This is a genomic window from Streptomyces sp. NPDC045021 (genome assembly GCF_056432645.1).
On record NZ_JBWKIQ010000014.1, the window covers coordinates 1 to 56,636 of the forward strand.

A 56,636-nucleotide genomic window follows, 5' to 3' on the forward strand; every position below is an offset into this window, starting at 1 on the left:
TCGGCGAGGGTCTGGAAGTCCTGCCGGGACAGGGCGAGGACGGTGGTGGTGGTCGCGGCGCGGATGGTGACGTCCCAGGGCGTTTCCGGGTCGAGCAGGCCCTGTTCGCCGAAGTGGGCGCCGTCGGCGAGAACGCCGAGACGATTCTGCTCGCCGAATTCGCCTTCGCTGAGTTGTTCGACCTTGCCGTGGGCGAGGAGGTAGAGAGTGTCGACGGGTTGGCCGGCTTCGGCGAGGAGATCGCCGGGGGCGAATTCGCGTTGGGTGAAGCGGTCGGCGAGCGCGGCGAGGACCGAGGTGTCCTCGAAGGACCGCAGCAGCGCCAGTTCGCCCAGTTCGGCGGGCACGACGCGTACGTGGGATCCGGTTTTGACGAAGGTCACCTTGCCGTCGCCGACGGAGTACGTGAGCCGGCGGTTGACCCGGTAGGTGCCGGCTGTGACTTCGACCCAGGGCAGCATGCGCAGCAGCCAGCGGGAGGAGATTCCCGCCATCTGAGGTGCGGACTTGGTGGTGGTCGCCAGATTCCGGGCAGCAGCCGTATCGAGGCTGGTGTGCGCCGAGTTGTTGTCCGGGGCGCCCGGGGTGGTGAGAGCGGCGTCCTGGCCCGCATCAACCGACATGCGTAAGTCCTTCGCGTCAGGGGGTGGGGTATGCGGCTCATTCTTTTTCGTCACCCTGCACGCTGGCTATCGCTGGATCGAGTGAGAATGAATCGCAAAAGCGCCAGAGCCGGGGAATGAGAACCTTTGTGCGATGGGGACAGTGTCCGCATATGACAAGGTATGGAACGCGAGGACTATGCGGCGACCGGCCGACCATTCGCGCCCGCGAGGTTCCGATTCTGTCCTTGTGGGCAATGAATTGATCGGGATGAGTTCCGAAGGAAGTTATTGGCGCACGCTTTTGACTGTTTCCACGGCCTAGCAGGTCCGCCGAGTTATTTCCCGCTGAGCATCGAACCCACGCCGACGTCCGTGCCCCGGGCCGATCCCGGCCTGCCTCGCGCCTCGGATCTTTTTCCGCACCGCTGCATCTCCCGCTCGCGGTCGCAGCGGGAGTCAGGGGAGCGCGGTGCGCCGGGCAGGGGTGGTGCAGGGGGCGAGAGCAGCCCCTCGGGCCGTCCTACAGCGCTTCGACGACCGTTCCGCGGTCGGCGGCGGCGGGCTGCGGGGGGATCGCCAGCGGCACGGTGGCCAGGGCCGCCGCCATCGCGGTCCGGCGTCCGCGGCGGAAGACATAGGCGGCCAGGCCGCCGGTACCGACCAGGGCGATCAGCGACATGGCGCTGCTGAGCCAGCTCGCGCCCAGCCACTCGCCACCGAGGTAGCCCAGGCCCACGCTGTACGTCGCCCACGCCACACCGGCCAAGGCCGACCAGGGCAGGAACTCCTTGGGCCGGCGGTGCGCCACGCCCGCGCCCAGGCTCACCACGGAGCGGCCGGCCGGTGCGAAGCGGGCGAGCACGACGAGCGACCCGCCGCCCTTCGTCAGCACCTCTCCCAGCCGCTCCTGGGCGGTGGAGAGCCTGCGGGACTGCGCCATGCGGCGGTCGAACCAGTCGCCGCCGCGCCAGGCCAGCCGGTAGGCGGCGATGTCGCCGAGACAGGAGGCGATGGCAGCGCACACCAGGAGCGCGACCACATCGAGCATGTCGCCGCCCGCACCGGTGGTGCCCGCGGTCGCGGCGCTGATCACCAGCACCCCGCTGGGCAGGATCGGCACGAACACGTCGAGCAGCACGGACAGTGCGACGAGTACGTAGATCCATGGCCAGTCGAACAAGGAGCCCAGACCCTCGAGCACCGTGCCTCCCCGTCCGACATATTGCCTGTTGGCGTATGGGCGGATCTACATCCGCTCCCAGCCGTACAGCGTACGCCAGAGGGGGTGGCCGGTACCGGCGAGGGGTACGTGATGTTGTAGACACGGTGTGGGGAATATCCCGGACGCCGCTTGCGGGGCGGGTGGAGAAGACGCTGATGGCGGTGCACGCCGCCATCCGGCCGCGGTCGGGCGCCGGGCGGATCGCACCGCTCATTTCCGCCGGTGTGTCGACGGCGAGAACGAGCCCCTGGGACCGGCCACCTTGAGGTCGAGGAGACGGCCGCGCAGGGTCAGGGTCATCAGCTGGTTGCCGAACCAGGGGCCGCCCAGGCGGGTCCAGCCGATGACGGACGCGGGGAGCCGGCCGTGGCGGGCGAGAGCGCGGCCGATCCAGCGGCCCGGCCGGCTCCAGCCGACGCGGAAGCCCAGCCGTATCGCCGCGGGGACGCTGTTGTGGATGGGCGAGCAGGTGAGTTGGAGGACCCGGCTGGCCACCGGGCGCGGCCAGTGCGCCTCGGCGATGTACGCGTGGTGCACGTCGCCGGACAGGACGCAGATGGCCGCCGGAGCCCGCGGACCGCTGCCCACCTCGGCGAAGAGGCCGGCGAGCGCGTCGAAGGAGGTGCGGAACGCCGCCCAGTGCTCCAGGTCGGCCGCCTGGCGCAGCTTCTCGCCGCGCTCCGCCCACCGCCGGCCGCGCACGCCCCGGCACAGCGCAGCGTCCCACTCCTCGGCGGCGTGCACGGCGTGCGGCAGCAGCCAGGGCAGCGAGGTGCCGACCAGGAGGTGGTCGAACGACCCGTCGGACAGCACCTGTTCGCGCACCCACTGCCATTCGCCGTCGTCGAGCATCGAGCGCCGGTCCTCCGCCAGGACGCGCGCGGCCCGGGAGTCCACCATCAGCAGCCGGACCCGCCCGAAGTCGCGCCGGTAACTCCACCGCACCGACGCGGCGTCGGCGTCGGCGCGGGTGGCGAAGGCACGGACGGCCTCGGTGCCGTCCGCGGCGGCGCGCACGGTGCGGAACAGCTCGTCGGCGGCCAACTCGGCGGGGGAGAGGTTGCCCAGGTGCTGATGGACCCAGTACGACATCAGGCCGCCGAGGATGCGCTCCTGCCACCAGGGGGTGGCGCGGATCTGACCGAGCCACGCCTCGGAGGTGTTCCAGTCGTCGATCACATCGTGGTCGTCGAAGATCATGCAGCTGGGGACGGTGGACAGCAGCCAGCGCACCTCGGGGTCGAGCCAGGATTCGTAGTAGAGGTGGGTGTACTCCTCGTAGTCCGCGACCTGGTCCCAGGGCGGGTCGGCGAGGTCGCGGCGGCGGGCGAGCCAGTTGCGGGTGGCGTTCGAGGTCTCGTCCGCGTACACCTGGTCACCGAGCAGGAGCAGCACGTCCGGGCGGGCGGCGGCGTCCCGCACGATCTCCTGGGCGAGGGAGTCGAGCGCGTCGGGGCCGACCGGGTCGCGGGCGTGGTGCGCGGGCGCCGCCCACCGGCAGGAGCCGAAGGCCACGCGCAGCGGAGCGCTGCCGCCGGCGGCGGTGTGGATGGTGCTGGGCGGGAACGGGGAGCCGGGCAGCGGCCAGACCGGCCGGCCGTCGAGGCGCACGGCGTACGGCGTCCTGCTGCCGGTGCGCAGCCCGGTGACGGTCACCAGCGCGTAGTGGTGCCCCGCGACCTGCCAGGTCCTGGCACTCCCGCCGCCGTCCCCCTCACAGTCGACGACCGCCTCGCACGGCCGGTCGGCCTCGATCCACACGGTGGCGCTGTCCTCGTCCACATACCGCAGCAGTGGTCCCAAACGCAGCTCAGCCATGGTGACCGGCCTCCCCTCCGTCGCCCAAGACTACGGACGCCGGAGGGGAGGCGGGAGTTGTGCGTCGGGCAATCAGCAGCCGTTGAGGATGGAGGTCAGGGCGCTCTTCTCGGCGGAGTCGACGGTCAGGGAGTACGAGTACTTCACCCAGACCCACATACGGGCGTAGGTGCAGTGGTACGAGGCCAGCGGCGGCAGCCACTGGGCCGGGTCCTTGTCGCCCTTGGCCTGGTTGACGTTGTCGGTGACGGCGAGCAGCTGGGAGTGGGTCAGGTCGTTGGCGAACGCCTGCCGCTGGGCGGTGGTCCAACTGGCGGCGCCGGAGCGCCAGGCCTGGGCGAGCGGGACCATGTGGTCGATGTCGACGTCGGAGGCGGCGGTCCAGGTGGCGCCGTCGTACGGGGAGTGCCAGGTGCCGCTGACGGCGGCACAGGAGGAGTCCTGGACGACGTTGGTCCCGTCCCGCTTGAGGACGACCTCCCGGGTGTTGCAGGTGCCGCTCTGGGTGATCCAGTGCGGGAACTTGTCACGGCTGTAGCCGGTGGACGATCCCTCGGCCTGCACGGTCAGTGCGGCGAGTTCGGTGCGGGCGGTCGCGGCGCTGGGCGGCGTGGGGGGTGCGGCCTGGGCGGTGGTGGGGGCGACGAGCAGACCGAGTGCCGCGGTGACGGCGGCGAACGTGGTGAGCACGGTCACGCGTCGACGCGCGTAGACACTGCGTATCCGGGACATGCGAACTCCCTGTGGGGTGGGGGTGGTTGCGGGCGTGTCCAACCGGCCCCGGCGAGGGTGGCGGGCCCGGTAAGCGTGCCGGGGCCAGATTGCCTGCCGAGGTGCGGCAGGTTACAGATTGGCGACATGCGCACGTCATGTCGAGGGGTGGCGCACCGTCAGTTCCGTTGGATGCGCCCGCACCCGCCTACAGTGGCCCCGTGCTCGCCGCCGCCACCACGTCCGCCGCCTCCACTTCGCTGCTCCCCGTCAACCGCACTCTCGGCATCGTGCTGGCCGTCCTGCTGATGCTGGCCACCGGCGTGGCCGCGTACGCCCATCTCGCCGACGAGCGCGAGAACTACGCGCGCGGTATCGCCGTCGCGGGGCTGCGCGCCGCGCTGCAGCTCGCGGTGGTATCGCTGCTCATCGGCTGGGTCGTCCGCTATCTGCCGGCGCTGCTCGCCTTCGTCGGCGTCATGTACGCGGTCGCGGTGTGGACCGCGGGACGCCGGATCACCGATGACCGCAGCTGGCGGTGGGCGGCCGTGCCGATCGGGGTGAGCGCGCTGCCGGTCGTCGCGCTCCTCGTGCTGACCGGCCTCGTGCCACTCGACGGCATCGCGCTGATCCCCGTCGCCGGCATCCTCATCGGCGGCGCGCTCACCGCGACGGTGCTCGGCGGCCGTCGCGCACTGGAGGAGCTGCACGGCCGACACGGTGAGGTCGAGGCCGCCATGGCGCTGGGCTTCGAGGACCGTGACGCGCGACTGGAGATCGCCAGGCCCGCCGCCTCCGGCGCACTCGTGCCGGGTCTCGACCAGACGCGGACTGTGGGACTGGTCACGCTGCCGGGGGCCTTCGTCGGCATGCTGCTCGGTGGGGCATCACCCGTCATGGCGGGGGCCGTTCAGCTCTTCGTGCTGGTCGCGCTGCTGGTGGTGCAGGCCGTCGCGGTCTCGTCGGTCCTGGAGCTGGTCGCCAGGGGCCGGCTGAAGCGTCGCGTAGAATAGGTGGCGCAGAAGGGGAGTAGCTCTTCGCCGGACCGTCGACATACTGCTCAGATCCTGAGCCGGCGCCCGGAGGCACGGTGGGTTTCCCACCGGGCCAGCGAGACCTTCGGCCGCAGCGTTTTCCATTGACGCTGTCGAGCCGAAGCGACCCCTTTTACCGGCGCTCTCGGTGCGGCAGCCCGACCGATGAGGATCCCGCCCCGTGTTCAGCTTCACCGTCGCCGCCATCGTCTTCGGCGTCGTCTTCCTGGCAGAACTGCCCGACAAGACCGCGCTCGCCGGCCTCATGCTCGGCACCCGTTACCGCGCCTCGTACGTCTTCTGCGGTGTCGCCGCGGCCTTCGTCGTCCATGTCGGCCTCGCCATCGCGGCGGGCAGCGTCCTGACGCTGCTCCCGCACCGCTGGGTGCAGGGCGTCGTCGGGGTGCTCTTCCTCGCGGGTGCGGCCATGCTGCTGTTCAAGAAGGACGACGGCGAGGAGGGCGTCCGCGAACCCGCCGACCAGAGTTTCTGGAAGGTCGCGGGTACCGGCTTCATGCTCATCCTGGTCGCGGAGTTCGGCGACCTGACGCAGATCATGACCGCCAACCTCGCCGCCCGCTACGACGATCCGGTGGCCGTCGGCCTCGGCGCGGTCCTCGCGTTGTGGGCCGTCGCCGGGCTGGGGATCTTCGGCGGGCGGCTGCTGATGAAGCGGGTGCCGCTGGCGCTGATCACCAAGGTCGCCGCCGCCGTGATGGTGCTGCTGGCCGTCTTCAGCCTCTACGAGGCGATCGCGGGCTGACGAGCCCGGCGGGCCGGTGGGCAGGTTCTGCGGCGTGACGGGCCCGGCGGCCCGGCTCTGCCCCGCTCAGCCGATGTGGACCAGGAGGCCGCCGTCCGCGGTGGCCTCCACCCGCACCCGCTCCAGCGAGTCGACGTGCGCGGTGGGCGCGTGGACGGCGGCGCGCGGGCCCACGCCGACGACGCGCATCCCGGCGGCCTTGGCGGCGGCGATGCCGACCTCGGCGTCCTCGAACACGATGCAGTCCTCGGGGGCGAAGCCCAGCTCCGCGGCGCCCTTCAGAAAGCCCTCCGGGTCCGGCTTGCTCGCGCTCACCCGCTCCGCGGTGACCATGACGTCGGGCATCGGCAGCGCGGCGGCGCCCATCCTGGCGCGGGCCAGCGCCTCGTCCGCGGAGGTCACCAGCGCGTGCGGCCGTCCGGCGAGGGAGGCCAGGAAGGCGGGCGCGCCCGCGACGGGCACGACGCCGTCGAGGTCGGCGGTCTCCTCCGCGAGCATCCGCCGGTTGTCGGCGAAGTTCTCCTCGATCGGGCGGTCCGGAAGCAGCACCGCCATGGTGGCGTGGCCCTGCCGCCCGTGCACGACCTTCAGCACGTCCTGCGCGTCCAGTCCCTGCGCCTCGGCCCAGCGGCGCCAGCAGCGCTCGACCACCGCGTCGGAGTTCACCAAGGTGCCGTCCATGTCGAGGAGGAGTGCGTGGGCGGTCAGGACGGACGGTGTGGACGGCATACAGGCTCCCTAGAGGTACTCAGTGGCCCCGCCCGCCGGTCAGGGGAAACGGGCGGAGCCACTTTGTTTCTCTACGATACAAAACAAAGACCCGATTGCGCCAGTGGCCCCCTGATCCGGGACTCCGACGACCCGGCCTACGCCTCCTCGACGTACTGCAGCAGGCCCCAGGTGAAGTGCGCGATGCGGCGGGTGCCGGCCGACGGATCGCCGAAGGCGAGCCGCCAGCGGGTGGGGGCGCTGCCTTCGAGGGGCGTCGCGGGCCGGAACGCGCGGGCGACCTCGTCGACGGTGCAGGACCACGGGACGAGGTCGTCGACGCTCTCCAGGACCGGGGACGGGGCGCCCGGGGCACGGATGAGCCACTCGTTCCACACCGCGCCGCCGCCGGGCGCGCACAGCACCTCGAAGCGCAGCTCGGGCCAGAGCGGTACGGGCCACAGCAGGGCCTCGCAGCTCAGATCCCCGATCCGGCGGACGACCGTGCTCTCGGGCGGTCCGAGCGCGGAACGGTAGCGCCGCTGACCGTCCGGGGAGTTGCGCCCGTGCAGCCGCGCCTGCCAGCGGCGGTTCGCCTCGCGCAGCTCCGCGCGGGACGCGCCGAGCGTGCGGAGCGCCTCTTCGACCAGCTCGGGCCGGTGGTCCGCCATCCGCCGCAGCAGGACGAGTTGGAACTGACCGGCCCCGAATTCCTCCAGCGCCACGGGACGATCCTCGCAGACGCGGCTACCAGGACGTCTGCCGCTCCAGCGCGGTACGCGTCGCCGGGCCGTAGACACCCTCGGGATCGCTGGTGATCGCGTTCCAGAACTGGAACATGGCGACCGCGTCCCGGACCTCCGAGTCGAAGGTGCCGTCGAGGCCGCCCATGTAGACGTAGGCGCGGCGCAGCCGCTGCTGGAGGTCCCTGACCGGGGCGCCGGTGTCGCCCATCTGCAGCGCCGGGGCGGCGACGGTGGGGTGGTTCGTGGGAGCGGGGGTGCTGCTCGGGGTCGCTTCGGGGGCGGACTCGACCGGGTCGCCCACCGTGCCGGGGGGCGCGGACGGGGTCGCGGACACCGGGGGGACGGTGGCCGGGGGAGTCGTCACCGGGGTGGACGGGGCGCGGTGGGTCGCCGTCGGCGAGGCCGTGGGGGCCTTTCCGTGCGCTGCGGTCGGTGCCACGGCGGCCATCGCGTCGCTGGTGGGCAGGACGACGTCGGGGACGCTGTTGCTGTTGTCCGGCAGCGCCCGTTCCGGACGGTCGGGAGCGCTCAGCAGCTGGTTGGCGACGGCGACCGCGCCGGCGGCCATCGCGGTGGCGGCCACGGTGGTAGCCGCGACGACCAGGCCCCGTCTGCGGCGGCGGGGACGGCGGCGCCGGCCGCCGCGGTGCTGACCGGGGCCCTCGGCGTCGCTCCAGTCGGAGTGGCCGGTGCCGTCCAGCAGCGGCCCGGAGTCGAGGTCCGCCGTGGACAGGTCCGCCGCTCGGGCGGGAGAGTCGTCGACCGGGTACTCGAGAGCCTGGTCCGCCGGGTGTCCGACGCCGCCGTACGGGGCCGGGAACATACCCAGGTCGGTGACGGCCGGGTTGTACGCGGCGGTCCCGATCAGCGGCTTGACGGTCGACTCGGCGGGCTCGGTGCCCGGCTCCGCCACGTATGGCCGAACGCGCAGCGGATGGAAGCCTTCCGTCGCGGCGAGCGCGATCTGCCGTTCGGCCGACCGGGCCGCGGCCATGGCCGCACCCTGCTCCGGTCCCTCTTCCCCCTCCGGCGCCACTGGGCTCCCCTCCCGCAAACGGTCCTCGGATACCTCAAGACGCAGTGATTATGCCGCCGCAAACATGCCGTGCCCAGGTCTGTCCAGCACTGGCGGTGGTCCATAGAGCGCGAAACCGGCGCGAATAGTGTGAATATTAATTCGCGATCAAGCGGCGCGACGCGAGGAGCACGGCATGGCGCAGGACACCACGGCCCCGGCCGGACCGCCCGCTGCCCTTCCCGGCGAGCACCAGGACCGGCGATCGGTGCGGATCGCGATCAGTGCGCTGGCCCTCGGCATGCTGCTGGCCGCGCTGGACCAGACGATCGTGTCCACCGCCCTGCCGACCATCGTCAGCGATCTGGGCGGGATCGAGCACCTGTCCTGGGTCGTCACCGCGTATCTGCTGGCCTCGACGGCCGCCACCCCGCTGTGGGGCAAGCTCGGCGACATGTACGGCCGGAAGAAGCTCTTCCAGACCGTCATCGTGATCTTCCTGATCGGCTCCGCGCTCTGCGGCATCTCGCAGAACATGCCGCAGCTGATCGCCTTCCGCGCGCTGCAGGGCCTGGGCGGCGGCGGTCTGATGGTGCTGTCGATGGCGATCGTCGGCGATATCGTGCCGCCCCGCGACCGCGGCCGCTACCAGGGGGTGTTCGGCGCGGTGTTCGGCGCGAGCAGCGTGCTGGGGCCGCTGCTGGGCGGGGTCTTCACCGAACAGCTCTCCTGGCGCTGGGTGTTCTACATCAACCTGCCGATCGGCGTCGTCGCGCTGGCCGTCATCGCGGCCGTGCTGCACATCCCGGTGCGCCGCACCACGCACCGCATCGACTACCTGGGCATGGCGCTGGTCGCCGCGGCGGCGACCAGCCTGGTGCTGGTGACCTCGCTCGGCGGCACGACCTGGCCCTGGAGCTCACCGAAGATCATCGGGCTCGCGGTGCTCGGCCTGGTGCTGGTGGCCGTGTTCATCGTCGTCGAGCGCCGGGCGGTGGAACCGGTGCTGCCGTTGCGGCTGTTCCGGATCCGCACCTTCTGGCTCGTCTCGGTGATCTCGTTCGTCATCGGCTTCGCGATGTTCGGCGCGATGACGTACCTGCCGACGTTCCTGCAGGTCGTCCATGGCCTCTCGCCGACGATGTCCGGCGTGCACATGATCCCGATGGTGATCGGCCTGCTGGTGTCCTCCACCGGTTCCGGGCAGATCGTCAGCCGCACCGGCCACTACAAGGTCTTCCCGATCCTCGGCACCGGGGTCACGATCATCGGCCTCCTGCTGCTGCACCAGCTCGACGAGTTCACCAGCACCTGGGTGATGAGCCTGTACTTCCTGGTCTTCGGCCTCGGGCTGGGCCTGGTCATGCAGGTGCTGATCCTGGCCGTGCAGAACTCCGTCGGCTACGAGGACCTGGGCGCCGCCACCTCCGGTGCGACGTTCTTCCGCTCCATCGGCGCCTCCTTCGGCGTCTCGATCTTCGGCACGGTCTTCTCCAACCAGCTCAACGGCAACATCGACTCGGCGATCGCGGGCAAGCCGCTGCCCCCCGGCTTCGACCCGTCGGTGATCTCGTCCGATCCGCGCGCCGTGGACTCCCTGCCGGCCTCGATCCAGGGGCCGGTGCTGCACGCGTACTCCGAGTCGATCACCACCGTGTTCCTGTGGGCGGTGCCGGTCACCGTGATCGCGTTCCTGTTGGCCTGGTTCCTCAAGGAACAGCCGTTGCGCGGTTCCGTCACGGTGCCGGACGCCAGCGAGACCCTGGGCACCAACCCGGTGGAACGCTCCTCGATCGACGAGATCGCCCGCGGGCTGTCGCTGCTCGGCAGCCGGGAGGCGCGCCGCGACCTGTATGTGCGGATCACGAAACTGGCCGACCTCGACATCCATCCAGCGTCCAGCTGGCTGCTGTTGCGGATGGCCAAGGGCGGGGAGATGGATCCGGTCGAGCTGGCCCGGCGCACCACCGTGCCCGCCGATGTGATCGAGCAGGCCGCCGTCGAGGTCGAGAGCCGCGGGCTGGCGGTCCGGGACGGCAATCCGCTGGTCCTCACCGACAGCGGCCGGGCGATGGCCGGCCAACTCGGCGTGGCCCGGCGGACCGTACTGGGCGAGCTGCTCGGCGACTGGGACCCGGAACGGCACGCGGAGCTCGCGGCGCTGCTGACGAAGCTCAGCGGTGACCTGTGCGGCGGCGACACCGACCACCTGGAGAAGGGGCGCCCGGCGGCGGGCGGCGCCACCGCCTGACGCTCCTGGCCTCCCGACGCTCCGGCTTCCTGACGCTGCTGGCCTCCTGGACACCGGCCGGGAACACCACGCCCGACACTCCGGCAGCACCTGTCACACGCGCCGCACCGCGCCGGTTTCGGGTCGCGCCTGCGGACCCCCGGGAACGCCCGCCCGGCCCTCGTCGGCCGGGTGTTCGACGTTTGAGCACCCGCTTTCGGGCAAGCCGATCGATGAGCCGGCAACGAAACACACCCTGTCCGTCGACCCGTGGAAGACCCGCAGAAACGGGAGGCATTCCCATGTCCACTGGCGTGATCATCGCCATCGTCGTGGTCGTCATCGTTCTGGCCGCCGCTCTCACGACCGTGCTGCTCCGGCCGGGAGGGCTGGGCGGCAGGAGCCTGCACCGCCGCTTCGGGCCCGAGTACGACCGGGTCCTGCGACGTCATGACGGCGACACCAAGGCCACCGAGAAGGAACTCTCCGAACGGCTGCGCCGGCACGGGGACATCACCACCCGGCCGCTTCCGACGCAGGCCCGCGAGGAGTACACGGCCCGCTGGGCCACCGTGCAGGAGCACTTCATCGACTCGCCCGCCAAGGCGCTGACCGAGGCCGACGCGCTGATCGAGAACCTGGTCCGCGACCGCGGCTACCCGGACCTGAAGTCCGGTGAGCACTTCGACGCGCTGTCCGTGCACCACGCCCGTCAGCTGCAGGGCTACCGCGACGCCCACGAGATCGCCGGGCGGGGCGGCGACGGCACCTCCACCGAGGAGATGCGGGAGGCGCTGGTCCGGGCCCGCACGATGTTCGAGGAGCTCGTCCGGGCCGACACGAACCGCGCGCCGTCGAACCGTGACGCCGACCCGGAGCGCGCCGACGAGGCAGCCGCGGTGAAGGAGCACGGCAGCGGATCGCGCCTCGGTGTGCTCGGTGGATTCGGCCGCCGGCAGAACTGACGGACCGCCGCCGGGACCGGACGCAGGACCCGGGCCGTCAACCCACGTCGGCAGCCCATGTCGTCAGCCCATGTCGTGAACCATCAGCGAAGTGTCAGGAGTGCAGGGACGATGAACGAAGGCCAGGACCAGACCCGCGGAAGCGCCGTACCCGACCGGAACGCCGGCCGGACCCCCACCCAGAGCCCCGACGAGCCGCCCCGCCCGCCGCGCATGGCCGATCCGCGCAAGGACGAAGGCACCACGGCGGCCCGCACGAACGAGGCCACTCGCCCGAGCGAGGCCAAGCCGGTAACCGAACCCATGCGTACCGCCGAGGCCCCGCGTACCACCGAACCCCCGCGTACGACCGAGGCCCCGCGTACGAGTGACGCCGCGCGCACCGGACGCGGCAGCGCCGACACCCACAGCGCCCGCCACGGCGGGGCCGCGGCCGCCGGTGACGGGCTGGAGGAGCGGTTGCAGCACGCGATGGGCTCGTTCGTGGACGAGCCGCGCAAGTCCGTCGAGGAGGCCGACGCCGTTCTCGAACAGGTCACCGAGCAGCTCAGCGAGAAGCTCGCGGAGCGCCGCCGTACCCTCCGGTCGGCCTGGCAGAACGACGACGCCAAGCCCGACACGGAGGAACTGCGGGTGGCGCTGACGCGCTACCGCGACCTGACGCAGCAGCTCCTCAGCATCTGAGCGTGCGCGTGGTCAGCTCTTGGGGGCCGTCTGCTGGACGACCTCGAACGACCACAGGGCGGAGTCCGAAGCGGCCGGTTTGGGCCGCTCGGCTCCGCCCTCGCCGCCGCCCGCACCGCCGTGCGCGCCCGGACCCCGCATCGAGGTGGACATCCAGTTCTTGAAGTCCTCCTCACTGCGCCAGCGCGTGTACACGAGGTACTGGTCGGTGCCTTCGACCGGCCGCAGCAGTTCGAACCATTCGAAGCCGTCGGAGTTCTCGACGGAGCCGGCGCGCGCCGCGAACCGCTTCTCCAGCGTCTCGCGCATCTCCGCCGAAACGGTCAGGGCATTGATCTTCACGATGCTCATGGCTTCATCCTGCCCTACCCGCAGCAGCCGCCGGCGGTACGGTCCCGGCCGGTTCAGCCCTCGTAGCTGACCTGCATCTCCTTGACGCCGTTGATCCAGGCGGAGCGCAGCCGGCGCGGGTCGCCGACCAGCTTGATGTCGGGCATCGCGTCGGCGATGGCGTTGAACATGAGGTCGATCTCCATGATCGCCAGGTTCTTGCCCATGCAGTAGTGCGGGCCGCCGCCGCCGAACCCCAGGTGCAGATTGGGTTCGCGGGTGATGTCGAAGCGCTCGGGGTGGTCGAAGACCTCGGGGTCGTGGTTGGCGGAGGCGTAGAACATGCCGACGCGCTGGCCCTTCTTGATCTCCTGGCCGCCCAGCACGGTGTCACGGGTGGCGGTGCGCTGGAAGGACGTGACGGGGGTCGCCCAGCGGACGATCTCCTCGGCGGCGGTGCTCGGCCGCGTCTCCTTGTAGAGCTCCCACTGCTCGGGGTGGGTGAGGAAGGCGTGCATGCCGTGCGTGATGGCGTTGCGCGTCGTCTCGTTCCCCGCGACCGACAGCACGAGGACGAAGAAGCCGAACTCGTCCGTGCTGAGGTTGCCTTCGTCCTCGGCGGCGACGAGCTGGCTGACGATGTCCTTGACCGGACACTCCTTGCGGGCGGCAGCGAGGTTCATGGCGTACGAGATCAGCTCCATGGCCGACTCGGCGCCCACCTCCTCGGTGATGGCCAGCTCGGGGTCGTCGTAGGCGATCATCTTGTTCGACCAGTCGAAGAGCTTGCTCCGGTCGTCCTGCGGGATGCCGATCAGTTCGGCGATGGCCTGGAGCGGGAGTTCCGAGGCGACCTCGGTGACGAAGTTGCCCACCCGCCGGCCGCGCGCCTCGGCGACGATGCGGTGGGCCCGGTCGCGGAGCGTCTGTTCCATCTGGCGGATCGCGCGGGGGGTGAAGCCCCGCTGGACGATCTGCCGGACGCGGGTCAGCTCCGGCGGGTCCATGTTGAGCATGATCAGCCGCTGCATCTCGATCTGGTCGCGGGTGATGTGCTCGTTGAAGCGGATGACCGCGGTGTTGAGGAACGACGAGTAGACGTCAGGGTTGAGGGAGACCTCTTTGACGTCGGCGTGCCGGGTGACGACCCAGTACCCCTCGTCCTCGAAACCGGCGACGTTGTAAGGCTGTTCGTTCCACCAGACCGGGGCGGTCCGGCGCAGCTGCGCCAGTTCGGGGAGCGGTACCCGCTGCTCGTACACGTCCGGGTCTGTGAAGTCGAAGCCTTCGGGAAGCGCTGGGCAGGGCATCGGCCACTCCATGTCTGACGGTCCATCAGATATGGCTCGAAGGTAGTAACCAGTTCTACAAGTGGCAAGGGGAATGACCGTGTGGATTGGATGCGGGCTCGTGGAGGCTTGTGCACGAGTCTTGCGCGCCGCGCTCCGTGGGTAATAAGACTGCAGACAGAACTAGTACGCGTTCTAGTTCTGCCGGAGGCGCCGGGACGCCGACCGGTCGAGGAGAGGACGAGATTCATGGCCGCTGAACCCGTCATCGTCGAAGCTGTACGCACGCCCATCGGCAAGCGCGGAGGCGCGCTCGCCAATCTGCACCCCGCCTACCTGCTGGGTGAGACGTACCGCGAACTGCTCGGCAGGACCGGGATCCAGCCGGACGCCGTGGAACAGGTCGTCGGCGGCACCGTCACCCACGCCGGCGAGCAGTCGATGAACCCCGCACGCAACGCCTGGCTCGCGATGGGACTTCCGTACGAGACCGCCGCGACCACCGTGGACTGTCAGTGCGGCTCCTCGCAACAGGCCAACCACATGGTCGCGAACATGGTGGCCGCCGGAGTGATCGACATCGGCATCGGCTGCGGGGTGGAGGCGATGTCCCGGGTGCCGCTGGGCAGCGGCTCCAAGCACGGGCCGGGCAAACCCTTCCCCGACGAGTGGAACGTCGATCTGCCCAACCAGTTCGAGGCCGCCGAGCGCATCGCCCGACGGCGCGGTCTGACCAGGGAGAACGTCGACCGGCTCGGCCTCATCTCGCAGGAGCGGGCTGCCCGGGCATGGGCGGAGGAGCGGTACAAGCGCGAGACCTTCGCCGTGCAGGTGCCCACCAACGAGGAGGAGCAGCAGGCCGGTCAGGGCATGTGGCGGCTGGTCGACCGCGACCAGGGCATGCGGGACACCACCATGGAGGGGCTGGCCAAGCTGAAGCCGGTCATGCCGACGGCCGTGCACACCGCGGGCAACTCCTCGCAGATCTCCGACGGGGCCGCGGCCGTCATGTGGGCGTCCAAGCGCATGGCGCGCGCGCTCAAGCTCCGCCCGCGCGCCCGGATCGTCGCCCAGGCGCTCGTCGGCTCCGACCCGCACTACCACCTGGACGGCCCGGTCGACGCCACCCGGGCCGTGCTCGGCAAGGCCGGGATGACGCTCAAGGACATCGACATCATCGAGATCAACGAGGCGTTCGCGTCCGTGGTGCTCTCCTGGGCGCAGGTCTTCGACCAGGACCTGGAGAAGGTCAACGTCAACGGGGGCGCGATAGCCCTCGGCCACCCGGTCGGCTCGACGGGTGCGCGGCTGATCGTGACGGCGTTGCACGAGCTGGAGCGCACGGACAAGGAGTTCGCGCTCATCACGATGTGCGCGGGCGGCGCGCTGGCGACGGGCACGATCATCCAGCGGCTCTGATCCCTGCAGGGGCCCGGCCCCTGTGTCCTCAAGCGCCGGACGGGCTGCTTCAGCCGTCCGGCGTTTGAAAACCGATCGGCACGTCGAACGCGGCGCGTCGCGTCGCGCGGCGCAGGGCCTTGAGGATCGTCGCGCCGAGCGTGAGCGTGAGGACCGCGGTGACGGCGGCGCGCGGCAGGTCCCAGCCGAGCGACGTGGCGAGGCAGTAGGCGACGAAACGGCCGAGGTTGTCGAGGACCGGATCGCCGCCGACGTAGGAGATCCCGGATGACAGGCCGCCGATGGTCACCCAGCCCTGCAGGTTCATGACCGTGCCGTAGAAGATCGACGAGACGATGCCGTAGCAGGCGAGCATCGCCAGTTCGCCGCGGCCGCGCAGGGTGTCCGGGCGCGGAAGAAGCCCCGCGCCCATCGCGACCCAGCCCATCGAGAGCATCTGGAACGGCATCCACGGTCCGACGCCACCGGTGAGCAGCGCGGACGCGAACATCGACACGGCCCCCAGCACGAAACCGAAACCCGGGCCCAACACCCGTCCCGACAGCACCATCAGGAAGAACATCGGCTCGATGCCGGCCGTACCGGCGCCCAGCGGGCGCAGTGCCGCCCCGACAGCGGCCAGCACCCCGAGCATGGCGATCGACTTGGCGTCCATCCCGCCGTCCGCGATCGTCGCGATGACCACCGCGATCAGCATCGGCAGCAGCGCGGCGAAGAGCCAGGGGGCGTCCTTGCTGTGCGCGAGGCCGGTGCCGGGGTCGGCGAGCAGCGGCCAGCCGAAGAGCGCGATGCCGATCGCGGAGATCAGCGCCAGCGCGACGACGGACCGCGGACCGAGCCGGATGGGACGTACCTGCGGGTCGGGGCGGAGCTTCGGCTCGGGAGGTGTCATGACGACTCCTCCAGGGCCGGTGCGACCTGCGGGACGGTCAGCCAGGGCAGCGGCGCGAGGATCTTGGAGACCTGCGGGGCGAAGGCGGGGGAGGAGACCACGACCTCGGCGGTGAGGCCGTCCGCGACGACCTCGCCGTCGGCCAGGATCACCACCCGGTGGGCGAGTTCGGCGGCCAGCTCGACATCGTGCGTGGCCAGCACGATCGCATGGCCGTCCGCCGCGAGCGCCCGCAGCTGTGCGATCAGCCGGCCCTTGGCGGCGTAGTCCAGGCCGCGGGTCGGCTCGTCGAGCAGCAGCAGCGGCGGCCGGGCGGCCAGCACGACGGACAGCGCCAGCGCCAGCCGCTGGCCCTCGGACAGATCGCGGGGATGGGTCGCGTCATGGACGCCCGGCAGGAGTTCGGTGACCAGCGCGCGGCAGGTGCCGGGCGCGGCGTGCGCGTCCCGGTCGGCGGCCTCGCACTCACCGGCCACGGTGTCCGCGTAGAGCAGATCCCTCGGCTCCTGCGGGACGAGGCCGACCTGCCGGATCAGCTCGCCCGGTCTCGTCCGGGACGGGACCAGGCCGCCGACCGTCACCGTGCCGGAAGAAGGGGCGTGCAGACCGACGAGGGTGGACAGCAGGGTGGACTTGCCCGCCCCGTTGCGGCCCATCAGGGCGACGGTCTCGCCGGGGCGGACCGCCAGCGACACCTGGCGCAGTGCCTCGGTCCTGCCGCGGCGGACGGAGAGCCGGTCGAGGGCCGCCACCGGTACGGCGGTGGGCGCGATCACGGGCGCGGCCGGGGGAGTACGGCCCGCCAGACGCTCACGCAGCGGTCCGGCCTTCCGCCGCGCGTCGCGTACGGACAGCGGCAGCGGCGACCAGCCCGCGAGGCGGCCCAGCGCCACCACCGGCGGGTGGACGGGTGAGATCGCCATGATGTCGGCTGGTGCGCCCTGCACCGGGGCGGCGCCGGGGGCGGGCAGCAGGATCACCTGGTCCGCGTACTGCACGACGCGCTCCAGCCGGTGCTCCGCCATCAGCACCGTGGTGCCCAGGTCGTGGACGAGCCGCTGGAGCACGGCGAGCACCTCCTCGGCGGCACCGGGGTCCAGGGCGGACGTCGGTTCGTCCAGCACCAGCACCTTGGGGTGGACGGTGAGCACCGAACCGATGGCGACGCGCTGCTGCTGGCCGCCGGAGAGCGTGGCGATCGGCCGGTCCCGCAGCTCGGCCAGGCCCAGCAGGTCGAGGGTCTCCTCGACGCGGCGGCGCATCGTGCCGGGTGCCAGGCCGAGCGACTCCATGCCGTAGGCGAGCTCGTCCTCGACGGTGTCGGTGACGAAGTGCGAGAGCGGATCCTGTCCCACCGTGCCGACGACATCGGCGAGTTCGCGCGGCTTGTGGGTACGGGTGTCGCAGCCCGCGACGGTGACCCGGCCGCGCAGGACCCCGCCCGTGAAGTGCGGCACCAGACCGGAGACCGCGCCCAGCAGAGTCGACTTACCGACTCCGGACGGCCCGACGAGCAGGCACAGTTCACCCTCGGGGACGGTGAGGTCCACTCCGGCGACGGCGGGCTCCGCGGCTCCGTCGTAGCGGACGGAGACCTGCTCGAAGCGGATCATGTGCGGTCCTCCTTCGAGTGCGGCCTCAGGATCGAGGTCGAGGCAGGGACGGTGGACGTCGGGGCAGCGATGCGGGGCGCGGCCGGGACGGGCCGCGGTCGGGCCGGGGGCGGTGCGACGAACGCGGGCAGCAGCCCGATCAGGATCGCGAGCGCGGGCCACAGGGGCAGCGTGGGCGCGGCGAGCGGGATCGTCGACGGGGCCAGCGCGAGCGGATCGTGCGAGGCGGCCCAGATCATCAGGGCCGCCACCGCGACCCCGGAGCCGGAGACCAGCCAGGCCCGCGCGCCCCACCGGTCGGGCCGGTAGCGGCTGCGGATCGAACGCCGGCCGCCGAGCCGCAGCCCCGCCAGCGCCGAGACCAGACCGAGCAGCAGCACCGGCACGCCGTACCCGGCGCCGGACGCGGACAGCAGCGCGTACGTCCCCGCGCACACCCCGAGCAGCCCGCCCAGCGTCAGCGCGGCCGTCGTCCTGCGTATCCCGGCCGGCACCTCGGCGGAGCGGCCGTACCCGCGGGCGTCCATCGCGGCGGCCAGCGCCACCGACCGCTCCAGCGCCCCTTCCAGGACGGGCAGCCCGACCTGGAGCAGCGCCCGCACCCCGCGGTCGTCACGCCCCCGCAGCCGGCGGGCGGCGCGCAGCCGCTGCACATCGGTGACGAGGTTCGGCGCGAAGGTCATCGCCACGACGACCGCGACACCCGCCTCGTACAGCGCGCCCGGCAGCGACTTGAGCAGCCGCGCCGGGTTGGCGAGCGCGTTCGCCGCGCCCACGCAGACCAGCAGCGTGGCCAGCTTCATGCCGTCGTAGAGCGCGAACAGCAGACCCTCCGCGGTCACCTTCCCGCCCAGCCTGACGCCCCGCGCCCAGTCGGGCAGCGGAACCTCGGGCAGCGTGAAGAGCGTGTGGGTCCCGGGGATCGGCGAGCCGAGCAGCACCGCGAAGGCCAACCGGATCGCGAGCACCACCAGGCCCAGCTTCAGGAACGCCCCGTACGACCGCGCCCACGGCGCGTCCGTGCGGCGGGCGGCCACCACGTAGCCCGCGACCGCGACCAGCAGCAGGAGCAGCAGCGGATTGGTGGTCCTGGACGCCGCCGTCGCCAGCCCCAGCGCCCACAGCCACCACGCCCCGGCGTGCAGCGCGGTCGACCGGGTGACGGTGGCGGCCCGGCGGCCGCCGGTCTCCCGTCGTGCCCCGGTGTTCATCCGCGCCGGCGGCGGGCCTGCCAGAGGGCCGCCCCGCCGAGGGCGAGGACGGCGGCGATACCCGCGAACACGCCGACCGAGGGGCCGCCGTCGTCACTTCCATCGCCGCCGGCGTCGCCCGACGCCTGAGGTGCGGGCGTCTTCGACGTCGATGTCGTACCCGTACCGCCGCCGGACGAGACGGGCTCGCCGCAGCCGGTCTTCGGGTAGCCGGCCACCGCGCACACCATGCCGGCGGAGTTGTAGCGCAGCGGTTTGGCGACGGCGGCCAGCGCGTCGGCGCCCGTCGCGTCACCCGGGACCTGGGCGCAGGCGGTACGGGGCGCGGGCGGCGCCGCGCCGCCGCCCGCGTCGGCGGCGGTGCCGAAGTCCAGGACGAGCGCGATGCGCTTGGTGCCGCCCTTGGGCGGGGTGCCCGCGCAGATCGCGGCGAACGTGGTGGCGCCGGGGACGTCACGCGGCTTCGACGCGTCCTGGGCCTCGGCGCCGGCCGCGAAGCGCCAACCCTCCATGGCCCCGTCGTCGGGCCGGTCCAGCGCGGGACCGGTCTGCGCGTACGTCCAGGTGTCGCCGGAACGCTGCCAGAACGACCAGTAGCGGTACGCGGTGGCCTGCGCGGGCAGGACGGAGACCGCGAGCAGCGCGCCGAGCGCCAGCAGGACGGCGAGTACCCGCAGCCGGGGGCGCGGCATCAGCCCTGCTTCTTCTTGCGGCCGCTGATGAGGAAGCCGACGCCGACGCTGGCGACGAAGAAGACGCCGACGATCCACCAGGTGGCGGCGGAGCCGGACTTGTCGTCCTTCTTGTCGGCCTTGTCGGAAGCCGACGGGCTCGCGCTCGCGGCGGCGGCCGGCTTCGGGCCGAGGTTGGTGAGCTGCTGGACGAGATCCGCGCCGCCTGCGCTCTTCGGGTCGTTGCCCGTCGCGTGCGCGGCGAGGACCAGCTGCGACAGGGCCGCGGGGTTGCCCTTCGACCAGACGGCGGAGTTCTTCGCGAGCCAGTCGTACGACGTCTTCGCGGTGTCGAGGTTGCCGCCGGAGGCCAGCGCGATCACGGCGTCGGCGGTGGTGCCGTAGTCCGGGGTCGGCTTGTCCGCGCCCGGGGTGACGGCGGTCAGGTGCGCGCCGCCCGCGGCTAGCTGGGTGGTCAGGTACGCGGCGCCGGCCGAGGCCGAACCGGCCGCGTCGAGCGTCTTGAAGGCGTCGGGAGAGGCGCAGTCCGGGGCCTTCGCGGCCACGTTCGCGGTCGGCGCGGTGATGACGAAGCCCGCGCCGCGGGCGCCGCGCACCGCGTCGGCGGTGGCCTTGGCGTTCACCGTGAGCTTGCCGTTCATCGGGTAGCCGAAGGCGCCGCGGTCGGCGGCCTTGGCGTCGCAGCCGAACTGGAAGGCCTTGAGGCTGTCCTGCGACGCCTTCACGTCCTGCTTGACGGCCGCCAGCGCGCCGATCACGACCCCGGTGGAGTCCGGGTCGGAGGCGCCGCCGGGGTTGTACGACCAGCCGCCGTCCTTGTTGCGCACCGACGCCAGCCAGTCGGTGGCCTTCTTCACGGCGGAGTCCTTGCCGCCCAGTGCGGTGAGCGCCTGCACGGCGATGCCCGTCGCGTTGGTGTCCTCCGTCTTGGGGTCGCAGACCTTCGCCGTGTCGGCCCGGTACGAGGGGAAGCCGCCGTCGGCGCACTGCTGTCCGGTGAGCCAGGCCACGGCGCTGTCGGCCGGCTTCACCCCGGCGGTGTCCAGCGCCAGCAGCGCGTACGACTGCCGCCACACCCCGTCGTACGTCGGGTCCCCGGTGCCGTAGAGACCGGACGGCAGCGGGGTGTCGGCGGAGGCCGCGGGCACCGCGGCCATACCGAGCACGGTGGCGGCGGCGAGCGCGGCAGCGCTGCGACGGAGGTTCATGAGGGGTTGATGCCTTTCGCTGAGCGGGTGCGTGGCCGGGCGCACCGCTGCGAGCCCGCGCGCTGCGCGGGGCACCGGGCTCCGGCTCCGTTACCTCGACGGTGCCGGTCACCGCGCTTGCCTGGACCGGGAGCCGCTCCCGTCCGCGCGGGTACTCCGACTCGCCGCCCCTGCCCTGGGGGACGGCTCACGGTTGCGGGTCAGTGCCGGATTCGCGCCGGCTTCCCCCGCTCGGACGTGGATGGAATTGTCCCGAACATCGTATGCCCTGCGGGTGGCGCTCCCGGTCCCGGCCCGCCCGCGCCCCGGCCGCCCGTTCCGTCAGACCGCCTGGTACGTGACCGGGTCGGAGCCGGGGACGGCCTCGGCGCGGCCGGCCTTCACCAGTCGCCGCAGATGGGCCTCGGCCTCGGAGACGGCGATGTTGCGGGAGCCGAACGGGATCTGCTCCCAGGGGCGGTTCCACTCCATGACCTCGGCGAGCTGCCAGGGCGTCCGCGGCGACTCGGTGATCAGCGCCCGCAGCCCGGCCAGCCGCTCCTCGTGGTGGTCGAGCAGCTCCCGCACCCGGCCCGCCGCGTCCTTGAACGCGTACTGGTGGGCGGGCAGCACCTCGTCGGGGTCGAGCCGGCCGATGCGCTCCAGGGAGGCGAGGTAGTCGCCGAGCGGATCGGTCTCGACCTCGTCGTCGGGGTCCTCGTACAGCCCGATGTGCGGGGAGATCCCCGGCAGCAGATGGTCGCCGGAGAAGAGCCGCCGGCTCTCCTCCAGGAACAGGCAGACGTGCCCGGGGGTGTGGCCGGGCGTCCAGATGGCGCGCAGCCGCCGCCCGGCGAGGTCCACGAGCTCGCCGGGGACGATGTCGCGGTCCGGAAGCGCCGGCCGCAGCCCCGGCAGGGTGCTCATGCGGCCCGATTCGCGGGCGGCGCGCAGCGGGGCGATGTGCTCCTCGGGGGCGCCGGCGGCGGTGAGTTTGGCGGTCATGTACGTCAGCCAGCGGGCCGGCTCCGCGGACCGGGTGCGGCGTACGACGTCCGCGTCGGCCGAGTGCATCGCGATCCAGGCACCGGAGACCTCACGGACCTGCGCGGAGAGCCCGTGGTGGTCGGGGTGGTGGTGGGTGATGAGGACGCCGTGCACCTCGGGCACGGAGGTGCCCGCCTCGACGAGGCCGGCCTCCAGCGCGGCGTACGAGTCCGGGTCGTCCCAGCCGGTGTCGATCAGTACGGGACCGCGGTCGGTGTCCAGGAGATGGACGAGCGTGTGGCCGAGGGGGTTGTCGGGGATCGGGACCGGGATGCTCCAGACCCCTCCGCCGTGGTCGGTCACGCGCACCATCTGGTCCCCTCTCGCCGACGAAGTCATTGCCCACTATAACTAGAACTGGTATCAGTTCTGAAACAGCGTCAGGTATGGGCCGACCCGCAGGAGGCACCAGTAATGACCGACCTCATCGAACACGGACAGCTGTTCATCGGCGGGGAGTTGGTGGACCCGCTCGGCAGCGAGACCATCGAGGTCATCTCCCCGCACACCGAGCAGGTCATCGGGCGGGTGCCGCACGCCTCCCGCGCCGACGTGGACCGGGCCGTCGCCACCGCCCGCAAGGCCTTCGACGAGGGCCCGTGGCCGCGGATGACGCTCGACGAGCGGATCGCCGTCGTCACCCGCATCAAGGACGCGATCGCCGTCCGGTACGACGAGATAGGCCGTCTCATCAGCTCCGAGAACGGCTCGCCCTACTCGTGGAGCATCCTCGCCCAGGCGCTCGGCGCGATGATGGTCTGGGACGCGGCGATCACCGTCGCCCGCGACTTCCCCTACGAGGAGCACCGCACCGGCGTCCTCGGCCCGATCCTGGTCCGCCGCGAGCCCGTCGGGGTCGTCGCGGCCGTGGTGCCGTGGAACGTCCCGCAGTTCACCGCCGCCGCCAAGCTGGCGCCCGCGCTGCTCACCGGCTGCACCGTCGTGCTGAAGCCGTCGCCGGAGACCCCGCTCGACGCCTACGTGCTGGCCGAGATCACCAAGGAGGCCGGGCTGCCCGAGGGCGTGCTGTCCATCGTGGCGGCCGACCGCGAGGTCAGCGAGTACCTGGTCGGCCACCCCGGCGTCGACAAGGTGTCGTTCACCGGCTCGGTCGCGGCCGGCCGACGGGTGATGGAGGTCGCGTCCCGCAACCTCACCCGCGTCACCCTGGAACTGGGCGGCAAGTCCGCCGCCGTCATCCTCCCGGACGTGGACCTGGACACCGCCGTCCCCGGCATCACCTCGGCCGCCTGGATGAACAACGGCCAGGCGTGCGTGGCCCAGACCAGGATCCTCGCGCCGCGCTCCCGCTACGACGAGATCGCCGAGCGCTTCGCGGCGGCCGCCTCCGCGCTGGTCGTCGGCGACCCGCTCGACCCGGCGACCGAAGTCGGTCCGCTGGTGGCCAAGCGCCAGCAGCAGCGCTCGCTCGACTACATCAGGATCGGCCAGGAGGAGGGCGCCAAGATCCTGACCGGCGGCAGCCGTCCGGCCGGCCTGGACACCGGCTGGTACGTCGAACCGACGCTCTTCGGCGATGTCAGCAACTCCATGCGGATCGCCCGCGAGGAGATCTTCGGCCCGGTCATCTGCCTGCTCCCGTACGACGACGAGGCCGAGGCGCTGCGGATCGCCAACGACTCCGAGTTCGGGCTCTCCGGCAGCGTCTGGACCGCCGATGTCGAGCACGGCATCGACGTCGCCCGCCAGGTCCGCACCGGCACGTTCTCGGTGAACACCTTCAGTCTCGACATGCTCGGCCCGTTCGGCGGCTACAAGAACTCCGGTGTGGGCCGGGAGTTCGGCCCCGAGGGGTTCGGCGAGTACCTGGAACACAAGATGATCCACCTGCCGGCCGGCTACCGGCCGGGGGCCGGTACGGCGGGGGCGGAGGGCTGATGGGCGACCGCTGGCACATCGAGGTGGACCGCTCGGTCTGCATCGGCTCCGGCATGTGCGTGAGCGCGGCCCCCGACGGCTTCGCCCTCGACAGCGCCCGGCAGTCCCACCCGACGTCCGCCGAGGCCGACGCCTCCGAGCTGGTGCTGGAGGCGGCCGAGAGCTGCCCGGTGGAGGCGATCACCATCACCCTGCTCGCCACCGGGGAGCCCGTCTTCCCCCCCGAGGAGTAGCGGAACAGCTGTCCAACCGCAGGTCAGAACAGCTCCTGACCTGCGGTTGGACACTCGTGCATTCCGCACATGTGCGTTCTGCACGGGTGTTTCGTTACGGACGCGACTGTTCCCCGTTTCGGCCACGTGAAAATCTCAACACCTCACGGCCGGAGGGGGAGAGCCATGGACAAGCGGTACGAGGTCTTCTGCCTAGTCGACAGGTATTTCTACGAGACCCCGGACCGCTTGTCCGCTGGCTCCGGATCCGACACGGGATCCGGTTCCTCGCTCTACGAGGCGGCCCAGCGGCCGGTTCCCGAAGGCTGGCGCACCGGACGCTCCGGCGACTGGCTGCACTTCACGCCGGTGGACGGCAATGGCGTCCCCAGACCCGGATCGCCCCCGCAGGGGTGGAAGATCCATGTCTCCGCGTGTCTGGAAAACGCCGAGAAGACCATCGCGAAGGTTTGGGACCACTGCGTCCCGCGCGGCATCCCGTTCAAGTTCGTACCGGGCCCGTACGCCCTGCACCTGCGCAACTCCAAGTACGCCGGGCGCGCTTCCAGCGGCAAGTTCATCACCATCTACCCGGCGGACGAAGAGCAGCTGCACACGATCCTGCGGGAGCTGGAAGAACTGCTGGCCGGCGAGGCCGGCCCGTACATCCTCAGCGACCTGCGCTGGAACGAGGGACCGCTCTACGTCCGCTACGGCGGGTTCGTCCAGCGGTACTGCGTGGACGGGTCGGGTGTGCTGGTCCCCGCCGTCGAGGACGCCGACGGGCTGCTCGTACCGGATCTGCGGGAGCCGGCCTTCCACGTCCCGCCGTGGGTGACGCTGCCCGCGTTCCTCCAGCCGCACCTGGACGCCCGCAACGCCACGACCACCAACGACCTCCCGTACCGTATCGAGAGCGCCCTGCACTTCTCCAACGGCGGCGGTGTCTACACCGGTCAGGACGTGCGGACCGGCGAGAAGGTCGTCCTCAAGGAGGCCAGGCCGCACGCCGGGCTGGCCGCCGACGGGGCCGACGCCGTCGCCCGGCTGGAGCGCGAGAAGACCGCCCTGGAACGGCTCTCGGGGCTGGGTGTCGCCCCCGAGGTCCGCGACTGGTTCGTCCTGGGCGACCACCGCTTCCTGGTGATGGACTTCCTGGAGGGCCGCACCCTCAACTCGTTCTTTGCCCAGCGCCATCCGCTGATCTCCGTCGATCCCGACCCCGCGGCGATCGCCGACTACACCGAGTGGGCGCTGCGCATCCACGCCTCGGTCGAGGAGGCCGTCGCCGCCGTGCACGGCCGGGGCGTGGTCTTCAACGACCTGCACATGTTCAACATCATGGTCGGGACCGACGAACGGACCGTCTCGCTGCTGGACTTCGAGGCCGCCGCGCACATCGACGAGCACACCCGCCAGGCCATGGCCCACCCCGGCTTCATCGCCCCGGCGGACCGCAGGGGCTTCGAGGTGGACCGGTACGCGCTCGCCTGTCTGCGGCTGGCGCTGTTCCTGCCGATGACGACGCTGCTGGTGGTGGACCGCGACAAGGCCGTACACCTGGCGGACGTGATCGCCGAACAGTTCCCGGTGCCCAAGGAGTTCCTCGACGAAGCCGTCGGGACCATCATCGGGACCACTAGTGAGACCACCACCGGGTCCCCCACCAGCGCCGGCCCCGCCACCCGCCGCCGCACCCCGTACGTACCGGTGGAGCCGGCCGACTGGCCGCGCAGCCGCGACTCGATGGTCGCCGCGATCCTCGCCTCCGCGACCCCGGAACGCGACGACCGGCTGTTCCCCGGCGACGTCGCCCAGTTCTCCGACGGCGGCGGAATCGGACTGGCGCACGGCGCCGCCGGTGTCCTGTACGCCCTCGCCGAGACCGGCGCCGAGCGGTACGAAGCCGGTGAGGAGTGGTTGCTGCGCCACACCGACCCGCCACCGCCCGGCACCCTGCTCGGCCTCTACGACGGTCTGCTCGGCACCGCGTTCGTCCTCGACCGGCTCGGCCACACCCCGCGCGCGCTGGATCTGACCGAGCGCGTACTGGGCGAGAAGTGGCAGCGGCTGGTGCCCGACCTGTACGGCGGTCTCGCCGGTGTGGGCCTGGCCCTCGAGCACCTGTCCCGGACCACCGGCGAGAGCGGACTGCGGGACCAGGCCGTGCAGGCAGCCCAGTTGCTCGCCGACCGGCTGGCCGGCGAGCCCGGCACCCACACCGGGCTGCTGCGCGGCGCCACCGGCTCCGCTCTGCTCTTCCTGCGTCTGTACGAGCGGACCGGCGCCCCCGATCTGCTCGACCTCGCCGCGACCGCGCTGCGCCAGGACCTCGCCAAGTGCGGCCAGGACCGGGAGGGCACCTGGCTCGTCAACGAGGGCTTCCGCACCATGCCCTATCTCGGAGCGGGCAGCGTCGGCATCGGCATGGTCCTCGACGACTACCTCGGGCACCGCCCCGACGAGGAGTTCGAACGGGCGCGGGCCGGCATCCTGCCCGCCGCGCGGTCGCGCTTCTACGCGCAGTCCGGGTTGTTCAACGGACGGGCCGGCATGGTCCTGCACCTGGGCCGCACCACAGCTCCGGACGCCGCCCCCGGCCACCTCGCCGCCCAGATCGCCGCACTCTCCTGGTACGCGATGTCCTATCAGGGTCATCTCGCCTTCCCCGGTGACCAGATGATGCGGCTGTCGATGGACCTCAACACCGGAACGGCCGGCTGCCTGCTCGCGCTCGGCGCGGCACTGGGCGAACAGCCCGCGGCCCTCCCGTTCCTCCCGCCGCTCACGCGGCCCCAGAGCGGCCCCTTCACCGGGGCCGGAACAACAACAACCCCGTCCCCATGATCGAAAGGACTACACCATGGCACTTCTCGACCTTCAGAGCATGGAAACCCCTCAGGGCCACGGCGGCGGTGGCGGTGGCGGCGATCTCAGCACCGCGAGCCTCCTCCTCTGCGACACGAACAGTCACGCCAGCCTTGTTGTCTGCCTGTGACACCAGTAGGTAGTTGAGCACGGACACGGTCCCGGGCGGCCTCACGCCGCCCGGGGCCGTACCCGTCACCACGAACGAGGTGAGGACCTCCACCACATGGCGACCTCCTCCGGTACGGAGACCAGCGGGTCCACCGGGACGTCCACCGCATCCACCGGACCCACCGGGACGTCCACCGCGGCCACCGGATCCGCCGGGACGTCCACCGCGGCTACCGGGTCCGCCGGGTCCGTCGCGGCCGAGGCCGACCGGCTGCTGCGCGCGGCGGTCCGGCACAGCGCGGGCCGCAGCGCCGCGCTCTGCCTGTGCACCACCGCCTCCGCTTTCATCGGACTGGCCCTGCCGGCCGCCCTCGGCCGGAGCCTGGACCTGCTCCTCACCCGCGACAGCGGCCCGCAGGCCACCCACTGGATCCTGCTGAGTGCCGCCCTCATCTGCGTCATGGTCCTCCTCGACGCCACCGACGGGCTGATCACCGGCGTCACCAACGCCCGCGGCACCGTGTGGGTACGCGGCAGGCTGCTGCGCCATGTACTGGCCACCGGACCGCGCGCCACCGCCCGCTTTCCGCCCGGTGACCTGGTCGCCCGGCTCGTCGGCAACGCCGCGCACGCCGGAGCCGCCCCGGCCGCGCTCGCCACGTTGCTCGCCACCGTGATCACCCCGGTCGGCGGACTCGTCGCGCTCGCCCTCATCGACCCCTGGCTCGCCGTCGCGTTCCTCGCCGGACTGCCGGTCCTCGCCCTGACCCTGCGGGCGTTCGTCCGCCGCGCCACCGACAGCGTCGCGCGCTACCAGACCGCCCAGGGCGACATCGCCGGCCGGCTCGTCGAAGCGCTCGGCGGCGCCCGCACCATCGCCGCCGCCGCGACCACCGAACGCGAGATCGCCCGGGTCCTGGAGCCGCTGCCGGAACTGCGCCGCCAGGGGATGCGGATGTGGCAGGTGCAGGGCCGCTCCAACGCCCAGGCCGCCATCATCGTCCCGCTGCTGCAGATCGCCGTCCTCGCGGTCGGCGGTCTCCGGGTCGCCCAGGGGCACTTGAGCGTCGGTGATCTGCTGGCCGCCTCGCGGTACGCCGTGCTCGCCACCGCGCTCGGCATGGCCGTGGGCCAGATCAACGGCCTGGTCCGCAGCCGCACCGCCGCCCGGCGGCTCGCCGACCTGCTCGTGGAACCGGCCACCGCGTACGGGCGCGGACAGCTCCCGGCCGGCGGCACGGGACGGCTCGAACTGCGCGGCATCACGGCCGTACGCGGCGACCGCGCCGTCCTGGACGACCTCGACCTGACGCTGCCCGGCGGCACGTCCGTGGCCGTCGTCGGACGGTCCGGCACCGGCAAGTCCGTGCTGGCCGCGATCGCCGGACGGCTCGCCGACCCGGACCGGGGAACCGTCGTGCTCGACGGCGTTCCGCTCTCCGCACTCTCCCGTGACGAACTGCGCGGCGCCGTCGGCTACGCCTTCGAACGGCCCGCCCTGCTCGGCGGCACCATCGGCGGCACCATCGCCTTCGGCATCCCCGAGCCCGGCGGGGCCGCCGTCACCGAGGCCGCCCGCACCGCCTGCGCCGACAGCTTCATCCGCCTCTTGCCGGCGGGTTACGCCACACCTTGCGGTGACGCCTTCCTGTCCGGCGGCGAGTCGCAGCGGCTGGGCCTCGCCCGCGCCTTCGCCCACCCGGGCCGGCTGCTGATCCTCGACGACGCGACGTCCAGCCTCGACACGGTCACCGAGTTCCGGGTCACGGCCGCGCTGCTGAGCCCCACCCCTGACCGCTCCCGGCTGATCGTGGCGCACCGCGCCTCCACCGCCGCCCGCGCCGATCTCGTCGCCTGGCTCGACGACGGCCGCATCCGCGCCATCGCCCCGCACGACGACCTCTGGCGGCTTCCGGAGTACCGGGCCGTCTTCCACGCTCCTTCCGATTCGGAACCGGGTGGGGATCAGGACCGCGAAGGGGCGGAGGCGGGGTCGTGGTGACGCGGCGGGGCGACCGGTCGCCCTCCGGCCTGCGGGCCGAGGGGATCCGCTTCCTGCGGCGGCGGCCCCGCGTGGTGGCCGCGCTGCTCGGGTGGTCGGTCCTGGAGGCGGTCGAGACGTTTCTGACCGGATTCGCTCTGGCGCGCGCCCTGGACGACGGGTTCCTGGCGGGGCGTGCCGGGGTGGGTCTCGGCTGGCTGGGGCTGGCCGCGCTGGCCGTGGCGGCGGGCGCGTTCGGCACGGGCAGGGTCTACCGTGCGGTGGCGGCCCTGGTGGAGCCGCTCCGCGACGGCCTGGTGCGACGGGTGGTGGCCCGCGGCCTGGCCGACGCCGTACGCGATCCGCACCGCGCGGACACCGCGGTCGTCTCCCGGCTCACCCAGCAGGTGGAGATCGCCCGTGACACGTTCGCCGGGCTCGTCATGGTGTCGCGCTCCTTCCTGTTCACCGTCGCAGGGGCCCTCATCGGGCTGCTCTCGCTGGCTCCCGTCCTGCTGCTCGTCGTCGTACCGCCGCTGTTCGTGGGGCTCGGGCTCTTCTGCCTGACGCTGCGGCCGATGAACCGGCGCCAAGCGGCCTTCCTCACGGCGAACGAGGACGTGGCGGAGAGCGTGGGCGCGATGGCCGCCGGGCTGCGCGACATCACCGCCTGCGGCGCGGAGGAGCGGATGGCGGCGGAGGCCGCGCGGCGGATCGACACCGAGTTCCGCGCGTCACGGGTCCTCGCCCGCTGGGGAGTGCTGCGCGCCCTGGCCCTGGGCGTCGGCGGACGGCTCCCCGTCGTCCTGCTGCTCGCCTCGGCCCCGTGGCTGCTGGGCAGGGGAGTGACCGCGGGCGCGCTGGTCGGCGCCCTCGCCTACCTCACCCAGTCGCTGCTGCCCGCGCTCCAGAGCCTGACCCAGGGATTGGGCACGGCCGGCTCGCGGTTCGTCGTCGTCCTCGGACGCCTGGCGCCGCGCACCGCCGCACAGGACGCGGGGAACGCGGGGGATACAGGGGACGCGGCTGCCGTCGTGGATGCGGTGACGGGAACGTACGCGCCTGCCCCCCGGAATGATCCCGCCGCGCCCGCCGCGCCCGCCGCGCCCGCCGCGCCCGCCGTGGAGTTGCGCGGTGTCACCTTCGCCTACGGGGAACTGGCCGAGCCCGTGGTGCGGGAGCTGGACCTCGTGGTGCCGCGCGGCTGCCATCTGGCGGTCGTCGGGCCGAGCGGGATCGGCAAGTCGACCCTCGCGGGGCTCATCGGGGGACTGCTGCGCCCGGCTGCGGGCGTGGTGGAGCTCGCCGGCCGGCCGCTGCGGGAGCGGCCCACCGGGGAGCTGCCGGGGATGCGGGTGCTGATCCCGCAGGAGGCGTACGTGTTCGCGGGAACCGTGCGCGACAACCTCGGCTATCTCTGCCCGGGACCCGAGCCGGTTCCGGACAGCCGGCTGCGGGCGGCGGCCGAGGCGGTCGGGATGTCGGAACTGCTGGACCGGATGGGCGGGTTGGACGGCACCGCCGAGCCGGGAACCCTGTCGCAGGGGGAACGGCAGCTGCTGGCGCTGACCCGCGCCTATCTGTCGCCCGCCCCGCTGGTGCTGCTGGACGAGGCGACCTGTCATCTCGATCCGGTGGCGGAGGCCCGAGCGGAACGGGCTTTCGCGCTCCGCCCCGGGGGCGGAGCGCTGATCGTGATCGCGCACCGCATCAGCTCGGCGCGGCGCGCGGACCGGGTACTGGTCATGGACGGCACGCACACGGTCTGTGGCGGCCACGAGGAGCTGCTCGAGCGGTCCGCGCTCTACCGGGACCTGGTGGGGAACTGGTCACAGCCAGCCGGCCACTCGGGATATTCGTATGGCGTCCACCCGGTTGCGGGCTCCCGTCTTGCGGGTGATCGCGGCCATGTAGTTGCGCACGGTGCCGTTGCACAGGTGCAGGACGCGGGCGATCTCGCCGATGGACGCGCCCTCGGCGGCGAGTGACAGCACGCTCAACTCGCGTGGTGTCAAAGGAATGTCGGCCGCCTGGAGGAAATCAAAAGCGAGCGAATTGTCGACGAAACGTTCCCCCCTGGCGACGCGCCGGATCCCGCGGACCAGTTCCTCCGGCGCTGCGTCCTTGTTGACGAACCCCAGCGCGCGCGCCTGGGACGCGCGGCGCAGCAGACCCGGACGGCTCGCGGTCGCCAGCACGAGCAGCGCGCACTCCTGGCCGACCGCGTGGTCCTGTAACTCCGTCAGTTGGGCCACGTTGCCGTGTTCGGCGCCGGGACACTCCACATCGACGACGCACACTTGAGGCCGTAACGACCGCGCGCGTCTTGGTGCGTTGCGCCACGGCGTGGCCACCACTTCGATGTCGTGTTCCCTGCCCAACAGGGCGGCGAGCGCGGATCGCATGAGCCATGTGTCATGTACCAGTAAAACCCGGATCACATTTGCCCCTTCGAGAGAACCCCGTGGACCGACCGTGCGTCGAGCAACCCCATTCGTACCCGCGATCTCGCCAGGGATGGCCCCGCAATCCGGCCAAGGAGATGCACGGAGGCGCATTCGGTGCGCCCATGTGCCCCCCGCACGCCGGGAATGTGCGTGCGACAGGGTTCTCCTGGCCGTGCCGCCGGCACATTCCCCTGGCCCGCCCGGCCAGGTCCCGGGCCGGCCCTCGAAGTGCCGTTCGCGGGCCCCGCCGTCCCCGGGGCCGATGCGCCCGGGGCGCCTCCTCAGGCGCGCCGCTCCGGCGCGGTCAGATCGATGAGGCGGCACACTGTCTCGATGTCAATCTTCACCTGGGCGATGGAGGCGCGGCCGGAGAGCCAGGTCACCAGAGCCGAGTGCCAGGTGTGCTCGATCACCCGGACCGCGGAGAGCTGGTCGGCGGTGGGCGGACCGTCCAGGCCCATCGCGTCCAGGATGATCGCGGTGGTGAGCCGGGAGACGGTGTCGACCTCGGGGCTCACGGAACGGTCGGCGAACGTCAGGGCGCGGACCATCGCGTCGGCGAGATGCGGTTCGCGCTGCATCGCGCGGAAGGCGCGCATCAGGGTCTCGGCGACCCGGTCGGCCGGCTCCGCGGTGACCGGCGGACGTTTGCGCAGCGTCTCGTGCATCTGGCCGAGCTGGTCCTGCATGGTGGCGACCAGCAGATGGATCTTGGACGGGAAGTAGCGGTAGAGCGTGCCGAGGGCGACGCCGGAGTTCTCGGCGACCTCACGCATCTGCACCGCGTCGAAACCGCCGCGGCAGGCGAGCTGCGCGCTGGCGTGCAGGATGCGACGGCGGCGCGCCTCCTGACGTTCGGTCAGCAGGGGCGACGACGGAGTCGGCGGCTTGGGTTCTGTTGTCATATGTCCCATTCCGTGACATTCCATCCGTAATCCGCGGTCACCGTGGCACTGCGTTGCATGATGGCAGGACCGGTGTCGTGGTGCGAATCACCTGGTCCGCCTCATTCGGGGCCGTGCCGCTGCCGGTAGATTCGGTTCTGAACGTTCGAGTCTGAAACTTGTTCTAGATTAGCGCGACCGGTTACGCTCCGGCAGAAGTGAGTGAGAAGGGGGCCGGGAGTGACCGTTGAGGCCATGCCACTACGGATCGCGCTGCTCACCTACAAGGGGGACCCCTTCTGCGGGGGTCAGGGCGTCTACGTACGCCACCTCTCCCGGGAGCTCGCCCGGCTCGGCCACACCGTCGAGGTGATCGGTGCCCAGCCCTATCCGGTGCTCGACGCCGTCGGTGAGGGTGTGACCCTCACCGAGCTGCCCAGCCTGGACCTGTACCGGCAGCCGGACCCGTTCCGCGCTCCCCGGCTCGGCGAGTACCGCGACTGGATCGACGCGGTCGAGGTCGGCACGATGTGGACCGGTGGTTTCCCCGAGCCGCTGACGTTCTCGCTGCGCGCCCGGCGCCACCTGGCGGCCCGGCGCGGTGAGTTCGACGTGATCCACGACAACCAGACGCTCGGCTACGGGCTGCTCGGCCTCGGCACCCCGCTGGTCACCACGATCCACCACCCGATCACCGTCGACCGGCGGCTGGACCTGGCCGCGGCGCCCGGCTGGAAGCGCCGGCTGTCCGTGCGCCGCTGGTACGGCTTCACGCAGATGCAGAAGCGCGTCGCGCGCCGGCTGCCGTCCGTGCTGACCGTCTCCGGCTCCTCCCGCTCCGAGATCGTGGAGGACCTGGGTGTGCGCCAGGAGCGCGTCCACGTCGTCCACATCGGCGCCGACACCCGGCTCTTCTCGCCGGACGCCTCGGTGCCCGAGATCCCCGGCCGCATCGTCACCACCTCCAGCGCCGACGTGCCGCTGAAGGGCCTGGTGCACCTCGTCGAGGCGCTCGCCAAGCTCCGTGCGGAGCGTCCCGACGCGCACCTCGTCGTCGTCGGCAGGCGCGCCGAGGACGGCCCGGTCGCCGCCGCCATCACCAAGTTCGGCCTCGAAGGCGCCATCGACTTCGTCAAGGGCATCACCGACGCCGAACTCGTCGACCTCATCCGCGGTGCCGAGGTCGCCTGCGTCCCCTCGCTCTACGAAGGCTTCTCGCTGCCCGCCGCCGAAGCGATGGCCACCGGCACCCCGCTGGTCGCCACCACCGGAGGCGCGATCCCCGAGGTCGCCGGGACCGACGGCGAGACCTGTCTTGCTGTACCGCCCGGCGACGCCGGCGCGCTCGCCGCCGCCCTGGGCCGGCTGCTGGGGGACGCGGACCTGCGCCGCCGCCTCGGCGCGGCCGGCCGGCAGCGCGTCCTGCGCCGCTTCACCTGGGAACAGGCCGCCATCGGCACGGCCGAGCACTACCGAGCGGCGATCGCCGCCCAGTCCGCCGCCCCCGCCCCGACCCACCGGACGAAAGCAGAGGCTCCGTGCTGACCGTCGACTTCTCCCGTTTCCCGCTCGCCCCAGGCGACCGGGTCCTCGACCTGGGCTGCGGCGCCGGAAGGCACGCCTTCGAGTGCTACCGGCGCGGCGCCAACGTCGTCGCCCTGGACCGCAACGGCGACGAGATCCGCGAGGTCGCCAGATGGTTCGCGGCGATGAAGGCGGAGGGCGAGGCCCCGGCCGGTGCGTCCGCCGTCGCGATGGAGGGCGACGCGCTCGCGCTGCCGTTCCCCGACGACAGCTTCGACGTCGTGATCATCTCCGAGGTCATGGAGCACATCCCGGACGACAAGGGCGTACTCGCCGAGATGGTGCGCGTGCTGCGGCCCGGCGGCCGGATAGCGATCACCGTGCCGCGCTACGGACCCGAGAAGATCTGCTGGGCGCTCTCCGACGCCTACCACGAGGTCGAGGGCGGCCACATCCGCATCTACCGGGGCGACGAACTGCTCGGCAAGATGCGCGAGGCGGGCCTGCAGCCCTACGGCACCCACCACGCGCACGGGCTGCACTCCCCGTACTGGTGGATCAAGTGCGCCGTCGGCGTCGACAACGACAAGGCCCTGCCGGTGAAGCTGTACCACAAGCTCCTGGTCTGGGACATCATGAAGAAGCCGCTGGCCACCAAGGTCGCCGAGCAGGCCCTCAACCCGCTGATCGGCAAGAGCTTCGTGGCCTACGCCACCAAGCCGCACACCCCCGTGCTGGATGCGCGGGTGGACGCGTGACGAGTCCGGGGCGCACCGAGCACCTCGTCCTGCCCGGAGTCCTCACCGCCGAGCAGGCCGAGCTGACCGTCGCCGGCATCGCCGCGATCCAGCGGGCCGACGGCGCCATACCGTGGTTCACCGGCGGACACCTCGACCCGTGGGACCACGTCGAGGCGGCCATGGCCCTGGACGCGGCGGGCGAGCACGGTCGCGCCGAGGCCGCCTACCGCTGGCTCGCCGACCGGCAGAACGCCGACGGCTCCTGGTACGCCGCCTACTCGTACGCCGCGGACGTGCCCGGCGCGGAAGCGGCGGTCGCGGCGGGCGAGCCCACCGACCGGACGCGCGAGACCAACTTCGTCGCCTACGTGGCCGTGGGGATCTGGCACCACTACCTGTCCACCGGCGACGACGCCTTCCTGGAACGCCTGTGGCCGACGCTCTACGCGGCCGTGGAGTTCGTGCTCGCGCTCCAGCTGCCCGGCGGACAGATCGCCTGGAAGCGTGACGACGACGGCGGCTTCCCCGAGGAGGCGCTGCTCACCGGATCGTCCTCGATCTACCAGGCGCTGCGCTGCGCGCTGGCCGTCGCGGACTACCGCGAGGAGCCGCAGCCCGACTGGGAGTTGGCGACCGGACTGCTCGGCCACGCGGTGCTGCACCACCCCGAGCGCTTCCTCGACAAGGGGCGCTTCTCCATGGACTGGTACTACCCGGTGCTCGGTACCGCGCTGCGCGGCCCGGCCGCCAAGGAACGTATCGAGGCGCACTGGGAGACCTTCGTGGTGCCGGGCCTCGGGGTCCGCTGCGTCTCGGACCGGCCCTGGGTCACCGGCGGGGAGAGCGCGGAACTCGCCCTCGCCCTGTGGGCGATGGGCGAGTCCGACCGCGCGGTGGAGATCCTCGCCGACATCCAGCACCTGCGCACCGGGGACGACGGGATGTACTGGACCGGCTACGTCTTCGACGACGACGCCGTCTGGCCGGAGGAACGCACCTCCTGGACGGCGGGCGCGCTCCTGCTGGCGGTGGCCGCGCTCGGCGGGGACGAGGCGACCACCGCGGTGTTCGGCGGCGAACGGCTCCCGATCGGCCTGGCACCGGACGACGCGGGCTGCTGCTAGACCCTGCTCCCGCCTCTCGCCGCCAGGGCCGGTCCGGCCCTGGCGGTCTTTCCGCCGGTTTTTCGGCGCTGCCGGATCAGGCCCGGTTGACGCGGCCGGCCACGGCGTGGCCGATGACCAGGTAAACCACGGCCGGCAGGCCGTAGTTCAGCACGGTGCGGAGTTTGTCCGAATCCATGGTGAACAGGTCGAGGGACCAGCCCGCGAGCCAATTCGCCGAATTGTGGACCCAGTTGACCAGGTCGTTGGCCTTGTTGGCGTCGAGCAGATACATGAGTATCCACAGGATCAGTATCAGGGCCGCGACATCTGCGACGATCAGAATGATCGCCGCTGCGGGATTGCCTCGGTAGCGTCTGGACATAACCCTCGCCTTGCCCCGTTAGGCTGGTTGAAACTGCTGGTGGAGAATCCTTTCGATATGAAGTAGACGAGGGATGGCGGCGCATGGCCTGGCTGGAGCACGAGGCGTACTGCACGGCGATCGTCGAGGAGACCGCCCGGCTGCGTGACACACTCCGCGGTTCCGACCCCGGCGCCAAGGTACCGACCTGCCCGGGCTGGACCCTGCACGAGTTGGCGGCCCACGTCGGACAGGCGCACCGCTGGGCCGAGACGATCGTCGGCACCAGGGCCGAGAAGTACCTCCCCGAGAGCCAGGTACCGGACTACGAGGCACCCAGCGGCGCCGGGCAGCTGGACGGCTGGCTGGCCGAGGGCGCCGAGCGGTTCGCGGCCACGCTGCGCGAGGCCGGCCCCGCACTGCCCGTCTGGACCTGGGCGCGGCCCCAGGAAGCGGGCTTCTGGGCCCGCCGGATGGTCCTGGAGACCCTGGTGCACCGGGCGGACGCCGCGGTGGCCACCTGGAGCGAGTACCAGGCGCCGGCCGAGCTGGCCGCTGACGCGATCGACGAGTGGCTGGAGATCATCACCGATCCGCTCGCCGTCGAGCAGACTCCGGAGCTCGCGGAACTGCGCGGCCACGGACAGACCCTGCACCTGCACGCCACCGACAGCCCGGCCGGGCTGGTCGCCGAATGGGTGATCGAACGCGGCCCGGAAGCCGTCACCTGGCGGCGCGAGCACTCCAAGGGCGACGTGGCGCTGCGCGCCCCCCTCACCGATCTGCTGCTCGCCTTCTACCGGCGGCTGCCGCTGGACAGCGATCGCGTGCAGGTGCTCGGCGACCGCGAACTGCTGGACCACTGGCTGGCCCGCACGGCGTTCTGAGCGGTGCCGGCCGCAGCCCGGTGGCCGGTGCGCGGCCCCGGTGCCCGAGTGGCGGGGGTGTGCCGGCCGGGTGATCCTGCGAGGACGTGTGCCCCGTACGTCCTCGGAGGTCGACCGTGCCGAACGGCATCCCCTTGCGCCGCCTGCTGACCGCGCTGCTGCTCTGCGGCGCGCTCCTCACCGCCAACACCGCGTGCAACGACAAGGCGAAGAACGAGGTGTCCGGCAGCCCGACGGCCTCGACCACGGCGGAGAAGCAGAAGCTCGCCAAGACGCGCTTCGTCGCGAACGCCGGGCTCGCGGCGGGTGCCACCTACCAGTGGATCATCAAGCCGTACCGGGCCGGGACGTTCAAGAAGGGTGCGGACGGCCGGACGTTCGCCCTGGTCAAGGCGGGGCTGGCCGGGGCGTTCGCCTACAACCGGCTCAAGGCCGCGGCCGACAACGCCAAGGGCGATCCGACGCTCTCCAAGCTGGTGGCCCCGCTGACCGCCGGAATCGACGCGCTCAAGGACCTGCCCGGCAAGCTGCGCAAGGGTGATTCGACGGACGACGTGGTCAGCACCTTCCAGAAGACGGTCAACGACGTGAAGGACGCGGGCAAGCAGGCCGGCGCCGAGGTCAAGGAGCAGATCCCGTCGGCGAGCCAGCTGGGCGGATAGGGCCTGTCCGGCCGATCGTGAACGGGCCGGCCGCAGGCGTTTCGCTCAGGTGTTGAGCTCCGCCAGTACGCGCAGCGTGTCCGGGTCGGGTGCGGTCACCAGCAGGTCGGTGACCGGGCCCGACCGCCACATCTCCAGCCGCTCGGCGATCCGCTCCCGCGGCCCGACCAGCGAGATCTCGTCCGCGAAGGCGTCCGGCACGGCCAGCACCGCCTCCTGTCTGCGCCCGTCCAGGAAGAGCCGCTGGATGTGCCGCGCCTCTTCCTCGTACCCCATCCGGGCCATCAGGTCGGCGTGGAAGTTCTTTGCCTGGGCGCCCATCCCGCCGATGTAGAAACCGAGCATCGCCTTGACCGGCAGCAGCCCCTCGGCCACGTCGTCGCACACCATGGCCCGCACCAGGGGCGCGACCATGAAGTCCTTGGGGGCGTCGGCCAGCGACAGTTCGTAGACATCGCTGCGCATCGGCGACCAGTAGAGCGGCATCCAGCCGTCGGCGATACGGGTCGTCTGGGCGATGTTCTTCGGCCCCTCCGCGCCGAGCAGGATCGGCAGATCGGCCCGGAGCGGATGGGTGATCGGCTTGAGCGCCTTGCCGAGCCCCGTACCGTCCTCGCCGGAGTACGGATGGCTGTGGAACCGCCCGGCCAGCTCGACCGGCCCCTCCCGCCGGAAGACCTGCCGCAGCACCTCCACGTACTCGCGGGTCGCGGTCAGCGGGCTCTTCGGGAACGGCCGCCCGTACCACCCCTCGACCACCTGCGGCCCGGACAGCCCGAGCCCCAGAATCATCCGGCCGCCGGAGAGATGGTCCAGGGTGAGCGCGTGCATCGCGGTGGCGGTGGGGGAGCGGGCGGCCATCTGCGCGATGCCGGTCCCCAGCTTGATACGGGAGGTGTGCGCGGCGATCCAGGTCAGCGGGGTGAAGGCGTCCGAGCCCCAGGCCTCCGCCGTCCACACCGAGTGGTAGCCGAGGCTTTCGGCCTCCCGCGCGAGTTCCACGTCCTGCGGACGGGGGCCGCGCCCCCAGTAGCCGAGTGCCAGCCCGAGCCTCATGGCGCCGCCCCTTCGAGCAATCTGACGATGCGTCAGATCTGGACTGTACGGCACCGGCCAGGACGGCGAAAGACATGAGCCCCCGCCCGGAAATCCGGGCGGGGGCTCATCATGCGGACGCAACGACCGCGAACGTCAGCCGCGCTGAATACCGCTCGTGTCCTGCAGCACGCCGCGACGGCCGTCCTGCGTCTGCGCGATCAGCGCGGGACCGCGCTGGTCGACGGCGAGATACCACGTACCCGGCGCCAGTTCGGCGATCGGGGTCGGCGAACCGTCCTCCGCGAACAGCGGACGGGATACCGGCACGGCGAACCAGAACGACGCGAAGTCCGAGGAACCGGACTGCGGCGGCTGGCCCTGGGCCGGCTGCTGGGCCTGCGGAGCGGAAGGCGCGGGGGCCTGGCCGCCGAAGGCGTGCGGCTGGGGCTGCGGCTGTCCGCCGAACGACGGGTCGGGCGCCGGAGCGCCGGGGTAGCCGTAGCCACCCGGCTGCGGCATGCCCGGCTGTCCCAGACCCGGCTGCGGCGCACCGTAGGGCGCGCCACCGTACGGCTGCGGCGGCTTCGGGGCACCCATCAGTGGGGCCTGCAGCGCCGGAATCCGGGACGACAGCACCGCGACGACGGCGAGCGCGATGCCGAAGATCAGCGTCAGCCAGGCGCCGGCGCCCTTGTGGACGTTGTCGTTGTCGAAGCCGTCGCCCAGGTCCGGGATGACGGTGGAGAACGTCGACCACAGCGCCGCCCAGCCGACGAAGACCGCCAGCGCGGTGCCCCACTGCTCCAGGGTCAGTCCCGCCACCTGACGGCCCGCGGGCACCATGGCCCGGCCGGCGACGATCAGACCCGCGGCCGCCAGCGCGGCGAGGGTCACGGTCGGCAGCAGCGGGAACAGTGCCGCGCTCCACGTGCTGACCGTCTTGTCGGATCCTGAACCAACTTCGATGGAGAAGAACGGCAGGAACGAAGCGATCAGCAGCAGCGCCGCTGCTCCGATCACCGCGCCGTCTCCTCGGGACAGGGAGCGGATGTTCACGTAAGGTCCTTTGTCGGTCTCGGTGTCTTCGTCGCTGTCGCCGGTACGCGCAGCGCTCTCTGCCAGTTCAGGGGCGAGGCGCGGGGAGTGGCCCCCTATCGTAAGGGTGTGGTCCGCACACGGTGAGCCGGGTGCAGCAACTGGTGCGCAATCGGCGCCGAATGGCTACCGGTTGGTCACCTCTTCCCTTGGAGGAAAGCCGTAATACCGTCAGCGATGCCCTCCGCAGCTCGCTGCCGCCATTTCGGATCGGTGAACTTCGCGGCGTCCTGCGCGTCCCGCATGTTGCCGCACTCGATGAGCACCTTGGGGACGGTGGAGAGATTGAGCCCGCCCAGATCGCTGCGGGCCATCAGTCCGGTGCCGTCCGCCAGGTAGTTCGCGGGCGCCGAGCCCGACTCGGTCGCGAAGTGCGCCTTCAGTGCCAGGCCGAGCAGGCCGGACGGCGCCACGATGGGCCGGGTGTCGGCGATGCCCGTGTGCACGGAAGCCGGGGTGATCACATGGAATCCGCGATTCCCCGCCGCGGAGCCGTCTCCGTGAATGGACACGGCCGCATCCGCGTGCGCCTCGTTGCCGATCCGCGCCCGCTCGTCGATGCACGGTCCGAACGACCGGTCGCCGTCCTGCGTCAACCGCACCTGCGCACCGCGCTCCGCGAGCAGGGTGCGGACCTGCCGGGACACATCGAGACTGAACGACGCTTCCGAGTATCCACCGTTGGTGGAAGTGCCGGTCGTGTCGCATTCCTTACGGGTCGTCCCGATATCGACGAGTCGGTTGATGTCGGCGATGTGGTTGACGTTGTTCGTGTTGTGCCCCGGGTCGATGACGACGACCTTCCCCTTGAGGGGGAGCGCCGCCGGGGCGGCCGGTGTCGTCGCCTTCGCCGGGGTCGTACCGGACGCGTTCCGGCCCGGATCCGTCGCCGGCGGCTTCGCCGACGTCCGGGACTCGGCCTTGGCGTCCGTCTGCTCGCTCGGATGCGCCGGGGCCGATGCCGACGGCAGGGGCAGCACCGGCTGCGCCCCGTCGTCGCCGCTCGGCCCGTGAATCGACTGGTACACGAGCCAGCCCGCGAAACAGGTGGGCACCAGCGCGGCCACGGAAATGACCAGGGCGCCCGTCCTGCCGCTCATCCTCGACTCGTCGCTGAACACGCTTCCGATGCTATCGGCCGCCGGCGCCGGCCGTCTCAGATCCCCGATCCGGTACGTCGCAGCACGCGCAGCGAGCGCGTCACGGACACCTCGGTGAACGCTCCGGAGTCCAGTGCCCGCCGGTACACCCGGTACGGCGCCTGGCCGCCGTCCGCAGGATCCGGGAAGACGTCGTGCACGACGAGGACGCCGTCCGGCGCCACGTGCGGGGCCCAGCCCTCGTAGTCCGCGGTGGCGTGCTCGTCGGTGTGCCCGCCGTCGATGAAGACCAGGGCGAGGGGCTTCCCCCAGGTCGCGGCGACCTTCGGGGAGCGGCCGGCGATGGCGATCACGTCGTCCTCGAAGCCGGCCGCGTGCAGGGTCCTCCGAAAGGTCGGGAGGGTGTCCATGAGGCCGACCTCGGGGTCGACCAGCTCTTTGTCGTGGTACTCCCAGCCGGGCTGCTGCTCTTCGCTGCCGCGGTGGTGGTCGACGGTGACGGCTGCCGTGCCGGCGGCTCGGGCCGCGGCGGCGAGCAGGATGGTGGAGCGACCGCAGTACGTTCCCACTTCGAGGAGGGGGAGGCCGGGGAGGCGGGTGGCGGCGTCGGTGGCGGCGGCGTAGAGCGCCAGCCCTTCGTCGAGCGGCATGAACCCCTTGGCGCCCTCGAAGGCGGCTTGGACGCGGGGGTCGGGGTGGGCCATGAGCTGCCGCCTTCTTCCTTATGTGCCGGGTGGTCGTTCGGCATCCTGCCAGGTGGGTTGGGGGGTGCGGTGCCCGGGTCCTGCGGGGTGGGGTTCGAAATCGACTATTTACGTGCCTGGCGGCCCACAAATAGCTCGGCAGCATTTCGAACCCCCACCCCTCCGGCCCCAGCCACCTCACGTCCAGACCCACGGGGGGTGGGGCGAACGAACGGAACAGCATCTGCCGGCCACAACGGGGCGCCCCCGCGGGGACAACCGGCCCGGACACCCGTCGGTCGTTACGGCCCGCACCCTGCGGGTCGTGTTCCCCCGACGGGGAAAGGGCGGGTCGGTGGGGGCAGCCCGCCGCAGGCGTAACGGTGCCGCGGGTGCTCGCGTAGCCGGGCGGAGAGCCCCGCAGGCCGCGGCCGCGTGCCCTCCCGGCAGGGAAAAGGGCGGGCGGGTGGGCGAAAGCCCGCCGCGGGCGCAACGGTGCTGCGGGCGTTCGCGTAGCGGGGTGGAGGCCCCCGACGATCCCGCACCCCGCGGGACGCGTGCCCCGCCCGGCAGGGAAAAGGGCGGGTGGGTGGGCGAAAGCCCGCCGCAGGCGTAGTGGGGGCGCGGGCGTCCGTGCGCCCGTAACCCCGCCGGAGGCGAAGTCGTTTCTGACCTTCCGTCAGAATGGAACACGTTCTAGTATCCGTCCGCATGGGCATCGGAATCACCGAAGAGCACCAGGAGTTGGCGGCAGCCACCAGCGGGTGGGCGCGTCGGACCGTCCCCCCGGAAGCCGTGCGCGCAGCGCTGGACGCGGGGGAGGGGGCCGGGGCGCCCGTGTGGTGGGGGGAGGTTGCCGCGCAGGGGTTGTCGGGGGTGCATCTGCCGGAGGAGTTCGGCGGGGGCGGCGGCGGGCTGCTCGATCTGGCGGTCGTGCTGGAGGAGTTGGGGGCGGCCTGCCTGCCGGGGCCGTTCCTGCCGACCGTGCTGGCCGCGGCCGTGCTGGGGCGGGCGGCGGAGGGCAAGGCGCTGCTGCCGGGGCTGGCGGACGGCAGCCGGATCGCCGCGGTCGCGCTGGGCGCGGGGTCGATGACCGCCGAGCCGTCGGAGGGCGGCGGGTACGTACTGGACGGCACCGCTCCGCCGGTGCTCGGCGGGGCGCAGGCCGGGCTGATCCTGCTGCGGGCCGGTGCGGTGTGGATGGCGGTGGACGCCGCTGCGCTGGAGGTGCGGGAGCGGTCCGGCGCCGATCCGACGCGGCGGACCGCCGAGGTGGTCGCGCGGCGGGTGGCGGTGCCGCCCGAGCGGGTGCTGGGGATCGAGCCGGGGGTGGTGGAGGATCTGGCCAGGGTGCTGTTCGCCGCCGAGGCGTGCGGGATCGCGGGGTGGGCGCTGCGTACGGCCACCGAGTACGCGAAGGTGCGCGAGCAGTTCGGGCGGCCGATCGGGCAGTTCCAGGCGGTGAAGCACGCGTGCGCGGACATGCTCGTACGGGTCGAGCAGGCTCGGGCGCTGACCTGGGACGCGGCGCGTGACGTCCTGCCGCTGACGGCGGCGATGGCGGCGGCCGCCGCGGTCGAGGCGGCTTTCGGCTGTGCCAAGGACTGCATCCAGATCCTGGGCGGCATCGGTTTCACCTGGGAGCACGACGCGCATCTGTATCTGCGGCGGGCGACCGCCGTGCGGCAGTTGCTCGGGGCGGGGCACACGCACCGGCTGCGGGTGGCGGAGCTGGCCGGGGAGGGGGCCAGACGGGAGCTGCGGCTCGATCTGCCGCCGGAGGCGGAGGCGTACCGGGAGCGGGCGCGGGAGGTGGTCGGAGCCGCCGGCGGGCTCGATCCGGCCGCCGCGCGAGAAATGCTGGCCCCCACGGGGTACGCCGCGCCGTATCTGCCGGCCCCGTACGGGCTGGGCGCCGGGCCGGTGGAGCAGCTGGCGGTGCAGGTGGAGCTGCGGGCGGCCGGGGTGAAGGTGAGCGATCTGGGGATCGCCACCTGGGTGGTGCCGTCACTGATCGCGCACGGCAGCCCGCAGCAGCGGGACCGTTATGTGCCGCCCACGCTGCGCGGCGAGGCGCTGTGGTGCCAGCTGTTCTCGGAGCCGGGCGCCGGTTCCGACCTGGCGTCGCTGCGGACCAGGGCGGAGCGGATGCCGGACGGCCGGTGGAAGGTCAACGGGCAGAAGGTGTGGACGTCGGCCGCCCAGTGGTCGGACTTCGGGATCCTGCTGGCCAGGACGGATCCGGCGGCGCCCAAGCACAAGGGCCTGACGTACTTCGTGGTGGACATGAAGAACACGCCCGGTATCGACATCCGGCCGCTCAAGGAGATCACCGGCGACTCGTTGTTCAACGAGGTGTACTTCGACGATGTGATGCTGCCCGGCGACGCGGTCGTCGGGGAGGTGGACGGCGGCTGGCGGGTGGCCCGCAACACGCTTGGCAACGAGCGGGTGCACATGGCGGACCAGGTGGCCTTCGACACGGGGATCGAGGCGCTGATCGGGCCGGCCTGCGCGGCGGGCGAGGTGGTGCGCGACCGGCTCGGCGGGCTGCTCGTCGAGGCGCACGCGCTGGCCTGCATCGGGTTGCGGACCACCCTGCAGCAGGTGTCCGGCCTGGAGCCGGGCGCCGGTGCCTCGGTGCGCAAGCTCGTCCAGACCCCGCACCAGCAGCGCATCGCGGAACTGGCGCTGGAACTGCTCGGCCCGGAGGGCGTCACGGACCAACGCGCCCTGCACGGATTCCTGATGGCGCGCTGCCTGACCATCGCGGGCGGCACGACGCAGGTGCAGCTCAATGTCGTCGCCGAGCGGATCCTCGGCCTCCCCCGTGACTGAAGGAGTGCGCATGACCAGCAAGGTCTTCGTTGTCGGCGTCGGCATGACGAAGTTCGAGAAGCCCGAGACCCGCGACTGGCAGTACTGGGACATGGCGAAGGAGGCCGGAACCGCGGCCCTGGCCGACGCCGGGATCTCCTACGACCTGGTGGAGCAGGTGCCGGTCGGATACTGCTACCAGGCGTCGACGGCGGGCCAGCGGGCGGTGTACGAGCTGGGGCTCAGCGGGGTGCCGGTCTACAACGTCAACAACAACTGCGCCACGGGCTCCACCGCCCTGATGATGGCCCGGCAGTTCGTGGCGGGCGGCCTCAACGACTGCGTGCTGGCGCTCGGCTTCGAGAAGATGACCAAGGGCGCGCTGGGCGCCGGTTCGAGCGGTGGCGACTTCGCGACCTCACCGGTCGCCCGGCACTACGGGGTGATGGCCGCCAAGCACGGCTTCGAGATGACCCCGCCGACCGCCCAGATCTTCGGCAACGCCGCGCGGGAGCACATGGAGCGGTACGGCACGACGGCGGAGCAGCTGGCGGGGGTCGGCGCGAAGAACCACGGTCACTCGGCGAACAACCCCAACGCCCAGTTCCAGGACGTCTACACCGTCGAGGAGATCCTGGCCGCCAGGACCATCCACTCCCCGCTGACCAAGCTGCAGTGCTCGCCGACCTCGGACGGCGCGGCCGCCGCGGTGGTGGTCTCGGAGCGCTTCGTGCGCGAACACGGTCTGGAGGACCGGGCCGTGGAGATCGCCGGGCAGGCGATGACCACGGACACCAGTGAGAGCTTCTCGTCGGGCTCGTGCATCGATGTGGTCGGCAAGCCGATGTCGCGGGCGGCGGCGCACGCGGTCTACGAGGAGTCCGGGCTGGGGATCGAGGACGTCGACGTCATCGAGCTCCACGACTGCTTCTCCATCAACGAGTTGCTGACGTACGAGGCGCTCGGCATGTGTGGCGAGGGCGAGTCCGGCAAGCTCATCGGCGACGGCGCCACCACGTACGGCGGGCGCTGGGTCGTCAATCCGTCGGGCGGGCTGATCTCGAAGGGGCATCCGCTCGGTGCCACCGGTCTCGCGCAGACCGCCGAACTGGTCTGGCAGCTGCGGGGCGAGGCGGGGCCGCGCCAGGTCGAGGGGGCCCGGGTCGGCCTCGCGCACAACATCGGGCTGGGCGGCGCCGCGGTCGTCACGCTGCTGCGAAGGACGGGCACCTGACCGTCCGACGGGTAGGGGCGGCCGGCTCGGGTGGGGTGCGTGCGGCCGTTGTTGGGGACGATCGTGGCATGTACCGTTCAATGGTGCGTTGCCTGGTCGTTCCCCACACGACGTTCTACGCGCGCAGACTTGGCGACCGCACGACCTCTCCCCACCCCCCACGGAGGTACGCCGGATGCTTGTACGCAGCACTTCCCGACGCCGCTTCACCAGCGCTCTCGCCGTCCTCGGCGCCCTCGTCGCGGGCACCGCCGTCCAGACGGCGACCGCGCACGACGCCCACGCGGCCACCCCGCACCGCGTCCTGTTCGACAACGCCCACGCCGAGACGGCCGGCAACGCCGACTGGATCATCGGCACCAGCCAGCCCGACCCGCTCGGCCAGAACTCCGCACCACAGACCGACAAGGACTGGACCGGCGCCCTCTCGTCCTGGGGCGTGGCGCTCCAGAAGACCGGCAGCTACTCGCTCAAGACGCTGCCGACGGGCGGGAAGATCACGTACGGGACGTCCGCCGCGACGGACCTGGCGAACTTCGACACCTTCGTGCTGCCGGAGCCGAACATCCTGCTCACCGCGGCGGAGAAGACCGCCGTGATGACGTTCGTGCGGAACGGCGGCGGTCTCTTCCTGATCTCGGACCACACCGGCGCCGACCGCAACAACGACGGCGCCGACGCCGTCAAGATCATCAACGATCTGATGTCCAACAACACCGTCGACAGCACCGACCCGTTCGGCTTCTCCGTCGACAAGCTGAGCATCAGCTCCGACCACCCGGCGGCGATCAACGACAGCACCAACCCGGTGCTCAACGGATCCTTCGGCAAGGTGACCAAGAGCCTGATCGCCAGCGGCACCACCTTCACCCTCAAGCCGTCCGACAACCCCGCCGTCAAGGGCCTGCTCTGGCGCACCGGTTACAGCCCCACCGGCACCACCGGCGCCTTCTTCGCCACCAGCACCTTCGGCAGCGGCAGGGTCGCGGTCTGGGGCGACAGCTCCCCGATCGACGACGGCACCGGCCAGTCCGGCAACACCCTCTACGACGGCTGGAACGACTCCACCGCCACCAACGCGGCCCTCGCCCTGAACGCCACCGCGTGGCTCTCCCGGGCGAGCTGAACGGGCCGTTTTCCCCGGAGCAGGTTTCCCGGGGGCGGGTTCCCCTGGGACGGGTTCCTCTGGCTCCGGTGACCCGCGGCCGGTACCCCGCGGCCGGTGATCCGTGCGGCTACAGCCAGCCGTTCTGGCGGGCCGAGCGGACGGCTTCCATCCGGTTGCGGGTGCCGGTCTTGCCGATCGCCGACGAGAGGTAGTTGCGGACGGTGGACTCCGAGAGGTGGAGTTTGCCCGCGATGTCGGAGACGGTCGCCCCGTCGGCGGCCGCGTTGAGCACGTCCTGCTCGCGTGCGGTGAGCGGGCTGGGACCAGCGCTCAGGGCGGCCGCCGCGAGGGCCGGGTCGACGACACGTTCGCCGGCCAGGACGCGGCGGATGGCGCCCGCCAGATCCTCGACCGGCCCGTCCTTGACCAGGAAGCCGGCGGCGCCGGCCTCCATGGCGCGGCGCAGATATCCCGGGCGGCCGAAGGTGGTGAGTATCAGCACCTGGCAGGAGGGCAGCTGCTTGCGCAGGTCGGCGGCGGCGTCGAGGCCGCTGCGGCCGGGGAGTTCGATGTCGAGCAGCGCGATGTCCGGCCGGGCGGTGAGCGCCGCCTCGACGATCAGGTCGCCGGCCGCCACCTGGGCGACGACCTCGATGTCGTCCTCCAGGTCCAGGAGGAGCGCCAGCGCGCCGCGCATCATGCCCTGGTCCTCGGCGAGCAGTACCCGGATCGGGTCGGTCATGCGGCGTTTTCCTCCTCGACGGGCAGTTCCGCGGTCACCTGGAAGCCGCGGCGCTGCGCCGGGCCCGAGTCCAGGGAGCCGCCGGCCGCGGCGAGCCGTTCGGACAGGCCCTTGAGGCCGGTGCCGATGCGGTGCGCCGTGGTGGTGGCAGCCGTCGCCGAGCTTACGCCGGAGCCGTTGTCGGTGATCGTCAGGCGGGCCTTTCCACCGGTGGAGCGCAGTTCGATCTCGCACGAGGAAGCGCCGCTGTGCCGTACGACGTTGGTGACGCCCTCGCGGACCACCCAGCCCAGCAGCGCCTCGGCCTGCGGGGGCAGCGGCGGTCCTGACTCCCGCACGACGACCTCGATGTCGGAGGCGGACAGCGCGGAGCGGGCCCGGTCCAACTCGGTGGCCAGGCTGCCCTCGCGGTAACCGGTGACGGCTTCGCGGATCTCGGTGAGGGCCTGCCGGCCCACCGCCTCGATGTCGGCGACCTGGGTGAGCGCGGCATCCATGTTGCGCGGCGCGAGCCGGCGGGCGGCCTCGGACTTGACCACGATGACGGAGAGCGTGTGGCCGAGCAGATCGTGCAGATCGCGGGAGAAGCGCATCCGCTCCTCCGCCACCGCGCTGCGCGCCAGCTCCTGCCGGGTGGCCTTGAGCATGTGGACGGCGTCGAAGAGGGTGAGGATCACGGACACCACCAGGCCGGACAGGAAGGTGCCGTAGGAGAGGGTGGCGGTGTTCCAGAAGTCCTCGTGGTGTCCCATCCCCGCGATGACCCCGGCCGAGGCGCTGAGCCCGATCAGTACCATCCCCAGCCCGCGGCCGCGGGCGCTGACACCGCACGCCAACGACAGCAGCGGGAAGAGCAGCAGCCAGTTGTCCCCGTAACCGATGGTGAGGGCGAGGGTGACGGCGGCCTGCGCGATCAGCAGCCGCACCGGTACCGGGCCGCCCTTGAAGCGGTCGCTGAAACCGGCGCGGACGGCGCAGATGTAGAGGACGCAGAACGCGGCGAGGCCGGAACCGGCCAGCCAGGGGAGCGCCACCTGGCCCTTGGCCACGTCCACGGCCGGTCCGCTGGCCATCAGCAGCCAGGGGATGAGCGATCCGCCGTCCGGGCCCTTCATCCGGTCGATCTCCTCGCCGAAGTCCCGGGGCCTGTGCTCGCCGCAACCACCCCGCCGGCCGAAGGCCCGCAGCCCCCACATGTCGACCATGTCCGTCCCACTCCCCGTCCAACCCGTACCGCGTCGATCAGCCCACATCATGCGGTACGCGCCCCACGGCGGTAAGAGAGGACCGCGTATCCGCCGAAGAGCAGCAGCCAGCCGCCGAGCACCACCACCGTGCCGGCCCCCGGGGCGTGACCGGCGACCACGCTCCACCCGAGGTCGCCGAAGCGGGCCGTGGGCGTCCAGCGCGAGATCGCGGCCAGCCAGCCGGGGAAGAGCGAGGCCGGGAACCACAGGCCGCCGACGACCGCGAGGGCGATCACGCAGGCCGTGTTGGCCACTCCGGTGGTCTGCGCCGTCAGGCCGTAGCCGTTGCCGAGGCCGAGCAGGGTGAAGGGAACGGTGCCGAGCCACAGCAGCACCGCCGCGGCCGCCCACTGCCAGGCCGCCAGGCTCACGCCGTTGATGAGGGCGCCGGCCAGCAGCACCGAGCCGATCGCGGGGAGCACGGTCACCGAACCGGTGAGGGCGCGGGCCACCACGACCTGCAGCGGGCTCATCGGGGTGACTCGCAACTGCCGCAGCCAGCCGAGGCCCTTGTCCTCCGCGACACCGGTTCCGGTGCCGATCGCCGCGCCGAGCGCGCCGTACGCGGCCATGCCGATCATCGAGTACGCCGCGTAGTCGGCCTTTTCGTCCCCGCTGACGCCCAGGTTGGTGAAGAGCAGGTACATCACCAGCGGCATCCCGATGCCCAACATCACGAACCCGGGATCGCGCAGCGCGCGGCGCACCTCGAGCCTGACGTACTCCAGCATGACCGGCATCAGATCGTCTCCTTCGTACGGGTCAGGGTGAGGAACGCGTCCTCCAGGCTGGCGGCGGTCACTTCGAGCCCGCGGACGGCGCCGCGCTCGGCGAGGGCGACCACGGTGGCGTCGGAGTCGCTGGTCCGCAGCCGGGCCCGGTCGCCGCGGATCTCCACGGCGGTCACGCCGGGCAGCAGCCGCAGCCCGGCGGAGCCGGATCCGGCCAGATCGACGGTGACCAGATTGCCGCCGGCCGCGGCCTTGATTCGCTCACCGCTGCCGTCGGCGGCGATCCGGCCCCGGTCGACGACCACGATCCGGTCGGCGTTCTCGTCCGCCTCCTCCAGGTAGTGGGTGGAGAACAGGACGGTGTTGCCGCGCCGGGCGTAGCCGCGCATCGAGTCCCAGAAGGCGCGCCGCGCCTCGACGTCGAGGGCGGCGGTCGGCTCGTCGAGCACCAGCAGTTCCGGGTTGCCGGCCAGCGCCACCGCGAAGCGCACCCGCTGGGCCTGACCACCGGAGATCCGGTCGATCCGGCGGCGGGCGAGACCGGTGAGACCGGCCAGCTCCAGGGCCTCGTCCACGGGCATCGGCGCGGGGTAGGTCCGGGCGACGAACGTGATGAGCTCGCGCACGGTGACGCGCGGCACCGGCCGGCCGTCCTGCAGCATCGCGCCGACCCGGCCCTGGCGCACGGCCCGCTCCGGCGGCCCGCCGAAGAGCCGCACCTCGCCGGCGTCCGGCGTGTCCAGGCCCAGCAGCAGGCCGATCGCGGTGGACTTCCCGGCCCCGTTGCGACCCAGCAGCGCCACGGCCTCGCCGCGCCGGATCTCCAGGTCGATCCCGTCCACGGCGCGGACGCTCCCGAAGGCCTTGACCGCCCCGGAGAACCGCACCGCGGGCTCGGTCCCAATCGTTGTCGTCATGCTGTCGACGGTACGGAGAACGCCCCTGACCTCGGCAGAGGTGAATGTACGCGGTCGGCCGGGACAAATGTCACTGGTGGTGCGAGCTGATGGTGTGTCAGCTATTCACAGGCTCAGGGCGATGCGTTATACATGAGCCACTGCTAGAACACGTTCTAGCAGTCCGTGATCGACCCCGGCGCGGCCGACGGTGCGGACAGTCGCGCCGGGGTCCTCCAAGGCACGCGGGCACCGCCGTCGGCGCCCGCCGGCCCGTACCGGGCGCCCGCCGGCGCCCGCCAGTGCCCGTCCCTGTCCCCACGGCGAAGGAGCAAGCCGGACCATGCCCATCGACGTCGCGAAGGCCACCGCGGCCGAACCCCGCACCACCGACCTCGCCTGGGACCACAAGGACGTCCTGCTCTACCACCTGGGCGTGGGCGCGGGCCGGCCCGCCACCGATCCCGACGAGCTGCGCTACACGCTGGAGAGCAGGCTGCAGGTCCTGCCCAGCTTCGTCACCGTCGCGGGCGGCAGCCTGGCCGCCGCGGGCGGACTGAGCGCGCCCGGGATCGACGTGAACCTCGCCGCCGTGCTCCACGGCGGCCAGCGCATCGAGCTGCACCGCCCGATCCCGGTCACCGGGAAGGCCGTGCAGACCAGCCGGATCGCCGCCGTGTACGACAAGGGCAAGGCGGCCGTCATCGTGCTGCGCTCCGAAGTCGCGGACGACCAGGGCCCGTTGTGGGCCGCCGACACCCAGATCTTCGTCCGCGGCGAGGGCGGCTTCGGCGGCGACCGCGGCCCCTCCGTCCGCACCGAGGCGCCCGACCGGGAGCCGGACCGCACCGCCGAGGTCGCCACCCGCGAGGACCAGGCGCTGCTGTACCGGCTGTCCGGCGACTGGAACCCGCTGCACGCGGACCCCGAGTTCGCCAAGGTCGCCGGCTTCGACAAGCCGATCCTGCACGGCCTGTGCTCGTACGGGATCGCCCTCAAGGCCGTCGTCGACACCATGCTCGACGGCGATGTGGCGCGGGTCCGCGCCTACTCGACCCGCTTCGCCGGGATCTTCTTCCCCGGCGAGACCCTGCGCGTGCGGATGTGGCGCGAGGACGGCCGCATCCAGGTGTCGGCGACCTCGGCCGACCGGGACGACGCACCGGTCCTCGCGGACACGGTCGTCGAGCACGCGTAACCCCGGACCGAACGACCGCACGACCCCGCAGGATCCGCGCCATCGGCATGACCCCGCACCACCCGCATGACCCCGCACCACCCGTACGACCCCGCACCATTCCGCACCTCGCGAAGGGAGCCGCCCCCGTGCGCGCAGCAATCCAGCAGGAGATAGGCCAGGACAAGCTCGAAGTCGTCGACGACATCGAGGCGGTGGGATTCGGACCCGGCAAGGTGCGGATCCGCATCCGGGCGACCGGACTGTGCCACTCCGACCTGTCGGCGATGAGCGGCGTCCTGCCGCAGCCCGCGCCGTTCGTGCCCGGCCACGAAGGCGCCGGCGAGATCGTCGAGGTCGGCGAAGGCGTCACCAACGTCAAGGCGGGCGACCGCGTGCTGGTCTGCTGGCTGCCGGCCTGCGGCGCCTGCGCGTCCTGCAAGCGCGGCCAGACCCAGCTGTGCATCGCCGGCTTCCTCAACGCCGGCACCCCGAACTACAAGCGCCCCGGCGGTGATGTCTTCGGCTTCGCCGGCACCGGCACCTTCGCCGAGGAGGTCGTCGTCGACTCGCTGTGCGCCGTCCCGATCCCGGACGACGTGCCGTACGAGATCGCCGCGCTGATCGGCTGCGGCGTCACCACCGGCATCGGCGCCGCCATCAACACCGCCAAGGTGGAGGCCGGTTCCTCGGTCGCCGTCATTGGCTGCGGCGGTGTCGGCATCAGCGTCATCCAGGGCGCACGGGCGCTCGGCGCCGCCGAGATCGTCGCCATCGACCCGGTCGAGAGCCGCCGCGAAGCGGCCCTGCGGTTCGGTGCGACCGAGGCCGTCGCCCCCGACGGGCTCGCCGACGCCAAGAACCGCATCACCGCGGGCGAGGGCTTCGACTACGTCTTCGAGGTCGTCGGCAAGTCCGCCACCGCCCGCACCGCGTACGAGAACACCCGCCGCGGCGGCACCCTGTGCGTCGTCGGCGCCGGCGCGATGGACGACAACCTGCAGATCAACATGTTCGAGCTCTTCTTCGACGAGAAGCGCATTCTGCCGTCGCTCTACGGCGGTGGCGACGTGCTGCGCTCCTACGAGCGCGTCATCAAGCTCTGGCGCGCCGGCCGCATCGACCTGGAGGGCCTGATCACCCACCGGGTGCGGCTGGAGGAGATCAACGACGCGATCGACCAGATGCGGACCGGCGAGGCGCTGCGTACCTGCATCACCATCTGAGCCATGCCGACGCGCAACCCCAACGCGCAAGTGAACGCGAACGTGAACGCGAACGTGAACGCGAACGTGAACCCGTACCTGTAGCTGAGAGGACCAGGATGTCTGTGCACGGGCAGCAACTGTCGGGTCTGGCCGCGATCGTCACCGGGGCCGGGCGCGGCCTCGGGCGGGCCGAGGCCCTGGAGTTGGGACGGCTCGGCGCGAGTGTCGTCGTCAACGACTTCGGGCAGCCGGGCCGGGACGGCTCGGGCGAGGCGTCCGCCACCCCGGCGGAGGAGGTCGCGGCGGAGATCGTCGCGGCGGGCGGGCAGGCAGTCGCGCACCATGGCGACGTGGCCGACTTCGAGGAGGCCCGCGGGCTGGTCCAGCTCGCCGTCGACACGTACGGAAAGCTCGACATCCTGGTCAACAACGCGGGCATCCTCCGCGACCGGATGATCTTCTCCATGTCGGAGGCGGAGTGGGACGCGGTGATCCACGTCCATCTCAAGGGCCACTTCAACACGACCCACTTCGCGGCCGTCCACTGGCGGGAACGCTCCAAGGCAGCGGGTGGCCCGGTCTACGGCCGGGTCGTCAACACCTCCTCCGAGGCGTTCCTGGCCGGTTCGGCCGGGCAGCCCAACTACGCGGCCGCCAAGGGCGGCATCGTCGGGCTCACCACCTCCACGGCGCTCGCGCTCGGCAAGTACGGCGTCACCGCCAACGCGATCTGCCCGCGCGCCCGCACCCGGATGACGGAGGACGTCTTCGCGGGCTTTCTGGAGGTGGAGGAGGGTCTCGACCCGCTCGCCCCCGAGCATGTCTCGCCGCTCGTCGGCTACCTCGCCTCACCCGCGGCCGCGCGCGCCAACGGCCAGCTCTTCGTGGTGCACGGCGGCATGGTCGCGGTCGTCGACCGCCCCCGCGTCGCCGCCAAGTTCGACACCGCCAAGGACGTCTTCTCCTACGACGAACTCGACGGTCTGCTGACCCCGTACTACGCGGACCGCGACCCGAACCACACGTTCGCGGCAACGGAAGTCCTGGGCCTCAAGCACGAGTAGCCCGCCCGGCGGGTCGCGGATCCCTCGAAGCGCGGGCCGCACCCGGCCCCGCAGCCCGAGCTCGTCCTCCGCACCCGAACGCCGGGCCGGTTCAACCGTTCCGGTCAAGCGCCGAGGCGGGCTTGTCCTCCAAGCCCGCCCCGGTGTCGTGCAGCCTGCTCCGGCCCGGTCGGCGCCCGAGACCAAAGGGGGTCTCGTCAGCGCGGCCGCCGGCCGGTCCTTCAGTCCTTGCTGCCCGCAGGGCGCCGGTGCCGGCCGTGGGCGTCACCGTCGCTGTCGTGCGGCGAAGCGCTACCCCTGTGGCGACCCCCGGCGTTGTCGTGACTCTCGCCGGAGTCGGATGTGGTTTCGAACATGGAACGTCTCCCCGATGAATGGCGTGCTGGTTTGCGCTTGAAGCGGCCGAATATCCCCAACTCGGCCTGGGGGTAAGCCCGTTGGTCACCCTCGGTGCCCGAGGGGTCCGGATGCGTAGCCCTCGGCGAGTGTAGTCGGCGGCCGCGTCCGGTGATCATCGGGGTTACCGCGCCCGCGCAATGGTGAGCGGGGCCTGCTGGAGGGGGAGCACGGACATCGGCTGCGGCGCGTCCCCGGCGGGCCCGCCGACCGCGGCGGCACCGTCGATGGCCGCCCGTGCGGCGCCCGCGACGGCCGGTACGGGAGCCGCGGCCGGCGCCTCGTACTCGCTCAGCCCGAACGGCCAGCGCTCGCATGCGTACGGCAACCGCAGGGAGCCGCGCCCCGACCAGAGCCCGGTGCCCGCGAGCCAGCCCTCGGGAGCGGTGAGCCAGGTCACCGTCCGCTCGCCCGGCCGCCAGACCACGGGCGCGGACCCGTCCGGCCCCTCGGCGCGCAGCGCCACCGCCGACGCCTCCGGCATCAGTATCTGGCCGGGCTGTGCGGCGAACGGCGTGAGGACCGTGTCCTCCATGCGCAGCGCCTCCGGGAAGCGCACCGGCCGCCGGCTGCCCAGCACGCCCCAGCCGAGCCGGTCGGTGCCGGGGGCGTCGCTGCGCAGCAGGAGCAGCCCGCTGTCGGGCTCGGCGAGCAGGACCCGGTCGTTGCTGTCCTCGGCGATCTGCAGCAGCGGGGTCATCTCGCCGCGCCGCAGGTCGACGGCGACGGCCTTGGTGCGACCGCCGTCCGGGCCGACGCGGTCGAGGGCGAGCAGCCCGCCGGCGCGGTCCAGCCAGACGCCGCCGGTGCAGCGGCCCGGCACGGTGGCCAGTAGTTGCGGTCCGCCGCTGTGGTTGCCGCCGCCGCTGCCGCAGACGAGCCATACCTGGGTGGCACCTTCGGTGTGGGCGAGCGCGAAGGCCGCCCCGGCGACCGGCGGCAGCAGCCGTACCTCCTCGCCCTCCAGGGATTCCAGGGAGCCGAGCGGCAGCTCGCCGGTGCCGGGCCCGGTCGGGTAGAGCAGTGCGAGGTCGAAGCGCTCGGCGACGCGGCGGCGGATGAGCACCCGCCCGTCGGGCAGCGGCAGTACTTCGGTGCCGGGTTCCTCCGGCTGGTTCCCGGGCAGCGGGACGGTGTACGGCTCGGGGCCGGCCAGCGTCCAGCGCTCGGGGTACCAGCCGCCGTCACCCGACTCGGTGAGGCAGGCCGCGTACGAGCCGTCGGACGCGATCGTGAACCGCGCCCGCAGCACCGTGGCCCTCTCGATGGCACAAGCCGTCATGTGTGGTCCACCTCCGGAACCGACGCTAGTTTTCGCACTTCCGGACGATCAGCGCGAGTCGGTGCAGTTCACACGTAAGGGTGGCGCTTCTTCCGTTTACCCGAGGATCGGGCGCTGGTTGTGATCCGTGACCGGAACCACATCTTCCGGACTTGGTGGACGGCGCAGAGCGGAATGTAAGGCAAGGCTCGCCTAGCCATCCCTCAGGTACCTCTCTGCCTCCAGGAGTCCTTTCATGTCTCTTCGGCGCCGCGGCACTGCCGCAGTCGCTCTCGCAGTCGCCGCCGCGCTCGACAGGAGCGCGGCGGCGGACGCGAAGCTCGCCGCGTACGACACCAAGGCCAAGGCGCTGGGCGCCGCGCTCGGAACGTCCAAGCCGACCGTCTCGATGGTGCGCTACCTGCCCGACGGCAAGATCCGGCTCTACGCGGGCGCCTCGTTCATCGGCACGATCCTCAAGGACGCCGGGATCCCGCGCCCCAAGAACCAGCAGATCGACGACCTCGCCACCGAGATCAGCGCGGAGAACATCGACCAGGCCGACGCCGACCACGTCTTCACCGGCGTCTACGGCGACGCGAAGGCCACCGACAAGGCCAAGGCCCAGGACAACCCGCTCTGGAAGAACCTGAGGGCGGTCAGGGCCGGCCACGCCTCCGACGTCCCGGACGAGACCTGGTACCTCGGCCTCGGCGTCACCGCCGCCGACCAGGTCCTGGCCGACCTGCGCTCCCGGCTCGTCAAGTAGCGGGATCCGCGGGCGGCCGATGGCGGGATCCGCGGGCGGGCCAGTAGCGGGATCCGCGACGGTTCGGTGGCGGGATCTGCGACGGTGCGGTGGTGGGATCCGCGACGGTTCGGCGGCGGGATCCGCGCCGGTGCGGTGGTGGGATCTGCGACGGTGCGGTGGTGGGGTCCGCGGCCGGCCGGTGGCGGGATCCGGCCGCCCGCGATT

The 56,636-nt window shown here is 72.0% G+C and carries 48 protein-coding genes, 3 pseudogenes and 1 riboswitch; of the genes and pseudogenes, 24 read left to right on the top strand and 27 right to left on the bottom strand.

The window, feature by feature from the left end; genetic code table 11:
* The 4 genes from AC07DC_RS33205 to AC07DC_RS33220 all read right to left on the bottom strand — a co-directional run.
* Positions 1–623 (bottom strand): cyclic nucleotide-binding domain-containing protein (locus AC07DC_RS33205; RefSeq protein ID WP_478918209.1); only part of this gene is annotated, 623 nt, incomplete at its 3' end.
* 502 nt (positions 624–1,125) lie between these two features.
* The gene (locus AC07DC_RS33210) at positions 1,126–1,806 is read right to left on the bottom strand and encodes a DedA family protein (protein ID WP_478918210.1); all 681 of its coding nucleotides are present in this window, start codon (positions 1,804–1,806) and stop codon (positions 1,126–1,128) included.
* 231 nt (positions 1,807–2,037) lie between these two features.
* Complete coding sequence (locus tag AC07DC_RS33215; protein ID WP_478918211.1) at positions 2,038–3,645, bottom strand: alkaline phosphatase D family protein; 1,608 nt, start codon at positions 3,643–3,645, stop codon at positions 2,038–2,040.
* A gap of 72 nt (positions 3,646–3,717) precedes the next feature.
* Positions 3,718–4,368, bottom strand: coding sequence for an HNH endonuclease family protein (locus AC07DC_RS33220; RefSeq protein WP_478918374.1), 651 nt, complete (start codon positions 4,366–4,368; stop codon positions 3,718–3,720).
* 209 nt (positions 4,369–4,577) lie between these two features.
* Between AC07DC_RS33220 and AC07DC_RS33225 the strand changes: the two genes are divergently transcribed.
* Positions 4,578–5,369, top strand: a complete 792-nt coding sequence (locus tag AC07DC_RS33225) for an ABC transporter permease (RefSeq protein ID WP_478918212.1) — start codon at positions 4,578–4,580, stop codon at positions 5,367–5,369.
* Positions 5,370–5,571: 202 nt separating this feature from the next.
* Positions 5,572–6,153 (top strand): TMEM165/GDT1 family protein, encoded by a 582-nt coding sequence (locus AC07DC_RS33230; RefSeq protein WP_478918213.1) that lies wholly within the window; start codon positions 5,572–5,574, stop codon positions 6,151–6,153.
* Positions 6,154–6,219: 66 nt separating this feature from the next.
* On the opposite strand, the gene AC07DC_RS33235 is transcribed toward AC07DC_RS33230, so the two are convergent.
* The 3 genes from AC07DC_RS33235 to AC07DC_RS33245 form a co-directional block, all read right to left on the bottom strand.
* A complete protein-coding gene (locus tag AC07DC_RS33235) occupies positions 6,220–6,882 on the bottom strand; it encodes an HAD-IA family hydrolase (protein WP_478918214.1) in 663 nt (220 codons plus the stop codon).
* 137 nt (positions 6,883–7,019) lie between these two features.
* Complete coding sequence (locus AC07DC_RS33240; RefSeq protein ID WP_478918375.1) at positions 7,020–7,532, bottom strand: hypothetical protein; 513 nt, start codon at positions 7,530–7,532, stop codon at positions 7,020–7,022.
* 76 nt (positions 7,533–7,608) lie between these two features.
* Positions 7,609–8,601: a peptidoglycan-binding domain-containing protein gene (locus tag AC07DC_RS33245; RefSeq protein WP_478918215.1), complete on the bottom strand. Its 993-nt coding sequence runs from the start codon at positions 8,599–8,601 to the stop codon at positions 7,609–7,611.
* A gap of 217 nt (positions 8,602–8,818) precedes the next feature.
* Here AC07DC_RS33245 and AC07DC_RS33250 point away from each other — a divergent pair, with 217 nt between their 5' ends.
* The 3 genes from AC07DC_RS33250 (at position 8,819) to AC07DC_RS33260 (ending at position 12,501) form a co-directional block, all read left to right on the top strand.
* The gene (locus tag AC07DC_RS33250; protein WP_478918216.1) at positions 8,819–10,873 is read left to right on the top strand and encodes an MFS transporter; all 2,055 of its coding nucleotides are present in this window, start codon (positions 8,819–8,821) and stop codon (positions 10,871–10,873) included.
* Between the two features lie 281 nt (positions 10,874–11,154).
* The gene (locus AC07DC_RS33255) at positions 11,155–11,817 is read left to right on the top strand and encodes a hypothetical protein (RefSeq protein ID WP_478918217.1); all 663 of its coding nucleotides are present in this window, start codon (positions 11,155–11,157) and stop codon (positions 11,815–11,817) included.
* A gap of 111 nt (positions 11,818–11,928) precedes the next feature.
* The gene (locus AC07DC_RS33260) at positions 11,929–12,501 is read left to right on the top strand and encodes a hypothetical protein (protein ID WP_478918218.1); all 573 of its coding nucleotides are present in this window, start codon (positions 11,929–11,931) and stop codon (positions 12,499–12,501) included.
* Positions 12,502–12,513: 12 nt separating this feature from the next.
* Here AC07DC_RS33260 and AC07DC_RS33265 read toward each other — a convergent pair whose 3' ends face one another.
* Both AC07DC_RS33265 and AC07DC_RS33270 read right to left on the bottom strand, forming a co-directional pair.
* Positions 12,514–12,852, bottom strand: coding sequence for an antibiotic biosynthesis monooxygenase family protein (locus tag AC07DC_RS33265; RefSeq protein ID WP_478918219.1), 339 nt, complete (start codon positions 12,850–12,852; stop codon positions 12,514–12,516).
* A 53-nt stretch (positions 12,853–12,905) separates the two neighbouring features.
* Positions 12,906–14,141 (bottom strand): cytochrome P450, encoded by a 1,236-nt coding sequence (locus tag AC07DC_RS33270; protein WP_478918220.1) that lies wholly within the window; start codon positions 14,139–14,141, stop codon positions 12,906–12,908.
* 228 nt (positions 14,142–14,369) lie between these two features.
* Between AC07DC_RS33270 and AC07DC_RS33275 the strand changes: the two genes are divergently transcribed.
* Positions 14,370–15,539 carry a steroid 3-ketoacyl-CoA thiolase gene (locus AC07DC_RS33275; RefSeq protein WP_478918221.1) on the top strand — a complete coding sequence of 390 codons (1,170 nt, stop codon included), beginning with the start codon at positions 14,370–14,372 and terminating at the stop codon, positions 15,537–15,539.
* A gap of 49 nt (positions 15,540–15,588) precedes the next feature.
* Here the strand turns inward: AC07DC_RS33275 and AC07DC_RS33280 are convergent, their stop codons facing one another.
* From AC07DC_RS33280 to AC07DC_RS33305, 6 genes are all read right to left on the bottom strand, one after another.
* Positions 15,589–16,431, bottom strand: a complete 843-nt coding sequence (locus AC07DC_RS33280) for an ECF transporter S component (RefSeq protein ID WP_478918222.1) — start codon at positions 16,429–16,431, stop codon at positions 15,589–15,591.
* Positions 16,428–18,044 carry an ABC transporter ATP-binding protein gene (locus tag AC07DC_RS33285; protein WP_478918223.1) on the bottom strand — a complete coding sequence of 539 codons (1,617 nt, stop codon included), beginning with the start codon at positions 18,042–18,044 and terminating at the stop codon, positions 16,428–16,430. Before AC07DC_RS33285 ends, AC07DC_RS33280 begins: the two co-directional genes overlap by 4 nt.
* The gene (locus AC07DC_RS33290; RefSeq protein WP_478918376.1) at positions 18,041–19,279 is read right to left on the bottom strand and encodes a CbiQ family ECF transporter T component; all 1,239 of its coding nucleotides are present in this window, start codon (positions 19,277–19,279) and stop codon (positions 18,041–18,043) included. Before AC07DC_RS33290 ends, AC07DC_RS33285 begins: the two co-directional genes overlap by 4 nt.
* On the bottom strand, positions 19,252–19,947 hold the full coding sequence (locus AC07DC_RS33295) for an SCO2322 family protein (RefSeq protein WP_478918224.1): 696 nt from the start codon (positions 19,945–19,947) through the stop codon (positions 19,252–19,254). Before AC07DC_RS33295 ends, AC07DC_RS33290 begins: the two co-directional genes overlap by 28 nt.
* Positions 19,947–21,155 carry a prenyltransferase/squalene oxidase repeat-containing protein gene (locus AC07DC_RS33300; RefSeq protein WP_478918225.1) on the bottom strand — a complete coding sequence of 403 codons (1,209 nt, stop codon included), beginning with the start codon at positions 21,153–21,155 and terminating at the stop codon, positions 19,947–19,949. The genes AC07DC_RS33295 and AC07DC_RS33300 overlap by 1 nt, the downstream gene beginning before the upstream one ends.
* Positions 21,156–21,284: 129 nt before the next feature.
* Positions 21,285–21,411, bottom strand: a riboswitch (cobalamin riboswitch).
* A gap of 65 nt (positions 21,412–21,476) precedes the next feature.
* On the bottom strand, positions 21,477–22,493 hold the full coding sequence (locus AC07DC_RS33305; RefSeq protein WP_478918226.1) for an MBL fold metallo-hydrolase: 1,017 nt from the start codon (positions 22,491–22,493) through the stop codon (positions 21,477–21,479).
* Positions 22,494–22,595: 102 nt separating this feature from the next.
* On the opposite strand from AC07DC_RS33305, the gene AC07DC_RS33310 reads away from it, so the two are divergent.
* The 6 genes and pseudogenes from AC07DC_RS33310 to AC07DC_RS33335 all read left to right on the top strand — a co-directional run.
* Positions 22,596–24,080: an aldehyde dehydrogenase gene (locus AC07DC_RS33310; RefSeq protein WP_478918227.1), complete on the top strand. Its 1,485-nt coding sequence runs from the start codon at positions 22,596–22,598 to the stop codon at positions 24,078–24,080.
* The gene (locus tag AC07DC_RS33315; protein ID WP_478918228.1) at positions 24,080–24,313 is read left to right on the top strand and encodes a ferredoxin; all 234 of its coding nucleotides are present in this window, start codon (positions 24,080–24,082) and stop codon (positions 24,311–24,313) included. Before AC07DC_RS33310 ends, AC07DC_RS33315 begins: the two co-directional genes overlap by 1 nt.
* A 165-nt stretch (positions 24,314–24,478) precedes the next feature.
* A complete protein-coding gene (gene lanKC / locus AC07DC_RS33320) occupies positions 24,479–27,139 on the top strand; it encodes a class III lanthionine synthetase LanKC (protein ID WP_478918229.1) in 2,661 nt (886 codons plus the stop codon).
* Between the two features lie 40 nt (positions 27,140–27,179).
* Entirely contained in the window at positions 27,180–27,290 is a 111-nt protein-coding gene (locus tag AC07DC_RS33325) for a SapB/AmfS family lanthipeptide (protein WP_478918377.1), read from the top strand.
* A gap of 96 nt (positions 27,291–27,386) precedes the next feature.
* Entirely contained in the window at positions 27,387–29,273 is a 1,887-nt protein-coding gene (locus AC07DC_RS33330; protein WP_478918230.1) for an ABC transporter ATP-binding protein, read from the top strand.
* Between the two features lie 668 nt (positions 29,274–29,941).
* A pseudogene (locus AC07DC_RS33335) lies at positions 29,942–30,811 on the top strand (ATP-binding cassette domain-containing protein); the annotation flags it as partial.
* A gap of 270 nt (positions 30,812–31,081) precedes the next feature.
* Here the strand turns inward: AC07DC_RS33335 and AC07DC_RS33340 are convergent.
* A complete protein-coding gene (locus AC07DC_RS33340; RefSeq protein WP_478918231.1) occupies positions 31,082–31,657 on the bottom strand; it encodes a response regulator transcription factor in 576 nt (191 codons plus the stop codon).
* Between the two features lie 323 nt (positions 31,658–31,980).
* Positions 31,981–32,604 carry a TetR family transcriptional regulator gene (locus tag AC07DC_RS33345; protein WP_478918232.1) on the bottom strand — a complete coding sequence of 208 codons (624 nt, stop codon included), beginning with the start codon at positions 32,602–32,604 and terminating at the stop codon, positions 31,981–31,983.
* Between the two features lie 234 nt (positions 32,605–32,838).
* On the opposite strand from AC07DC_RS33345, the gene AC07DC_RS33350 reads away from it, so the two are divergent.
* The 3 genes from AC07DC_RS33350 to AC07DC_RS33360 are packed head-to-tail and all read left to right on the top strand — an operon-like array spanning position 32,839 to position 35,971.
* Positions 32,839–34,128 carry a glycosyltransferase family 4 protein gene (locus AC07DC_RS33350; protein ID WP_478918233.1) on the top strand — a complete coding sequence of 430 codons (1,290 nt, stop codon included), beginning with the start codon at positions 32,839–32,841 and terminating at the stop codon, positions 34,126–34,128.
* Positions 34,122–34,865: a class I SAM-dependent methyltransferase gene (locus tag AC07DC_RS33355; RefSeq protein WP_478918234.1), complete on the top strand. Its 744-nt coding sequence runs from the start codon at positions 34,122–34,124 to the stop codon at positions 34,863–34,865. The genes AC07DC_RS33350 and AC07DC_RS33355 overlap by 7 nt, the downstream gene beginning before the upstream one ends.
* Positions 34,862–35,971: a prenyltransferase/squalene oxidase repeat-containing protein gene (locus tag AC07DC_RS33360; RefSeq protein ID WP_478918235.1), complete on the top strand. Its 1,110-nt coding sequence runs from the start codon at positions 34,862–34,864 to the stop codon at positions 35,969–35,971. Before AC07DC_RS33355 ends, AC07DC_RS33360 begins: the two co-directional genes overlap by 4 nt.
* A gap of 76 nt (positions 35,972–36,047) precedes the next feature.
* Here the strand turns inward: AC07DC_RS33360 and AC07DC_RS33365 are convergent, their stop codons facing one another.
* Positions 36,048–36,335: a hypothetical protein gene (locus tag AC07DC_RS33365; protein ID WP_478918236.1), complete on the bottom strand. Its 288-nt coding sequence runs from the start codon at positions 36,333–36,335 to the stop codon at positions 36,048–36,050.
* Positions 36,336–36,418: 83 nt separating this feature from the next.
* On the opposite strand from AC07DC_RS33365, the gene AC07DC_RS33370 reads away from it, so the two are divergent.
* Together AC07DC_RS33370 and AC07DC_RS33375 are read left to right on the top strand one after the other, a co-directional pair.
* The gene (locus AC07DC_RS33370; protein WP_478918237.1) at positions 36,419–37,201 is read left to right on the top strand and encodes a maleylpyruvate isomerase N-terminal domain-containing protein; all 783 of its coding nucleotides are present in this window, start codon (positions 36,419–36,421) and stop codon (positions 37,199–37,201) included.
* 116 nt (positions 37,202–37,317) lie between these two features.
* Complete coding sequence (locus AC07DC_RS33375) at positions 37,318–37,863, top strand: hypothetical protein (RefSeq protein ID WP_478918238.1); 546 nt, start codon at positions 37,318–37,320, stop codon at positions 37,861–37,863.
* A gap of 45 nt (positions 37,864–37,908) precedes the next feature.
* Here the strand turns inward: AC07DC_RS33375 and AC07DC_RS33380 are convergent, their stop codons facing one another.
* From AC07DC_RS33380 to AC07DC_RS33395, 4 genes are all read right to left on the bottom strand, one after another.
* A complete protein-coding gene (locus tag AC07DC_RS33380) occupies positions 37,909–38,919 on the bottom strand; it encodes an LLM class F420-dependent oxidoreductase (protein WP_478918239.1) in 1,011 nt (336 codons plus the stop codon).
* A 135-nt stretch (positions 38,920–39,054) separates the two neighbouring features.
* Positions 39,055–39,957 carry a hypothetical protein gene (locus tag AC07DC_RS33385; protein WP_478918240.1) on the bottom strand — a complete coding sequence of 301 codons (903 nt, stop codon included), beginning with the start codon at positions 39,955–39,957 and terminating at the stop codon, positions 39,055–39,057.
* Between the two features lie 176 nt (positions 39,958–40,133).
* Positions 40,134–41,096 carry an N-acetylmuramoyl-L-alanine amidase gene (locus AC07DC_RS33390; RefSeq protein ID WP_478918378.1) on the bottom strand — a complete coding sequence of 321 codons (963 nt, stop codon included), beginning with the start codon at positions 41,094–41,096 and terminating at the stop codon, positions 40,134–40,136.
* Positions 41,097–41,152: 56 nt separating this feature from the next.
* Positions 41,153–41,800, bottom strand: a complete 648-nt coding sequence (locus AC07DC_RS33395) for a class I SAM-dependent methyltransferase (protein WP_478918241.1) — start codon at positions 41,798–41,800, stop codon at positions 41,153–41,155.
* A gap of 690 nt (positions 41,801–42,490) precedes the next feature.
* Between AC07DC_RS33395 and AC07DC_RS33400 the strand changes: the two genes are divergently transcribed.
* From AC07DC_RS33400 to AC07DC_RS33410, 3 genes and pseudogenes are all read left to right on the top strand, one after another.
* Positions 42,491–44,617, top strand: a complete 2,127-nt coding sequence (locus AC07DC_RS33400; protein ID WP_478918242.1) for an acyl-CoA dehydrogenase — start codon at positions 42,491–42,493, stop codon at positions 44,615–44,617.
* 10 nt (positions 44,618–44,627) lie between these two features.
* The gene (locus tag AC07DC_RS33405) at positions 44,628–45,830 is read left to right on the top strand and encodes a lipid-transfer protein (protein ID WP_478918243.1); all 1,203 of its coding nucleotides are present in this window, start codon (positions 44,628–44,630) and stop codon (positions 45,828–45,830) included.
* Between the two features lie 175 nt (positions 45,831–46,005).
* Positions 46,006–46,953 (top strand): annotated as a pseudogene (locus AC07DC_RS33410) (hydrolase); the annotation flags it as partial.
* A gap of 112 nt (positions 46,954–47,065) precedes the next feature.
* Here AC07DC_RS33410 and AC07DC_RS33415 read toward each other — a convergent pair.
* The 4 genes from AC07DC_RS33415 to AC07DC_RS33430 are packed head-to-tail and all read right to left on the bottom strand — an operon-like array spanning position 47,066 to position 50,575.
* Positions 47,066–47,680 (bottom strand): response regulator, encoded by a 615-nt coding sequence (locus AC07DC_RS33415; RefSeq protein WP_478918244.1) that lies wholly within the window; start codon positions 47,678–47,680, stop codon positions 47,066–47,068.
* Positions 47,677–48,876, bottom strand: a complete 1,200-nt coding sequence (locus AC07DC_RS33420) for a sensor histidine kinase (protein WP_478918379.1) — start codon at positions 48,874–48,876, stop codon at positions 47,677–47,679. The genes AC07DC_RS33415 and AC07DC_RS33420 overlap by 4 nt, the downstream gene beginning before the upstream one ends.
* Positions 48,877–48,932: 56 nt before the next feature.
* A complete protein-coding gene (locus AC07DC_RS33425; protein WP_478918380.1) occupies positions 48,933–49,658 on the bottom strand; it encodes an ABC transporter permease in 726 nt (241 codons plus the stop codon).
* An 8-nt stretch (positions 49,659–49,666) separates the two neighbouring features.
* Positions 49,667–50,575 carry an ABC transporter ATP-binding protein gene (locus AC07DC_RS33430; RefSeq protein ID WP_478918245.1) on the bottom strand — a complete coding sequence of 303 codons (909 nt, stop codon included), beginning with the start codon at positions 50,573–50,575 and terminating at the stop codon, positions 49,667–49,669.
* Positions 50,576–50,897: 322 nt separating this feature from the next.
* Here AC07DC_RS33430 and AC07DC_RS33435 point away from each other — a divergent pair, with 322 nt between their 5' ends.
* The 3 genes from AC07DC_RS33435 (at position 50,898) to AC07DC_RS33445 (ending at position 54,003) form a co-directional block, all read left to right on the top strand.
* Positions 50,898–51,752 (top strand): MaoC/PaaZ C-terminal domain-containing protein, encoded by an 855-nt coding sequence (locus tag AC07DC_RS33435; RefSeq protein ID WP_478918246.1) that lies wholly within the window; start codon positions 50,898–50,900, stop codon positions 51,750–51,752.
* A gap of 128 nt (positions 51,753–51,880) precedes the next feature.
* Positions 51,881–52,957, top strand: coding sequence for a Zn-dependent alcohol dehydrogenase (locus AC07DC_RS33440; protein ID WP_478918247.1), 1,077 nt, complete (start codon positions 51,881–51,883; stop codon positions 52,955–52,957).
* Positions 52,958–53,055: 98 nt separating this feature from the next.
* Complete coding sequence (locus AC07DC_RS33445) at positions 53,056–54,003, top strand: 3-oxoacyl-ACP reductase (RefSeq protein ID WP_478918248.1); 948 nt, start codon at positions 53,056–53,058, stop codon at positions 54,001–54,003.
* Between the two features lie 520 nt (positions 54,004–54,523).
* Here the strand turns inward: AC07DC_RS33445 and AC07DC_RS33450 are convergent.
* Positions 54,524–55,681, bottom strand: a complete 1,158-nt coding sequence (locus AC07DC_RS33450; RefSeq protein WP_478918249.1) for a hypothetical protein — start codon at positions 55,679–55,681, stop codon at positions 54,524–54,526.
* 280 nt (positions 55,682–55,961) lie between these two features.
* Here AC07DC_RS33450 and AC07DC_RS33455 point away from each other — a divergent pair.
* Positions 55,962–56,429, top strand: a pseudogene (locus AC07DC_RS33455) (ABC transporter substrate-binding protein); the annotation flags it as partial.
* Positions 56,430–56,636: the final 207 nt, after the last annotated feature.

Bases quoted from the DNA above. Each gene is read 5' to 3' on its own strand.
- AC07DC_RS33215 (WP_478918211.1), bottom strand. From the start codon at position 3,645: ATGGCTGAGCTGCGTTTGGGACCACTGCTGCGGTATGTGGACGAGGAC.
- AC07DC_RS33235 (WP_478918214.1), bottom strand. From the start codon at position 6,882: ATGCCGTCCACACCGTCCGTCCTGACCGCCCACGCACTCCTCCTCGAC.
- AC07DC_RS33240 (WP_478918375.1), bottom strand. From the start codon at position 7,532: ATGGCGGACCACCGGCCCGAGCTGGTCGAAGAGGCGCTCCGCACGCTC.
- AC07DC_RS33245 (WP_478918215.1), bottom strand. From the start codon at position 8,601: ATGGCCGCGGCCCGGTCGGCCGAACGGCAGATCGCGCTCGCCGCGACG.
- AC07DC_RS33250 (WP_478918216.1), top strand. From the start codon at position 8,819: ATGGCGCAGGACACCACGGCCCCGGCCGGACCGCCCGCTGCCCTTCCC.
- AC07DC_RS33255 (WP_478918217.1), top strand. From the start codon at position 11,155: ATGTCCACTGGCGTGATCATCGCCATCGTCGTGGTCGTCATCGTTCTG.
- AC07DC_RS33260 (WP_478918218.1), top strand. From the start codon at position 11,929: ATGAACGAAGGCCAGGACCAGACCCGCGGAAGCGCCGTACCCGACCGG.
- AC07DC_RS33265 (WP_478918219.1), bottom strand. From the start codon at position 12,852: ATGAGCATCGTGAAGATCAATGCCCTGACCGTTTCGGCGGAGATGCGC.
- AC07DC_RS33270 (WP_478918220.1), bottom strand. From the start codon at position 14,141: ATGCCCTGCCCAGCGCTTCCCGAAGGCTTCGACTTCACAGACCCGGAC.
- AC07DC_RS33275 (WP_478918221.1), top strand. From the start codon at position 14,370: ATGGCCGCTGAACCCGTCATCGTCGAAGCTGTACGCACGCCCATCGGC.
- AC07DC_RS33280 (WP_478918222.1), bottom strand. From the start codon at position 16,431: ATGACACCTCCCGAGCCGAAGCTCCGCCCCGACCCGCAGGTACGTCCC.
- AC07DC_RS33285 (WP_478918223.1), bottom strand. From the start codon at position 18,044: ATGATCCGCTTCGAGCAGGTCTCCGTCCGCTACGACGGAGCCGCGGAG.
- AC07DC_RS33295 (WP_478918224.1), bottom strand. From the start codon at position 19,947: ATGCCGCGCCCCCGGCTGCGGGTACTCGCCGTCCTGCTGGCGCTCGGC.
- AC07DC_RS33300 (WP_478918225.1), bottom strand. From the start codon at position 21,155: ATGAACCTCCGTCGCAGCGCTGCCGCGCTCGCCGCCGCCACCGTGCTC.
- AC07DC_RS33305 (WP_478918226.1), bottom strand. From the start codon at position 22,493: ATGGTGCGCGTGACCGACCACGGCGGAGGGGTCTGGAGCATCCCGGTC.
- AC07DC_RS33310 (WP_478918227.1), top strand. From the start codon at position 22,596: ATGACCGACCTCATCGAACACGGACAGCTGTTCATCGGCGGGGAGTTG.
- AC07DC_RS33315 (WP_478918228.1), top strand. From the start codon at position 24,080: ATGGGCGACCGCTGGCACATCGAGGTGGACCGCTCGGTCTGCATCGGC.
- lanKC (WP_478918229.1), top strand. From the start codon at position 24,479: ATGGACAAGCGGTACGAGGTCTTCTGCCTAGTCGACAGGTATTTCTAC.
- AC07DC_RS33325 (WP_478918377.1), top strand. From the start codon at position 27,180: ATGGAAACCCCTCAGGGCCACGGCGGCGGTGGCGGTGGCGGCGATCTC.
- AC07DC_RS33330 (WP_478918230.1), top strand. From the start codon at position 27,387: ATGGCGACCTCCTCCGGTACGGAGACCAGCGGGTCCACCGGGACGTCC.
- AC07DC_RS33340 (WP_478918231.1), bottom strand. From the start codon at position 31,657: ATGCGATCCGCGCTCGCCGCCCTGTTGGGCAGGGAACACGACATCGAA.
- AC07DC_RS33345 (WP_478918232.1), bottom strand. From the start codon at position 32,604: ATGACAACAGAACCCAAGCCGCCGACTCCGTCGTCGCCCCTGCTGACC.
- AC07DC_RS33350 (WP_478918233.1), top strand. From the start codon at position 32,839: ATGCCACTACGGATCGCGCTGCTCACCTACAAGGGGGACCCCTTCTGC.
- AC07DC_RS33365 (WP_478918236.1), bottom strand. From the start codon at position 36,335: ATGTCCAGACGCTACCGAGGCAATCCCGCAGCGGCGATCATTCTGATC.
- AC07DC_RS33370 (WP_478918237.1), top strand. From the start codon at position 36,419: ATGGCCTGGCTGGAGCACGAGGCGTACTGCACGGCGATCGTCGAGGAG.
- AC07DC_RS33380 (WP_478918239.1), bottom strand. From the start codon at position 38,919: ATGAGGCTCGGGCTGGCACTCGGCTACTGGGGGCGCGGCCCCCGTCCG.
- AC07DC_RS33390 (WP_478918378.1), bottom strand. From the start codon at position 41,096: ATGAGCGGCAGGACGGGCGCCCTGGTCATTTCCGTGGCCGCGCTGGTG.
- AC07DC_RS33395 (WP_478918241.1), bottom strand. From the start codon at position 41,800: ATGGCCCACCCCGACCCCCGCGTCCAAGCCGCCTTCGAGGGCGCCAAG.
- AC07DC_RS33400 (WP_478918242.1), top strand. From the start codon at position 42,491: ATGGGCATCGGAATCACCGAAGAGCACCAGGAGTTGGCGGCAGCCACC.
- AC07DC_RS33405 (WP_478918243.1), top strand. From the start codon at position 44,628: ATGACCAGCAAGGTCTTCGTTGTCGGCGTCGGCATGACGAAGTTCGAG.
- AC07DC_RS33415 (WP_478918244.1), bottom strand. From the start codon at position 47,680: ATGACCGACCCGATCCGGGTACTGCTCGCCGAGGACCAGGGCATGATG.
- AC07DC_RS33420 (WP_478918379.1), bottom strand. From the start codon at position 48,876: ATGTGGGGGCTGCGGGCCTTCGGCCGGCGGGGTGGTTGCGGCGAGCAC.
- AC07DC_RS33425 (WP_478918380.1), bottom strand. From the start codon at position 49,658: ATGCTGGAGTACGTCAGGCTCGAGGTGCGCCGCGCGCTGCGCGATCCC.
- AC07DC_RS33430 (WP_478918245.1), bottom strand. From the start codon at position 50,575: ATGACGACAACGATTGGGACCGAGCCCGCGGTGCGGTTCTCCGGGGCG.
- AC07DC_RS33435 (WP_478918246.1), top strand. From the start codon at position 50,898: ATGCCCATCGACGTCGCGAAGGCCACCGCGGCCGAACCCCGCACCACC.
- AC07DC_RS33445 (WP_478918248.1), top strand. From the start codon at position 53,056: ATGTCTGTGCACGGGCAGCAACTGTCGGGTCTGGCCGCGATCGTCACC.
- AC07DC_RS33450 (WP_478918249.1), bottom strand. From the start codon at position 55,681: ATGACGGCTTGTGCCATCGAGAGGGCCACGGTGCTGCGGGCGCGGTTC.